A 55888-nucleotide genomic window follows, 5' to 3' on the forward strand; every position below is an offset into this window, starting at 1 on the left:
CCAGGATGCGGTGGATCCGGCTCCGCCGGTCCACCCGCATCGCCCCCTGGGGGGCGCCCGAAGGGCGTAGGGGGGGGACCCTACCCGATTGCGGTTCGCAGGTCGTCGGGCAGGGCGATCGACTTGTGCGTGTCCAGCGAGGTGGTGACCAGCGTCTGGACCGCCGACATCCGCACCACGTCGTCCGTGCCCACGCAGCGCCAGGCCAGCGTGATCGAGCGGTTGCCCAGGCGTGTGACCTCCAGCTCCAGCCACACTTGTTCGCCGAAGCGGCTGATCGCCCGGAAGTCCGATTCGAGGTGCACGGTCGGCATGCCTATCCGCCGCTCGCCCACCAGGCCGTGGTAGCCGCCGGGCAGGATCGCGTCTATCCAGCTCTCGACCAGGTCGTTGAACAGGATGAAGTACTGCGGATAGAAAATGATGCCGGCCGGGTCGCAGCGGGAAAAATGGATCTTGTACGGAAGCCGGAATGTGTGCGCGGTTTGCATGGGGAGACGGTTCGTCAGGGAAGGGCGGGCGCGAGCGGCCTGTGGAAGCACACGCGATGCTGCCCCGGGCCCGCATGGTCGAGATGGACGGGAACGCCGTCGACGACGCCGGTTCCGGGTGCCAGCCCGAAACCCATGCTCCGGTGGAAGGCGATCGAGCCCGTATTGGCCGGCGAGGTGATGCAGCGCACTTCCCGGCAGCCCCGGGCCCGCGCGGCATCGAAGAAACGTTCGTACAGCATCCGCCCCAGGCCCGCCGCGCGCAGCGCGGGGTCGACGCCGACGAAATGGATGTAGGCCACGCCCGTTTCCGACTGCGAGACGAAGCCGATCAGGAAGGCACGCACTTCCCCGGGCTGGCCGGCGACGAAGCTGGTGTCCTGGAAATGCTCGAAGAACAGGCGTTGCAGCAGCCCGCGCATGGGCCGGCCGCCCCACCAGTCGTCCACCACCGAGGTGATGGGTTCATAGTCGTCGATGGACAGGGGGCGCAGGGGTGGGAGCGTCATGGATGGCTGCAAAGGGATATGCCGGGTGCCGGGAATGTCTCGCGGACACGATACACGAGTTCATGCCCGTCCCATGCCTAGGCCGTGACGGCGTGCGCGTGCCGTTTGATCTGCGCCAGGGTTTCCTTCCCGATGGCGTCCCTGGCTCGTTCGGTATCGTAGTGCGCTTGCAGGCTCATCCAGCTTTGCGCGTCGGTCCCGAAATAAACGCCCAGTCGCACGGCGGTATCGGCGGTGATGGCGCGTTGTCCCTTGACGATTTCGTTGATGCGTCGGGGCGGTACACCGATGGCCTTGGCCAGGGCGTATTGGGTAATACCCATCGGCTCCAGCCAGTCGTGGAGCAGGGTCTCGCCAGGAGTGGCGAGGGGGACTTGTCGGGGCACGGTGTTCTCCCTGCTAGTGATAATCCACGATCTCGACGTCACTGCTGATCCCCGCGCTGAAGCGAAAGCACACGCGCCATTGCGCATTGATCCGGATACTGTATTGTCCGGTCCGGTCGCCCGAGAGCGCCTCCAGCCTGTTTCCGGGGGGCGCGCGCAGGAAGTCCAGTGTGGCGGCTGCCGGGATCTGCTGGAGTCTGCGCATCGCCACCACTTCGATGTTGGCGAATCGTTTGACGTGTCTGCCCTGAAACAGCGTTTCAGGGTGGGGGCACTTGAATGACAGGATCATTGGATGGATAGCAACGTATCGCGTTATTAACGTCGAGCGTTAATAACGCGGTGTATGAGAGTTCCTTGCGGTGCTTCGTGCACCGCAAGTCCGCCATCCATTTCCCTGGTGTCGAGCGGACCTGGGATATCCGCATCACATCAAGATGATGTCGTACTGTTCCTGGCTATAAATCCCCTCGACCTGCAGCGAGATCGGCTTGCCGATGAAATCGCCCAGCGCCGCCAGGTTCTGGCTTTCCTCTTCCAGGAACAGGTCCACCACTGCCTGCGCGGCCAGGATGCGGAATTCCTTGGGGTTGAACTGCCGCGCCTCGCGCAGGATCTCGCGCAGGATCTCGTAGCACAGCGTGCGCGGGGTCTTGACCTGGCCCCGGCCCTGGCAGGTGGGGCAGGATTCGCACAGCACGTGGCTGAGCGATTCGCGCGTGCGCTTGCGCGTCATCTCGACCAGCCCCAGCTGGGTGAAGCCGTTGAGCGTGATGCGCGTGCGGTCGCGCGCCAGCGCCTTGCGCAGTTCGCCCAGCACGGATTCCCGGTGCTCCAGGTTCTCCATGTCGATGAAGTCCAGGATGACGATGCCGCCCAGGTTGCGCAGCCGCAACTGGCGCGCGATGGCCTGCGCCGCCTCGAGGTTGGTCTTGAAGATGGTGTCGTCGAAGTTGCGACCGCCGACGAAGCCGCCGGTGTTGACGTCGATGGTGGTCAGCGCCTCGGTCTGGTCGATGATGAGATAGCCGCCCGACTTCAGTTCGACCCGCCGCGACAGGCCCCGGTTGATCTCGTCGTCGACGTTGTAGAGGTCGAACAGCGGCCGCTCGCCGGTGTAGTGCATGACCTTGTCGATGACCGAGGGCGTGAACTCCCGCGCCCAGGCCAGCAGCCGGGTGAAGCTGCTGCGCGAGTCGATCTGGATGGAGGCGGTCTCGGTGCTGACCACGTCGCGCAGCACCCGCTGCGCGAGGTTGAGGTCTTCGTGCAGCAGCCACGGGGCGCCCTTGGTGCGGGCCTGCTGCTGCATGATGGCCCACAGCTTGCCCAGGTAGGCGATGTCGGCCGCGAGCTCCTCGTCGGAAGCATCCTCGGCCTGGGTGCGCACGATATAGCCGCCTTTTTCCTCGGCGGGTACGAGATGCTGGACGCGGTCGCGCAACTGATTGCGCTCGGCCTCGGATTCGATGCGCTGGGAGATGCCGATGTGCGGGTCGTAGGGCAGGTAGACCAGCATGCGTCCGGCCACGCTGATCTGCGTGGACAGGCGGGCACCCTTGGTGCCGATCGGGTCCTTGATGACTTGCACCATCAGGGTCTGGCCTTCGAACAGCAGTTTTTCGATCGGCGTGGCGGGATGGCCGCCGTGGGCGCGTTCCTGGCGGCTTTCGCGGATGTCGGCGATATGCAGGAAGGCGGCGCGGCCCAGGCCGATGTCGATGAAGGCGCTCTGCATGCCCGGCAGCACGCGCGCGACGCGGCCGAGGTAGATGTTGCCGACGTAGCCCTTTTGCGAGGTGCGCTCGATGTGGAGTTCCTGGACGGCGCCTTGCTGGATGACGGCGACCCGGGTTTCGTAGGGGGATACGTTGATGAGTATGTCTTCGGTCATGGAATGTGCCGGTGGCGTGCGCGACTGCGACTATCCGCAGCTTACCGCGAGTCGGCAGGTGGCGGGGCCGGGGATCAGGGCAGGACGATGCCGGCCAGCGCCAGCAGCCGCGCGGTTTCGTACAGCGGCAGGCCCATCACGCCGGTGAAGCTGCCGGCGATGTGCTGCACGAATACGCCGCCCAGGCCTTGTATCCCGTAGGCGCCGGCCTTGTCGTAGGGTTCGCCGGTATCGCAGTAGCGCGCGATGTCGCGCGGCGTCAGTGCGCGAAAGCGCACGCGGGTGATCGAGACGTCTTCGTGCAGCGCGCCGCGATGGACCAGCGCGAGGGCCGTGTGCACCTCGTGCTCGGACCCCGACAGCCGGCCCAGGATGCGTTGCGCGTCGTCGCGGTCGACCGGCTTGCCCAGCACTTCGCCGCCAAGGATGACGGTGGTGTCCGCCGCCAGGATGGGGCGTTCGGCCAGTTTGCGCTGCTTCAGCAGTTCGGCGCCCGTCAGCGCCTTTTCCCGGGCCGTGCGGCGCACGTAGTCGGCGGCGGGTTCGCCCGGCAGCTGGGGCTCGTCGGGGCCGTCCGACGGCGGCGGCAGCAGCAGTTCGTGCTCGACGCCCAGTTGCGCCAGCAATTCCCGGCGTCTCGGGCTGCGCGAGGCGAGGTAGATGGGGGGCATGTCAGCGCCCCATGGCGCGATGCGCCTTTCGTGACGGATGAGGCGGGTGCTGGGTGATCCAGGACGCCGCGGATCCGGCTTTGCCGGTCCGCCAGCGTCGCCCCCTTGAGGGGGCCCGCGTAAGCGGGTAGGGGGTGGGTTTCATCCTAGCCGCCTCGATGATAGGGGTGGTTGGCCAGGATGGACCAGGCCCGGTACAACTGCTCGGCCAGCAGCACGCGCACCATGCCGTGCGGCAGCGTCAGGCTGGACAGCCGCAGCATGCCGTGGCAGCGGCGCTTCAGGTCGGGGTCGAGTCCGTCGGGGCCGCCGATCAGCAGCGCGACGTCCTGGCCGTCGTCGCGCCATTGCCGCATCTGCCTGGACAGGTCCATCGTGGTCAGGTCGCGGCCCCGTTCGTCCAGGGCCAGCCAGCGCCCGCCGGCGGGCAGGGCGGCTTCGATGCGCCGGGCTTCCAGGGCCTGCATCTGCGCGGCGGTCTTGCCGGTGGTGCGCGGTTCCGGCCGCACTTCGCGCAGTTCGATGGGCAGGTCGGGCGGCATGCGCTTGGCGTAGTCCGCGTAGGCGTCGTCCACCCATCCCGGCATGCGATGCCCCACGGCGATGATGATGAGCTTCATGCGGGGCCGCCCGGAATGCCTATTGGTCCAGCAGTTTCACACGGACAGGCTTGCCGCCCCAGACTTCTTCCAGGTTGTAGTACTGGCGGATGGCCGGCTGCATGATGTGGACGACGATGTCGCCCAGGTCCACCAGCACCCACTCGCCGGTTTCCTCGCCTTCGGTGGCGATGACTTCGCCGCCCAGTGCCTTGATCTTCTCGCTCACGCTGGAGGCCAGGGCGCGGGTCTGCCGGTTCGAGGTACCGCTGGCGATGACGACGCGGTCGAACAGGCTGGTGAGGTGGGTGGTGTTCAGCACCGTGATGTTCTGCGCCTTGACGTCCTCGAGGGCATCGACGACGGCGCGTTGTAGTTTGCGTATGTCCATATTCAGGCCTGATACAGGCGATGCTGTGTGATGTAGCGAAGTACGGCGGGGGGGACGAGGCCATCGACAGATTCGCCGCGGGCCAGCCGCTGCCGGATGCCGGAGCTGGATACGGCCATCTCCGGCATGGGCAGCCGGTGCAGGACGCGGCCGTACCGGGCCAGCTCCGCATGCAGCGGAGCGGGCGGCTCGGGTTCATTGCCAGGGCGGCCGGCCACCGCGAGGTCGGCCAGCGCGACGATGCCCTGCCATTCATTCCAGGTACAGAAATTCGCCAATTGGTCCGCGCCCAGGATCCAGACGTAGCGGGCGTCTCCAGCGACCGGCGCGCCCGTGCCGCCCGCCAGGGCCCGCAGGGTGTCGATGGTGTAGCTGGGGCCGCCGCGGTCGATCTCGATCCGGTTCAAGGCGAGGCCGGGGTGGCCGGCGATGGCCAGCGCGACCATGTCGGCGCGTTGTTCCGCCGTGGCGGCCAGCGGCTGGCGTTGCCAGGGAGCGGCGGCGGGTATGAGCTGGACCGATGCCACGCCCAGGTGCGCGAGGGCGGTGCGGGCCAGGGTCAGGTGCGCTTCGTGGATGGGGTCGAAGCTGCCTCCCAGCAAACCGATGCGCGGTGCCGCGGGCGCGCTCAAACCCAGTCCCGCGGGGGCAGCAGTTCGTAGAGGCGAGCCTCGGGCGAACCGGGTTCCGGGTGCCAGTCGTAGCGCCATTGCGCCAGCGGCGGCATGGACATCAGGATGGACTCCGTGCGCCCTCCCGATTGGAGGCCGAACAGCGTGCCGCGGTCGAACACCAGATTGAATTCGACGTAGCGTCCGCGCCGATAGGCCTGGAAGTCGCGTTCGCGTTCGCCGTAGGGCAGCGCCACGCGTTTGCGCACGATGGGCAGGTAGGCGTCCAGGAAGGCATCCCCCACCGAACGGGTGGCGGCGAAGGCATGCTCGAAACCGCCTTCGTTGAAGTCGTCGAAGAAAATGCCGCCCAGGCCCCGGGCTTCCTTCCGGTGCTTGAGGTAGAAGTATTCGTCGCACCACTTCTTGAAGCGCGGATACAAGTCCGGGCCGCTCGGGTCGAGGGCGGCCTTGCAACTGCGGTGGAAATGGACCGCGTCTTCCTCGGCGGGATAGTACGGGGTCAGGTCCATGCCGCCTCCGAACCAGAACACGTCATCGTCGTCCGACGCATGGACGGACTTGGCGATGAAGACCCGTACGTTCATGTGCACGGTGGGGACGTGGGGGTTGCGCGGGTGGATCACCAGCGAGACGCCCATGGCTTCCCAGGGGCGTCCGGCCAGCTCGGGGCGGTGGGCGCTGGCCGAGGGCGGCAGCGTGGCGCCGGTCACGTGGCTGAACAGCACGCCGCCACGCTCGAATACCTGGCCGCCCTCGATCAGGCGGGAGACGCCGCCCCCGCCTTCGGCCCGTTCCCAGGCGTCGGAGCGGAAGGAGCCGCCTTCGATTTCCTCCAGCCCCTGGACGATGCGGGACTGCAGGCCGGTGAAATAGGCGCGGGTCAGCGCGGTGTCTATCTTCATGCCGTGCCGGGCTCGGTCGGGGCGTTGCGGCGCGTGATGGCCCGCCAGCCGATGTCGCGGCGGTACTGCGCGCCGTCGAAATGGATGGATTGCAGCACGTCGTAGGCGCGCTGCTGGGCCAGCCGGGCGGAGTCGCCCAGTGCCGTGACGCACAGCACCCGGCCGCCGCTGGTCTGGACCTCGCCACCGCTTTCGGTGGTGCCGGCATGGAACACCATGCTGTCGGGCGTTTCGGCGGGCAGGCCGCGGATGACGTCGCCGGCGCGCGGGGTGTCGGGATAGTTGTGGGCGGCCATGACCACGCCCAGCGCGGTGCGGCGGTCCCAGTCGATGTTGGCCTGGTCCAGCGTGCCGGCCACCGCGTGCTCGAAGACTTCCAGCAGGTCGCTCTTGACGCGCATCATGATGGGCTGGGTTTCCGGATCGCCCATGCGGCAGTTGAATTCCAGCACCTTGATGCCGTTCGGGCCGATCATGAGCCCGGCGTACAGGAAGCCGGTGAACGGGATGCCGTCCTTGGCCATGCCCTGGATGGTGGGCCAGATGACCTCGCGCATGATGCGGCCATGCAGCTCGGGCGTGACCACGGGGGCGGGCGAGTAGGCGCCCATGCCGCCGGTGTTGGGGCCTTCGTCGTTGTCCTTGAGGCGTTTGTGGTCCTGGCTGGTGGCCAGCGGCAGCACATGCTTGCCGTCGCACAGCACGATGAAGCTGGCTTCCTCGCCTTCGAGGCATTCTTCGATCACCACGCGGGCGCCCGCCTGGCCCAGCTTGCCGTCACCCAGCATGGCGTCGACCGCGGCGTGGGCTTCCTGGACCGAGGTGGCGACCACCACGCCCTTGCCGGCGGCCAGGCCGTCGGCCTTGATGACGATGGGCGCGCCTTCCTGGTCAATGTAGGCATGCGCCTGCGCCGGATCGGTGAAGGTCTGGTACTTGGCGGTGGGAATGCCGTGCCGGACCATGAAGGCCTTGGCGAAATCCTTGGAGCTTTCCAATTGCGCGGCGGCCTTGGTGGGCCCGAATATCTTGAGCCCGCGCGCGCGGAAGATGTCCACCACGCCGACCGCGAGCGGGGCCTCGGGGCCGACCACGGTCAGGCCGACGCCTTCTTTCTCGACGAAGTCGGCCAGTTGCGCGGGATCGGTGATGGGGATGTTCTGCAGGTGCGAGGTCAGGGCCGTGCCGCCGTTGCCGGGGGCGACGAACACCTTCTGGGTCTTCGCGGCTTTGGCCAGTTGCCAGGCCAGGGCGTGTTCGCGGCCGCCGGAGCCGATGACGAGAAGCTTCATGTGGGTTACTCGTCCATGACCGCGGTGGTGTAGACCTCCTGGACGTCGTCCAGGGATTCCAGCACGTCCAGCAATTTCTGCATTTTTTCGGCATCCTCGCCGGACAGGGGTGTTTCGTTGAGCGCCTTCATCACGATGCCGTCCATCTCGGCCTTCATGCCCGCGCCGTCGAAGGCCTGCTTGACGACGCCGTAGTCGGCGGGCGCACAGACGACCTCGATCACGCCTTCGTCGTCGGTGATGACGTCCTCGGCGCCCGCGTCGAGCGCGAGTTCCATGACCTTGTCCTCGGGCGTGCCAGGGGCGAACAGGAACTGGCCGCAGTGCTTGAACATGAAGGCCACCGAGCCTTCCTGGCCCAGGTTGCCGCCATGCTTGGCGAAGGCATGGCGGACCTCGGCCACGGTGCGCGTGCGGTTGTCGGTCATGCAGTCGACGATGACGGCCGCTCCGCCGATGCCATAGCCTTCGTAGCGGACTTCCTCGTAGTGGTCGCCGTCGGCTCCGCCGGCGCCGCGCGCGATGGCCCGTTGGATGGTGTCCTTGGGCATGTTGGCGTCGGTCGCCTTGTCCCACGCCAGGCGCAGGCGGGGGTTGGTGTCGGGGTCGGCGCCGCCGGCGCGGGCGGCCACGGTGACTTCACGTATCAGTTTGGTCCACAGCTTGCCGCGCTTGGCGTCTTGGCGCCCTTTGCGGTGCTGGATATTGGCCCATTTGCTATGTCCGGCCATGGAAATCGCTTGTGTCGTAACGATGAAAGGGGCATTTTAGCTTGACCGGCAGGTGGCGGCTCCCGGAGGAATGTCCACTTGCGGCCAATACCACAGACTGCGCACCGTCACAGCGGTGCGAAAACCACAGGACCGGGGCGCGGAGCCAGGCCCGGCGCGGCTTTTGACAAGAGCGGGGCCTTGCGCACAGAATCCCCGCAACCCTCCGCCGCCCAGTTTGCCCAACGGAACCATCATGGCCGCTCCCATTCTCCTTGCCAAGAACGCCAAAACCGAGCTTTTCCTGCTGCCGGGCATGGCCAACCGCCACGGTTGCATCACCGGCGCGACCGGCACCGGCAAGACGGTCACCCTGCAGGTCATGGCCGAAGCCTTCTCGCGCCAGGGCGTGCCGGTGTTCATGGCCGACGTCAAGGGCGACCTGACCGGGATTTCCCAGGCCGGCGCGCCCACGCCCAAGCTGCAGGAGCGGCTCAAGTCGCTGGGATTGGACGAACCCGCCTGGGGCGCGAGCCCGGCCACGCTGTGGGACGTCTTCGGCGAGCAGGGGCACCCGGTGCGGGCCACGATCTCCGACATGGGGCCGCTGCTCCTGGGCCGCATGCTGAACCTGAACGACACGCAGGCCGGCGTGCTGACCATGGTGTTCCGCATCGCCGACGACAACAGCATGCTGTTGCTGGATCTGAAGGATCTGCGCGCCATGCTGCAGTACGTCGGCGACAACGCCGCGCAGTTCAAGACGCGCTACGGCAACGTGTCGGCAGCGTCGGTGGGCGCGATCCAGCGCGGTCTCCTGGCGCTCGAGTCCCAGGGCGGCGACCGCTTCTTTGGCGAGCCCATGCTGGACATCGACGATCTCATGCAGACCGATGCCCAGGGGCGCGGCATCGTCAACATCCTGGCCGCCGACAAGCTGATGCAGTCCCCCACGCTGTACGCGACCTTCCTGCTGTGGATGCTGTCCACCCTGTTCGAGCACCTGCCCGAGGCCGGCGACACCGACAAGCCGAAGTTCGTGTTCTTCTTCGACGAGGCGCATCTGTTGTTCAACGATGCGCCCAAGGCCCTGCTGGACAAGATCGAGCAGGTGGTCCGGCTGATCCGCTCCAAGGCGGTGGGGGTCTATTTCTGCACCCAGAACCCGCTGGACATTCCCGAGACGGTGCTGGGCCAGCTCGGCAACCGCGTGCAGCACGCGCTGCGCGCCTTCACGCCGCGGGACCAGAAGGCGGTGAAGTCGGCGGCCGACACCATGCGGCCCAATCCGGGCCTGGACATCGCCGCCGCCATTACCGAACTGGGCGTGGGCGAAGCCCTGGTGTCGCTGCTGGACGAGAAGGGCCGGCCGGGGCCGACCGAGCGCGCCTACGTCGTCGCGCCGGGCAGCCGGATCGGCCCGGCCACCGACGCCGAGCGGCAGGCGCTGCGCCAGTCGTCGGTGGTGGCGGGGGTCTATGAAAAAGTCGTCGACCGGGAGTCGGCCTATGAAATCCTGGTCGCCCGCGCGGGTGGCGCGGGCCCGGCCACCGGCGGAGCTCCGGCACCGGCCCAGCCTGGCCAGCAGCCGGAGGCCGGGGGTGGGGTGGCGGACGGCCTGCGCGATATCCTGTTTGGTTCCACCGGTCCCCGGGGCGGCCGCCGCGAAGGGGTGCTGGAGTCGGCGGCGCGCAGCGCCGTCCGCTCGATGGGTACCCAGCTCGCGCGCGATCTGACGCGGGGGCTGCTCGGTTCGCTGCTGGGCAAGCGGCGTTGACCGGCCGCGCATGACGCGGCGATGAAGCCCCTGTCTGGAACAGGGACTATAAGTGGGTCTATTACTGCATTGACAACCATTGCCTATGCAGCAATAATGTCGCCATGGCAGATCCCACTTCGTCCCCTCGCATTTCTCCGGAGCTGGCCGAACTGATTCGGCGCTATGACCCGGAAGAGAGTGTGGGCTACTTGATCAAGCAGGCCCATTTGTCGTTCCAGCGGGCGGTCGATGCCGAGATGACGGCGCTCGACCTGACCGCCATGCAATGGGGTCCGCTGATGCTGCTCGCCATGGGGCGGGGCGAAACCGCCGCCGAACTGGCGCGCAATGCCTGTTCGGATACCGGCGCCATGACGCGCATGCTCGATCGGCTCGAATCCAAGGGATTGATACGGCGGGTGCGCAGCGCGGAAGACCGCCGGGTCCTCAAGCTGGAACTGACGGAAGAGGGCGTGCGCGCCGCCGAGCAGGTTCCGCAGCGCCTGCACGACGCGGTCGATCTGCACACCCGCGACTTTTCCGAACAGGAAGTCCAGCAGTTGAAGTCCTTGCTGCGCCGCATGGCGGCCAACGGCGCCCAGCGCGGCTGAGGCCGGGCCATTGGGCGCGGCCCTTGTTTCATTTTTATGACTGCCTAAGCAGTAATAGGCAAGGCAATTAAATTCAGCGGATCGTAAGCTTCCATGAAAAGATATTTGCTAGTGCCCCTGGTCGCCGCCCTGGCCGCGTGCGCCGGCATGGACCAGGACGGCGCCTCGCATGCCCGCCTGGTCGATGCGCCCACGCTGGGCATGGCGCAGGCCGACGTGCAATGGCCGGTGCAGCAGTGGTGGCATCGCTACGGCGACGCGCAACTCGACCGCCTGGTGGATGAGGCCATCGCCGGCAGTCCGTCCATCGTCATCGCCCAGGCGCGGCTGGCGCGCGCCGAGGCGGCCGTGGGCGCGGCCCGCGCGAACGGCCTGCCCCAGGTCGACGGTACCTTCACCGCCACCCGCCAGCGCTATACCGAGAATGGCGCCATCCCGGCCCCCCTGGCCGGCGGTGTGCGTACCGATTCGAGGCTGGCGCTGAACGTGAGCTATGAACTGGATTTCTGGAACAAGAATGGTTCGCTGCTGAAGGCGGCGCTGTCCGAAACCCGGGCGGCGCAGGCGGAGAACCAGGCGGCGGTGGGCATCCTGGCCAGCGCGGTGGGGTCGGCCTATTTCAATCTGCAGCGCCTGTTCGCGCAGCGGGAAGTACTGCTGGCGGCCATCGGCCAACGCGAGGGCGTGGCCGGCCTGACCCGCCAGCGCTACGCGTCGGGCCTGGATACGCAGGTGGAGGTCAAGCAGGCCGAGTCGGCGCTGGCCGAAGCGCGTACGCAATTGGCGCAGGTCGACGAAAGCATTTCCCTGCAGCGCAACGAGCTGGCCGCGCTGGCTGGCGCGGGCCCCGAGCGTGGCGAGGCCATCCGGCCCGTGCCCCTGGTGTCGCCCGGCACCGAGGTGCCCGCCAGCGTGCCGCTGTCGCTGCTGGGCCGGCGTGCCGACATCGTCGCCGCCCGGTGGCGGGTCGAATCGGCCCAGCGCAATGTCGACGCGGCCAAGGCCATGTTCTATCCGGACATCAACCTGGCGGGCTTTGTCGGCACCTCGGCCCTGGGGTTGTCCAATCTGTTCAAGTCCGGCAGCCAGATCATCGGCGTCGGCCCGGCCATCACCCTGCCGATCTTCGAGGGCGGCCGGCTCAATGCCAACCTGAAGGGCAAGGCGGCGGACACCGACCTGGCCATCGCTTCCTACAACCAGACCGTGCTGCACGCCGTCAACGAAGTGGCCGACACGCTGGCCTCGATCCGGGCGCTGGACCGCGAGAGCGGCGAACAGCGCAAGGCCCGCGAAGCCATCGAGCAGGCCTACGAACTGGCGGTCAAGCGCTATCGCGCGGGCCTGGGCAATTACCTGAGCGTGCTGGCCGCGCAAAGCGCGGTGCTGACGCAGGCCCGATTGGATACCGATCTGAAGGCCCGGGCCCTGACGCTCGACGTCGCGCTGGCCAAGGCGCTGGGCGGAGGCGCGGATCTGCCCGCCGACCCGGCCGGGCCGGTCGCCGCGGCCGCGCGCTAGCCAAACGAGTCGAACACCTGTTCATGCCGCGTACGCTGCGCGGCGCAAGGGAAAACGAGATGGAAACCGCACAACAAGCTTCCAAGAACCCCCGCAAGAAACTGCTGCTGGGCGCCGCCGGCGTATTCGCCGTGGCCGCCGTCGCTTATGGCGCGTGGTGGGCGCTGGTGGCTCGCCACTACGAAGGCACCGACGACGCCTATGTCCAGGGCAATCTGGTGCAGATCACGCCGCAGATCGCCAGTACGGTCGTCGCCATCCAGGCCGATGATACCGACTACGTCAAGTCCGGCGACCCCTTGATCCTGCTGGACAAGGCCGATGCGCAGATCGCGCTCGACCAGGCCCGGGCCGCGCTGGCCCAGACCGTGCGCCAGGTGCGGACGCTGTATGCCAACAATGGTGCCCTGGCCGCCAACATCGCCGTGCGCCAGGCCGACATCGAGCGCGCGCGGGCCGACCTCGCCAAGGCCCAGAACGACGCCAGGCGCCGCCAGGAGCTGGCTTCGTCCGGCGCGGTCAGCGGCGAGGAACTGCTGCACGCCGAAACCGCGGTCAGCAACGCCAAGTCGGCGCTGGCCTCGGCGCAGGCGGCCCTGGTGGCAGCGCGCGAGCAGCTTGCCACCAATACCGCGCTCACCGATGGCACCAGCGTCGAACAGCATCCCAATGTCCTGGGCGCCGCGGCCAAGGTCCGCGAAGCCTATATCAACCTGTCGCGCACCTCGCTGCCCGCGCCCGTGACCGGCTACGTGGCCAAGCGCAGCGCGCAGGTGGGGCAGCGCGTGGCGCCCGGCGCCTCGCTCATGACCATCGTGCCGCTGGACCAGGTGTGGGTGGATGCGAATTTCAAGGAGGTGCAACTGGGTCGCATGCGTATCGGCCAGCCCGTTACGCTGGAGGCGGATGTCTATGGTTCGAAGGTCGAGTACCACGGCAAGATCGCCGGCCTGGGCGCGGGAACCGGCAGCGCCTTCGCCCTGCTGCCGGCCCAGAACGCCACCGGCAACTGGATCAAGGTGGTGCAGCGCGTGCCGGTGCGCATCGCCCTGGATCCCAAGGAGATCGAGGCGCATCCCCTGCGCGTGGGCCTGTCGATGAATGTCTCGGTGAATGTCTCGTCCACCGACGGTCCGGCGCTGGCCGAGGCGGCGCGTACCGCGCCCGCCTATTCGACGACGGTCATGGATCATGCCCGCGAAGACGCCGATGCCCTGGTGGCCGCCACGATCGCCCAGAACCTGGGCGGCCGCGCGGCCGATGCCAAGCCCGCGGTGGCCAAGACGTCGCCGCTGCACATTTCCACGCCCGTTCGCGCCGACAAGGGCGGCACGATGGCGACCGCGCGCCACGGCGTGGGCGTGATGTAGGGCCGCGCCTGCCACGGATGCTTCCATGACGACCAACGCTTCTTCCCCGGCCCTGGCCGACGAGCCCGCCGGGCAGCCGGCGCCGGGCGGCCCGCCGGCGACCCATCCGCCGCTCCAGGGCAGCCAGCGCGTGCTGGGCACGATCGCCTTGTCCGCGGCGGTGTTCATGAACGTGCTCGACACGTCGATCGCCAACGTTTCCCTGCCGGCCATCTCGGGCGACCTGGGGGTCAGCACCAGCCAGGGCACCTGGGTGATCACCTCGTTCGCGGTGGCCAATGCCATCGCGCTGCCGCTGACGGGCTGGCTGACCATGCGTTTCGGACAGGTGCGGCTGTTCATCGCCTCGGTGCTATTGTTCATCGTCGCATCGTGGCTGTGCGGCCTGGCGCCCAACCTGGAGTCGCTGATCGCGTTCCGCGTGCTCCAGGGCCTGGTGGCCGGTCCCATGATTCCGCTGTCGCAGACGTTGATGCTGGGCAGCTACCCGCGCGAAAAATCCGGCATGGCGCTCGCGTTCTGGGCCATGACCACGCTGGTGGCGCCCGTGGCCGGTCCCTTGCTGGGCGGCTGGATCTCCGACAACTATTCGTGGCCGTGGATCTTCTACATCAACATCCCGGTCGGCCTGGTGGCCGCGTGGGTGAGCTGGAGCATCTACCACAAGCGTGAATCGCCGATCCGCAAATTGCCCATCGACACCATGGGCCTGGTCCTGCTGGTGGTCTGGATCGCCGCGCTGCAGATCATGCTGGACAAGGGCAAGGAGCTCGACTGGTTCGCCAGCGGCACCATCGTGATGCTGGCGGTGGTCGCGGTGGTTGGCTTCGTGTTCTTCGTCATCTGGGAACTGACCGACCGGCATCCCGTCGTGGACCTGCGCCTGTTCGCGGGACGCAACTTCACCGTGGGCGCGTTGACGCTGTCGATCGCCTACGCGGTATTCTTCGGCAATGTGGTGCTGCTGCCGCTCTGGTTGCAGACGCAGATGGGCTATACGGCCACGGACGCCGGCATGGTGACCGCGCCCATCGGGCTGCTGGCCATCGTATTCACGCCCATCGTCGGCCGCATGCTGGCGCGCACCGATCCCCGCGTCCTGGTCACGGTCGCCTTCGGGGTGTTCGCCGCCGTCAGCTTCATGCGTTCGAACTTCACGCCGCAGTCCGACATCGTGACCCTGCTCGAACCCACCGTGCTGCAGGGCGCGGGGATGGCCGCCTTCTTCGTGCCGCTGGTATCGCTGACCCTGGCGGGGCTGCCGCCCGACAAGATCGCCAGCGCATCGGGCCTGTCGAACTTCCTGCGCATCACCGCGGGGGCATTCGGCACCTCGATTTCAACCACGATGTGGGAAGACCGCGCGGCCATGCACCATGCCCATCTGACCGAGCATATCACCGCCGGCAGCGGGGCCACGTCGCAGGCGCTCTCGAGCATGCAGGGCGCGGGCATGTCGCCGGACCAGGCGCTGGCGTCGGTCAACAACCTGATCAGCGGCCAGGCGCTGACGATGTCGGCGGTCGATATCTTCTATGGCTCGGCCATCATTTTCCTGGTCCTGACCGCGATGGTCTGGCTGGCCAAGCCCGGCAAGCGCGGGGCGGGCGCGCCGGCCGATGCGGGCGGCGCGCACTGAGGGCGAGGCCCTGGCCGTGAAATTTACGAGTGTGCCGCGAACGACTATATTGCATCGGATGTTCCCGGCAGGAATCCGATGACGCGGCCTTTTCTTTCCCGGTCCCTGGCCATGCTCGGCCTGGCCGGCCTGCTCGTGCTCCAGGGCTGTTCCCCGATGGCGCCCGGCGGGCACGGCCTGGACATCGACACCTCCATCAGCGCGCGCAGCCAGGGCAGCCGCGTGCGCTTCATCGTGCTTCACTACACGGTGTCCGAATCGTCGCGGGCGCTGGGCACGCTCAGCCAGGGCGAGGTCAGCAGCCACTATCTGGTCACCGACGATGAGCCGCCGCACATCTACCGGCTGGTGGACGAGAACCGGGCCGCCTGGCATGCCGGCCAAAGCGAGTGGGGGGGCTATACCTGGCTCAATCGCAGTTCGATAGGCATAGAGATCGTCAATCGCGGACCGGTGGGAACGGCGGCCGACGGGACGCCGGTCTGGCAGCCGTACCGGCCGTCGCAGATCCGGGCCGTGCGGGCGCTGGTGCGCGACATTGCCGAGCGCCATGGCGTCGGGCCGGAAAACATCGTCGGCCACAGCGACATCGCGCCGCTGCGCAAGCAGGATCCCGGCCCGCTGTTTCCGTGGCGCGAGCTGGCGCGCGAGGGCGTGGGCCGTTGGTATGACGAATCGGTGGCCCAGGCGCTGGGCGCGCGCTTCGCGTCCCAGGGGTTGCCCGACATGGCCTCGGTCCGGCAGCAACTGGTCCGCGTGGGCTATGGCGTGCCGCCCGCCGACGCGCCCGAGCGCGAGATGCAGGCGGTCCTCGCGGCCTTCCAGATGCACTACCGGCCCGCGCGCTACGACGGCGTGCTCGATGCCGAGACCGCCGGCGTGCTGGCGGCGCTGGTGGCCTCGTCGGGTCCGGTGGGCGCGGGCGAGGGTTCGGCCTGGTAGAAACCTAGTTCTTGGTGCCGAAGAGGCGGTCGCCGGCATCGCCCAGCCCGGGCACGATGTAGGCGTTCTCGTCCAGGTAGTCGTCCAGCGACGCCAGGTACATGGGGACGTCGGGATGGTGGTCGCAATAGACCTGCATGCCTTCGGGCGAGGCCACCAGCGCGACGAAGATGATGTGCGAGGCCGGCACGCCGCGTTTCTTCAGCGCGTCCACGGCGTGGGCGGCCGAATAGCCCGTGCCTATCATGGGATCGCACAGGATGAAGGTACGGCCTTCGAGTTCCGGCAGGCGCACGAGGTATTCCACCGGGCGATGCTGCTCGTCGCGGTACAGGCCGATATGGCCGACGCGGGCCGAGGGCACAAGATCCAGCAGTCCGTCCGCCATGCCGCTGCCCGCGCGCAGCACCGGCACCACCGCGAGCTTCTTGCCGGCTATCACCGGCGCGTCCATGGGCGTCATGGGCGTCTCGATGGGGCGCAGCGCCAGGGGCAGGTTGCGGGTGACCTCGTAGCCCATCAGTTGCGAGATCTCGCGCAGCAACTGGCGGAACGTCCGCGTCGACGTGTTCTTGTCGCGCATGTGGGTCAGCTTGTGCTGGATCAGCGGATGATCGAGGATGAACAGGTTGGGAAAGCGCGGATCGGTCTTCACATGCGTACCTTGGGGGTGGGCGGGCGGCGCCTGGCAATGTGGCGCGGCCGATGTTTTCCGCGATTGTATGCGCGATTAGAATGCGGCATGACCATTGCCCATCAAGGAGATTCCAGATGTCCAAGGCGATACGCATCGAGCAGCATGGCGGCCCCGAAGTACTCAGGCTGGTTGACGTCGACGTGCCCGCTCCCGGCCCCGGCGAAGTCCGGATCCGGCAGCATGCCGTCGGCCTGAATTTCATCGACATTTACTTCCGCACCGGCCTGTATCCCGCCAGGCTGCCCGCCGTGCTGGGGTTCGAGGCGGCCGGCGTGGTGGACGCGGTGGGCGCCCAGGTCCGGCACCTGAAGGTGGGAGACCGCGTGGCCTACGGACAGAGCCCGCTGGGCGCCTATGCGGAGGTGCGCAACATGCCCGCCTTCCAGGTGGTCCGCATTCCGGACGGCGTTGGCTTCGACCAGGCCGCGGCCATCATGCTCAAGGGGCTGACGGTGCAGTACCTGTTCCGCCAGACCTACCGCCTGCAGGGCAACGAGACCATCCTGTTCCACGCCGCGGCCGGCGGTGTCGGCCTGATCGCGTGCCAGTGGGCGAAGGCTTTGGGCGTAAAATTGATCGGCACGGTGTCCTCTCCGGAAAAGGCGGCGCTGGCCAAGGCCAACGGCGCGTGGCGGGTCATCGACTACAGCCGCGAGAACGTCGCCGAGCGCGTGCTCGAGCTGACCAAGGGCAAGAAGGTGCCGGTGGTCTACGACGGCGTGGGCAAGGACACCTGGGAAACCTCGCTCGACTGCCTGCAGCAGCGCGGCCTGATGGTCAGCTTCGGCAACGCGTCCGGCGCGGTCACCGGGGTCAACCTGGGCATCCTGGCGCAGAAGGGCTCGTTGTTCGTGACGCGGCCCACCGTGGCGCATCACGTGGACACCCTGGAAAAAATGCAGGCGGCGGCGGCCGACCTGTTCGAACTGGTCGTGGCGGGCAAGATCAAGCCGCGCATCGAGCAGCGCTTCAGGCTCGAGGACATCGCCCAGGCCCACGAATCGCTGGCCGCCCGCAAGACCACCGGTTCCACCGTACTCGAGGTATAGGGGGATAGGACTGAATATGAAATGGATCATCGTCGCGCTGTACCTGGGCGCCATCGGCTACGTGCACTTCCGGGGCAAGGTCCGGCTGCGTTTCTTCAGGCAGCTGTTCGACCACTCCTCGATCGTGGCGCCCGTCAACGCGTTCATGTACCTGTTTTCCCGGGTGCCCGCCGTGCCGTACATTCCGGTGCGGCAGTTGCCGGCGCTACAGGCGCTGGACGACAACTGGGAGATCATCCGCGACGAGGCGGTGCAACTGCGCGACGCACAGCGCATACGCGCGGCGGAAAAGAACAATGACGCGGGCTTCAACTCCTTCTTCAAGTCGGGCTGGAAACGGTTCTACCTGAAGTGGTACGAAGCCCAGCATCCGTCCGCGCACGAGTATTGCCCCCGCACGGTCGAGATCCTGCGCGGCATTCCCGAGGTCAAGGCAGCCATGTTCGCCGAACTGCCGCCCGGGGCCAGGCTCAATCCCCACCGCGATCCGTTCGCAGGTTCGCTGCGCTACCACCTGGGGCTGGAGACGCCCAACGACGACCGCTGCTTCATCGAGGTCGACGGCGAGCGCTACAGCTGGCGCGACGGACAGAGCGTGGTGTTCGACGAGACCTTCATCCATTGGGCCGAGAACGGGACCGATCGCGACCGCATCATCCTGTTCTGCGACGTCGAGCGTCCGCTGCGCTACCGCTGGGCGCAGGCCTTCAACAAGTGGATGGGACGCAAGGTCATGACCGCCGCCAGTTCGCCCAACGAAGAGGGCGACAAGACCGGCCTGATCAACAAGCTCTTCCACATCGTCTGGGTGTGCGGGAAATATCGCCGCAAGCTCAAGAACTGGAATCGTACGGTCTATCGGCTGACCAAGGCGGCCCTGATCGTCGGTGTGGCCGCGCTGATCATCTACATCTGACCCTACAGGCCCCGCGACCGGGCGAACACCCCCAGTCCGAGGCCTGTCGCGGCGCATAGGGCCATCAGCGGCAGGGCATGGGACCAGTCAGGCACCGCGCCCGATGCCGTGACGGCCCAGGTCACCAGCGGGGCGGCGGCGAACTGTCCCAGGTTGGAGCCCTGCAGGAACAAGCCCTGCAGGCTGGCGATCTGGTCGGGGCTCTTGGCCAGGCGCGGCGAGGCAGACAGCGTGGCGGCCGGCAGGGTTCCGCCGATCAGGTTCAGGCTGAGGCAGGCTCCGAAGCGGACAGCGTCCGGCAGCCAGTCCGAGAAGATCGCGCAGGCGGACAGGCCGACGACGATATGGGCCGTCATGATCAGCGAACTGCCGCGCAGGCCGCGCTGCAGCAGCGAGGCGCCCAGCACCGAGCCGCCCGCGTTGAAGAAGATCACGACGGCTGTCAGCAAGGACGCCGTGCGCAGCGACAGCCCGCGTTCCTGGATGGCCCAGGTGGGCAGGAAGGTCATCACCGTGAAGAACTGGATGGCATAGAACGTGAACGACAGTGCCAGGACCCAGGGTACGAGCTGGCGCAGTCCGCCGGTCAGCTTGTGCCAGTCCATCGGGCGCGTGGCCGACGGCGCGGGGCGCGCGTAGCGCGAACGCCAGAACCCCATCCACACCGCGCACACGGCGGTCACGCCGGCGATGAGCGCCCAGAGCAGGCGCCAGTGGCCGGTCTCCAGCAGCAGCGGCGCCGTCAGCAGCGCCGCGCTGATGCCCAGCGGCATGTACGCCGACCACAGGGCCAGCACCAACCGGGTCTGGTGGGGCGCGCTGAGCGCCGTCAGCAGCGCGGGTACCGAGACCACGATGGCGATCTGGCCCGTGCCCTCGATGATGCGGCTGGCCAGCAGCAGGGCGTAGCTGTCGGACACCGCGCCCAGCAGTCCTCCCGCCACCAGCGCGCACAGGCCGGCGATGGTGAAGCGCCATGCGCCCACGCGGCCCGAGGCCAGCCCCATGACGGCGGCGCACAAGGTGGCGATGGTGCTGAACAGGGAGACGACCCAGCCCACTTCGCGCAGGCTCAATCCCAGGTCGCGCTGCAGCAGGGGTAGCGCGGGCGGCATCTTGCCCACGCACAGCGCGACCAGGATGCCGCAGGTCACCCCCAGGGCGACGCCGGGCCAGTCGGTGTGGTGCGGGCGTGGGGCGGGACGGGGGGGCGTCGATGGAGAGGGGGGCGCCATGCGTCAGGCCTTGCCCAGGACGATCTTCATGGCCGGCAGGAGCTGGGCGGCGGTTTCCGGGCGTTCAAGCGCGTAGTCCAGATTCATTTGGGCGACATCCACGTGTTCCTCGGCCAGGGCCTGGGCGCGGGCGCCTTCGCCTTTCTCCATGGCATGCGCCAGCCGGTGGTGCTGGAGGTGGGCATAGATCATCCATTTCTGCCGCTCGTCGCCCGTGTTCTGCATGGGCAGCATGGTGCTGGGCGAAGCGAAAGGGAGCCGGTTGTTCATCTCGATGGCACGTGCCAGCGCGAAATTGCCGGCCGCGTCGATGATCAGCTTGTGGAAGCGATCGTTCATTTCCCCGTACAAGGCATAGTCGTCGTAGGTCATCTCGGCCTTGTTGACGGCGCGGTCTCCGTCCTGCAGGCAGGCCCTGAGATCCAGCGACAACTGGCGCGAGACGCCGTGTTCAGCCACCAGGCGGGCGGCCATGCCTTCGAGGTGGCCGCGCACCGCGATGGCGTCGTGGATCTCGCGCGGCGTGAAGCGCCGCATCATGTAGCCGTTGGTGGGCGAGGGCTCGATCAGCCCTTCCTGTTCGAGGGCGGCCAGCGCCAGCCGGATGGGCGTGCGCGACACCCCCAGTTTTTCGGCCAGCGGGATTTCGGCCAGGCGTTCGCCCGGCGTGAACTCACCCTTGAGTATCAGGTCCCGCAATTGCACCAAGACGCGCGTCTGTTGCGATTCCAATGTCGCTCTCCTTTGCGAGTGCAGCGGCGGCCTCATTGTATCGAATTGAATTACTGGATCCAGTTTTGATGCCGTGGCGGTTTTCACTGGAAATCAGGTCGTTTGTCCTGCCGTGTTAGGGAAAACGATGTTTTCATATAAATTATTGAAATTAAAGGGATATTTTTCAATTTTTGGATTTTTCATGGTCTCGTTGGAGAGAAGGCATGAACCACGGGTTTACATGACTGGATCCATAGAATAGTATCTTGCATACATCGCGCCACCTCATGGAGTTCGTATGTCCCCTGAGCAGAATGAACGCATCACCCGTGTGGGGATGGGCAAGCCGGCCGGCACCTTGCTGCGCCAGTATTGGCAGCCCGTTGCCCTGGTCGACGAACTCGAGGGCGATCGCCCCATTCGTCCCGTCAAGTTGATGGGGCAGCACTTCGTGTTGTTCCGGGACGAGCAGGGCCGCTATGGCCTGCTCGATCGCGACTGTCCGCACCGCGGCGCCGACCTGGCCTTCGGCCGACTGGAGGATGGCGGATTGCGCTGCCTGTTCCATGGCTGGCTGTTCGACGTCGACGGCGCCTGTCTGGATACCCCGGCCGAGCCGGAAGGCAGCAAGCTGTCCCAGCGCATCAAGCAGAAGTCCTATCCCGTGGTCGAGAAGAGCGGCCTCTTGTTCGCCTACATCGGCGAAGGCGAGCCCCCGGCATTTCCGCATTTCGACTGCTTCGTCGCGCCCAACGAATACACCTTCGCCTTCAAGGGCTACCTCGATTGCAACTGGCTGCAGGCGCTGGAGGTCGGCATCGATCCGGCCCACGCCTCGTACCTGCACCGTTTTTTCGAGGATGGCGATACCGATGCCAGCTACGGCAAGCAGTTCCGCGGCGCGTCGGCCGATTCCGACCTGCCCATCACCAGGGTGCTGCGCGAATTCGACCGCCCCGAGATCAAGGTCGATCCCGCCAACTACGGCCTGCGCCTGACCGCGCTGCGCCGGCTGGGCGGCGAGCAGACGCACGTGCGCGTGACCAACCTCGTTTTTCCGCAGGCTTTCATCATCCCGATGAGTTCCGAGATGACGATCGCGCAATGGCACGTGCCGGTGGACGATGAAAGCTGCTACTGGTATGCCATCTTCACCAGCTTCGGTCAGCCGGTGAACAAGCAGCAGATGCGCGACCAGCGCCTGGCGCTGTACGAACTGCCGGACTACATGCCGCGTGTGGGCCGCTTCAACAACTATGGCTACGACTCGAAAGAGCAGGCGACGCAGACCTACACCGGGATGGGGCACGACATCAACGTGCACGATCAGTGGGCCGTGGAGTCGCAGGGCAGGATCCAGGATCGTACCCGCGAACACCTGGGCTCCACCGACAAGGGCATCGTCGCCTATCGCCGCCTGCTGCTCGAGGCCATCGACCAGGCCGAGCGCGGCGAGAAGGCACTGATGATGATCGACGAGTCGAAAGCGGGCGAGTTCACCGGTCCGCCTTCCATCGACGGCATTGGCCCGGGCGATACCTGGAGCGATTATTGGAAGATCGCGGACGAGAAGCGCCGCAAGAGCTCCAAGTGGGCAGCGTAGGGGGCGGCATGTCTTTCGTGGAGAGATTCGGCCTGTGGTCCGAGGCCCAGCAGCAAGCGGCGCGCGAGGTCATCGCCGCCCTGGAAGGCGGCACGCTCGACGTCGTGCGCTTTTCCTTCCCCGACCAGCACGGGATCCTGCGCGGCAAGACCCTGGTGGCCCAGGAGGCGGTGAGCGCGCTCAAGAGCGGCGTGACCATTACCACCACCATGTACGCCAAGGATACGTCGCACCGCACGGTGTTCCCGGTGTTCACGTCCGGCGGCGGTTTCAGCCGCCCCGAAATGCAGGGCGCCGCCGATGTGCTGATGGTGGCCGACCCCACCACGTTCAAGGTCCTGCCCTGGGCGCCCAATACCGGCTGGCTGTTGTGCGATACGTATTTCCAGAGCGGCGTGCCTGTTCCGTTCGACACTCGCCAACTGTTTCGCAAGACGCTGGCGAACCTGAACGAGGCCGGGTATGGCCTGATCACGGGGCTGGAGGTCGAGTGTCACGTGTTCAAGGTGGCGCAGCACCACATGCGGCCGGAAGACGCGGGCCAGCCCGGCCAGCCTGGCGTGCCCCCGGAGGTCGAGCTGATGTCGCACGGCTACCAGTACCTGACCGAGCTGCGCTATGACGCGGTCGATCCGGTCATGGAACTGGTGCGCAAGACGACGCAACAACTGGACCTGCCGCTGCGTTCGCTGGAAGTGGAGTTCGGTCCCAGCCAGTTCGAGTTCACCTTCGCGCCGGGCGATGCGCTGAAAACGGCTGACGACATGATCCTGTTCCGCAGCGCGGTCAAGCAGGTGTGCCGCCGCGAAGGTTTCCACGCCACTTTCATGTGCCGCCCGCGCATTCCGAACGTGGTGTCCAGCGGATGGCACCTGCATCAATCCCTGCGTCGCCTGGCCGACGGCAGCAATGCCTTCGTGCCCGCCGAGGCGGGCCAGGACCTGTCGCCGGTGGGACGCCACTACCTGGGCGGGCTGCTTGCCCACGCCTGCGGCGCCACGGCGCTGTCGACGCCGACCCTGAATGGCTACAAGCGCTACCGGCCGTATTCGCTCGCGCCCGATCGGGCGATCTGGGGACGCGACAATCGCGGCGTGATGCTGCGCGTGCTCGGCGGCGTGGGCGATGCCGCGACCCGCATCGAGAACCGGGTGGGCGAGCCGGCGGCGAATCCTTATCTGTATTTCGCGTCGCAGGTGCTGTCGGGCATGGACGGCATCGCCCGCGCCATCGATCCCGGGCCGTCGGCCGACGCGCCCTACGAAACCCAGGCCGCCAGCCTGCCGCATACGTTGACCGAGGCGCTGGGATGCCTGCGCGGCGATTCGGTTCTGCGGGAAGGCCTGGGGACCGGCTTCGTGGATTACTTCTGCCACATCAAGGAAGCCGAGATTGCCCGCTTCAACCTCGAAGTGAGCGAGTGGGAACAGCGCGAGTACTTCGAACTGTTCTAGGGATAGGGCCCCCCCTACGCGCTGACGCGCGCCCAGCATGGTGGACCCCCAGCCGCTACGCGGCAGCCCCCCAAGGGGGCCGGGACCCACCTTGGGGCGGCCCGGCGGCGGGTCCCGAGGGGCGATGCGGGTGGACCGGCAAAGCCGGATCCACCGCATCCTGGGTAGGCGCTTGTGCCTTTTGAGAGCTTTCCTCAGCCGGCTTCGTGGTGGTACCGAGTGACGAGGTCGACTTCGTTCTTCGAGCCCAGGATCACGCTGACGCGTTCGTGCAGGGCGGCGGGCTCGATGTCGAGGATGCGCTGCAGGCCGTTGGTCGATGCGCCGCCGGCCTGTTCCACCAGCATGCTCATCGGATTGGCTTCGTACATCAGGCGCAGCTTGCCGGGCTTGGTCGGTTCGCGTGCGTCCCACGGGTACATGAAGATGCCGCCGCGGTTCAGGATGCGATGCACGTCGGCCACCATGGACGCGATCCAGCGCATGTTGAAGTCCTTGCCGCGCGGCCCGGTCTTGCCCGCCAGGCATTCGTCGACATAGCGGCGCACCGGCGGGGCCCAGTGGCGCATGTTGGACATGTTGATCGCGAACTCCTTGGTGTCGGCCGGGATGCGGATGTTTTCCTGGGTCAGCACCCATGAGCCGACTTCGCGGTCCAGGGTGAAGCCGAACACGCCGGTGCCCACGGTCAGGATCAGCATGGTCTGCGGGCCGTACAGGGCGTAGCCCGCCACGACCTGCTGCGTGCCCGGCTGCAGGAAGTCCTGCTCGGCGATCTCGCGGCCGCGGGCCTCTGCGGGCGCGCGCAGCACCGAGAAGATCGTGCCGATGGACACGTTCACGTCGATGTTGCTGGAGCCGTCCAGCGGGTCGAACAGCAGCAGGTATTCGCCCTTGGGGTAGTGGGTGGGGATGAGGTGGACGGTTTCCATTTCCTCGGAGGCCATGGCCGCCAGCTGGCCGCCCCACTCGTTGGCTTCCAGCAGGATCTCGTTGGACAGCACGTCCAGTTTCTTCTGCACTTCGCCCTGGACGTTCTCGGACTCCAGGCTGCCGAGCACGCCGCCCAGCGCGCCCTTGCCGACCGCGTGGCCGATGGCCTTGCAGGCGCGGGCGACGATTTCGATCAGCAGGCGGACTTCGGCGGGCAGGGCGGCGGATCCTCGCTGCTGCTCGATCAGGAATTGGGTGAGCGTCTTGCGCTTCATGCGGCGATCTCCAGGGCTTTGGTAACGATTTCAGTGACGTTGCGCGACAGGCCGGGGTGGTTGCGCACTTGTTGCAGGGCCTGCCGCATCGGTTCGCTCAGCTCGGGCACGTAGCGGACCCAGCGGTCCAGCGCGCGGGCCAGGCGGGCGGCGATTTCGGGGTTGAGGGCGTCCAGCGCCAGGACCTGGCTGACCCAGTAGCGGTAGCCGCTGCCGTCGGCGCGGTGGAAGCCGTAGGGATTGTTCAGGCAGAACTGGAAGACCAGCGAGCGGGCACGGTTGGGGTTGCGCAGCGAGAATGCCGGATGGGCCATCAGGTCTTCCACGCTCCGGACCGTGGTGCTCCGGGCTGTCGCCTGCAGCGTGAACCACTTGTCCACCACCAGCGGGTCGTCCTGCCAGCGTTCGTAGAAATCGGCCAGCACCCCGGCGGCGGCGTCGGGCGTGCCGAAATTGACCAGCGACGACAGGGCCGACAACCGGTCCGTCATGTCGCGCGCCGTGTCGTACTGGCATCGCGCCAGTTCGGCCGCGCCATCCACGCGGCCGGCCATCAGCGCGGCCAGCGCCAGGTTCTTCAGGGCGCGCCTGCCCGCGCTGACCGGGTCGGGCGAGTAGGCTCCCGGCGTCTGGCTGGCATCGACCGCTGCCCGCCAGTCGTCCGCCAGCGCCCGGCCGAGCGCGCCCAGGGTTTCGTCACGCACGGCGGCCAGTGTCACCGGGTCGACCAGGTCCATGTGCTCGGCCAGGGTTTTTTCAGACGGCAGCGTCAGGGCCCGGGCCCGGTAGGCGGCGTCCAGCCCCGGCGCCGCCAGCACCGAGCGCCAGGCTTCGATGAAGTCGCGGCGCAGCGCGAAGGGCTTGCCTTCCTGCCGTTCTCGGATGGCGGCCAGGATGACGCGGGTGGCCAATTGCTGTCCGGCTTCCCAGCGGGCGAAGGCATTGCCGTCGTGCTTCATCAGCAGCGCCAGTTCGTGGTCGGTGTAGTCGTACTCGACGATGACGGGCGCGGAGAAGTCGCGCAGCAGCGAGGGCACCGGCCTGGCATCGATGTTCTCGAAAGTCCATTGCCTGCGCTCGGTGGTCAGTTCGAGCAGCGCGGTGTCGCGGATCTCGTGCCCGTTCACTTCTTTCAGCGGCAGGGGCTGGCCCTGCGCATCGAGCAGCCCGATGGCGAAGGGAATGTGGAAGGGCAGCTTGGCCGGCGCGCCCGGCAGGCGTTCCACGCCCACCGGCTCGCAGCGCTGGGCAAGCGTGACGGTGCATCGCCGCGTGGCCGCGTCGTGCTCGATCGCCACCCGCACCCGCGGCGTGCCGGCCTGGCTGTACCAGCGCCGGAATACCGACAGGTCGCGCCCGGGATGATCCTGCGCGTACACCGACTCCATCGCGGCCACGAAGTCGTCGCACGTCACGGCCTGGCCGTCGTGCCGGCGGAAGTACTCGGCCAGCCCGCGCGTGAATCCGGCCGGCGTCAGCAGGGTCTGCTGCATGCGGATGACTTCCGCGCCCTTTTCGTAGACGGTGGCGGTATAGAAGTTGCCGATCTCCTGGTAGCTCTCGGGCCGGATCGGGTGGGCCATCGGGCCGGCATCCTCGGGGAACTGGGCCGCGCGCAGCGTCACGACGTCGTCGATGCGCTTGACCGTGCGTGCGCTGGCGGCCGCGTCGGCGTCCAGCCCCTGCGCCATCATGTCGGCGGTGAATTCCTGATCGCGGAAGACGGTCAGGCCTTCCTTCAGGCTCAACTGGAACCAGTCGCGGCAGGTGACGCGGTTGCCGGTCCAGTTGTGGAAATATTCGTGGCCGATCACCGCCTCGATGGCGCTGAAGTTGGCGTCGGTGGCGCTTTCCGGGTCGGCCAGCACGTAGGCGGCGTTGAAGATGTTCAGGCCCTTGTTCTCCATGGCCCCCATGTTGAAGTCGCGCGCCGCCACGATCATGAAGCGGTCCAGGTCGAGTTCGAGCGAGAAGCGCCGCTCGTCCCAGCGCACCGCGCGCTCCAGCGACTCCAGTGCGTACTGGGTCTTGCCCTCGCTGCCGGGATCGCTGTAGACCTGCAGCAGCACCTCGCGGCCCGAGCGGGTGCGCATGCGGGACTCGCGCCAGGTCAGGGTGCCGGCCACCAGCGCGAACAGGTAGCAGGGCTTGGGGAAAGGGTCTTCCCAATGCGCTTCGTGGCGGCCATCGGCAAGGTCGGCCTGTTTGACCAGGTTGCCGTTGGACAGCAATTGCGGGAAGCGCTTCTTGTCGGCGCGCAGCACGACCGAGTAGCGCGACATGACGTCGGGCCGGTCGGGGAACCAGGTGATGCGGCGAAAGCCCTCGGCCTCGCATTGCGTGAAGAAGATCCCGTTCGAGACGTACAGTCCCATCAGCGCGGAGTTGGCCTCGGGCCGGCAGCGCGAGACGATTTCGACCTTCGCCCGGGCGCCCAGGCCGTCCAGCGTCAGGGTGTCGTCGTCCGCCTGGCAGCGTCCGCTCCAGTCCTGGCCGTCCACCGTGACCGAGACCAGTTCCAGGTCCTCGCCGTTCAGGATCAGCGGACCTTCGCCCGTGCGCCGGATCTCCAACAGTGAATGGACCAGGGTGTCCGCGGGGTCGAGGTCGAATTCCAGTCTGACCGTCTCGATGTCGTACGGAAACGGAAGGTAATTCTGGCGTCTGATGGTGACGGGAGTATCGGTACGCATGATGGCGGGAAACGAGTGACGGCGCAGGGATGGAATTGTAGCGGGGCGGGGCGGGGAGCGTTGGCCGAGAACCGAAACACCTCGTGTCGGTCCAAGCGCCATAGCGGTTAAATTACGATTCTTGCTTCGGATGTGAAAGCACCATGTCGATATCCAACTGTAATGCTTTCTTCGGGCGGGGCGGCTGGACGTGGGCCGGCCGTGTTGCCCAGGCCGCCGCGGTGGCCTTGCTCGCGGGCTGCGCGACCACGGTGCCGGCCCGCGTCACGACCTTCCAGCAGTGGCCGGCCGATGCCGTGGGCGCCACCTGGAAATTCGATACGTCCGCGGGGCAGCGCGACAGCCTGGAGTACCGTGAATACGCCGACATGATCCGTTCTGGCATCGGTCCCACCGGCATGGTCGAGGCCCAGGCGGGCCAGCCCGCCCGCTTCGCCGTCAGTTTCTCGTATGGCGTCGAGCCGGTGCAGGTACGCGTCGAGCGCCCGGCCTACGATCCTTTCTATGGGCCTTGGGGGCCCTGGGGCTATGGCTGGGGCGGCTTCGGCTATCGCGGCCGCGGCGGCATGGGCTTTGCCTGGGGGCCGCCGTATCCGCCGACCTGGACGTCCACCACGGTCGATGCGTCGCGCGCCTCGCTGCGGGTCGAAATCCGGGACGCCAGGCAGAATGGGCAGAAGGTCTACGAATCCACGGCCGTGAGCACCGGTTCGGGCGACTCCATTCCGCAGGTGATGCCCTACCTGGTGCGGGCGATCTTCGATCGTTTCCCCGACACGAACGGGCAGGTCAGGGACGTGACTTACGAAGTGGAGCAGCGCAAGTAGCGCGCCGCTCCGGCGTCAGCCTGCCGGGGCTTCCGGCTGGCTGATCTTCAGCCCGGCCAGGAAGGCGTCGATGACCCGGCCGCCCACTTCCGTGATGTCGAAGTCGCCCGGTTCCAGCATCCAGTCCATGAACAGGCCGTGCATGGCGGCATGCAGGCCCAGCGCGGCGGTCCGGGGGTTGGTGTGGGGTGGCAGTTGTCCCAGGGAGATCGCGCGGCGGAACCCGTCTTCGTAACGGCCCAGGGCGACCTTGCGGCTTTCGACATGGCGGCGGCGCATGTCCGCCGTTTCCGCCACGTACTCGCACTTGAACAGCAGGATTTCACAGACCCGCTGCGCGCTCGCGCCTTCGGAGATCAGCTGCATGGCACCGACGGCGCTGCGCCGCAACTGGCCGAGCGGATCAGGGGAGTTGACGTCGCAGCTGCGTTCGAGCGCGTCCTCGATCGGCATCTTGACCCGCTGCAACATCGCGTCCAGCAGGTCCGTCTTGTTCTTGAAGTGCCAGTAGATCGCGCCGCGGGTTACATTGGCGGCCGCCGCGATATCTTGCAGCGACGTGTGCGAGACGCCTTGTTCGCTGAAGATCTGCTCGGCGGTTTCGAGAATGCGGGTGCGGGTTTCGAGCGCTTCCTCTTTCGTTTTGCGTACCATGGCCATGCCCAGCCGGTGGTGTCCTGCATCGGCCAGGAAGGCCGCCGGACGGAGGTGTGTGAATGAATGGGCTATCTAGGTAAGCCGCCCCTGTGCAATGCTTATATACATGCATGAATGTATGTAAGCATACCATGTTTTGACTTGATTGACTGAATTGGAGGGTGCATGGCCGCCCAGATAGTGGGGTTCGTAGGACTCCTGGCGTTGTCCAATATGTTCATGACGTTCGCGTGGTACGGGCACCTGCGATATGCGCACGGCAGCCCCTGGTATCTCGCCGTGCTGGCGAGCTGGGGGCTCGCTTTTTTCGAATATGCCATCATGGTGCCGGCGAATCGCTATGGCTTTGATTTCCTTAGCGTAACGCAGATGAAGATATTGCAGGAGGTGGTGACCCTGACGGTTTTCGTGCCGTTCGCCCTGCTGTTCATGGACGAGCGGCTGCGGTTGAACCATTTATGGGCGGCCTGCTGCCTGGTCGGTGCCGTCTATTTCGCTTTCAAGAAATAACTTCACGACCGTAATAATCGAAGGCTTGGGATGAGCAAAGCTTTCCGGATGGTAATAATCAAAAAGGTGGTTTTACGATTGGGAATCGTAAAACCACCTTTATAAAAAGACCCTATCGGCCTGGGCTGTACTACTGGGCGATGAGAAACTGGTCCCGGGTCGCGCCGCCGGCTTCCGCCGCCACCAGCCAGCGCGGGGGCTTGCCGCGGCCGGTCCAGGTCTCGCCTGTTTCGGGGTGGCGGTACTTGGGGGCGACCTGCTTGGCGGGTTTTGCCGCGCTGGTCCTGGGCGTGCTGCCGGCTACCCGCTTGCGGGGGGCGGCGCCCTTGGCCTGGGCGGCCTTCAGTTCATCCAGGGTGATCGAAAATTCCTGCATCGAGCGGAGAATGGAGGCGATGACAGGCTGCCGTTGCTTTTGGCGAACGGTTTCCGCTTTTTCCTGAAGCTTGCGGATTTGGGCCTGCAGTGATTGGTAGGTATCTTTAGCCATTTTTGTCCAGGTGATTTTGTCAGGCGAAGGGCAGGGAAATGCTCGATTTGGCACGCGAGGGTAACCAGCGCATTTTAGAAGCGAATTTTCCATGCTGTGAAGCCCTAATGTGAAAACGGATACATTTCCAGATGAATAGAGCCGAATAGGGGCTCGAAGTTCATTCGGAAACATCTTTGGGTAATTCCACGGAGCCGAGGGCGATATGCGCCGATCCGGCTCCGGCTTTTTGAGGAACGGCCGCCCGAAGGCGGCTGGATGAGAAAGATATGGCTCTACGTTCGGTGGTTTACAAGGCGGTGCTGCAGGTTGCGGACATGGACAGGGGTTACTACGCGGAGCATCCGCTGGTCATCGCCCGCCATCCCTCGGAAACCGACGAAAGAATGATGGTGCGGGTCCTGGCCTTCGCGCTGAATGCCGACGAAGGGCTGGCGTTCGGCCGGGGGCTGTCGACCGACGACGAGCCGGACCTGTGGCGCAAGGACCTGACCGGCGCGGTGGATGTATGGATAGAAGTGGGCCTGCCGGATGAGAAATGGCTGCGCAAGGCGTGCGCGCGGGCCCGGCAGGTGATGCTCTACGCCTATGGCCGTACCGCCGATGCCTGGTGGCGCCAGAACCAGGACAAGCTGGCGCGGCTGGATAATCTGCAGGTTTTCCGGCTGGCTCCCGACGACACCGCCGCGCTGGGCCGGCTGGCGGAACGGAACATGCAGCTTCAATGCAACATCCAGGAGGGCCAGGCCTGGCTGGGTAATGGCGGACGGGATGCGACGGCGACGCCGGAAAGGCTGCATCCCTCAATATGAATAGGGTTTTTTGGGCTTTTCGCCTGCGATGAAGTCCCGCGTTTTTGGTGCTAGGATAAAAAAGCAAAGTGGTTACGAGTCTGGTCTACCGACGAGCGCCGACCTAGGGGGATCTTTGCCTGATGTTGGGTTGTGCGCCGATAAAAACGCGCGTCTGTTGCGACTGACAGGTTGTGGAATACGGAAAACCCTACATGAATGCACTTTTTTCTCAGGCAGAACGCCAACTCTCGACATTACCCGTTCCCGTTCAACTCATACTGCCTGACGGCACCCGGCTGGGGGCCGACCAGCCCAGGGTCGGATTTACCCTCAAGACCCTGCGCTCCGTGTCCCACCTGGTCCGGGGCCGCATCGGTCCGCTAGGCGAGGACTACGTCGAGGGGCGGGTCGACATAAGCGGCAACATGCGCGATCTGATGGCGGCCGCCGCCGCCATAATGACGGAATCGCCGATCGACAACTCCCACCCCGGCTGGCTTTCGGAAATGGGGCGCAAGGCGACGTCGGTCATGCGCCACACGATGGATCGCGACGCGCGGCAGATCCAGTTCCACTACGACTTGTCCGATGATTTCTACGGCCTGTGGCAGGATCCGCGCCGGGTCTATTCGTGCGCCTATTATCGCGATTCCGGCATGACGCTGGCGCAGGCTCAGGAAGCCAAGCTGGATCATATCTGCCGCAAGCTGAAGCTGCAGGCGGGCGAACGGTTCCTCGACATCGGCGCGGGGTGGGGCGGCCTGCTGTTGTGGGCGGCGGAAAACTACGGCGTCGACGCCACCGGCATTACCCTCTCGAAGAACCAGCATGCGCACGTCAATCGCCTGATCGAGGAAAAAGGCCTGCAGGACCGCGTGCGGATGATATTGCTGGACTACCGGCAGCTGGAAGAAACCCGGCCCTACGACAAAATCGCGTCCGTCGGCATGTTCGAGCACGTGGGGCGCGCCCAGTTGACCGGCTATTTCGCGAAAATCCGCCGGCTGCTGCGACCGGGCGGCATGGCGATGAACCATGGCATCACGTCCGGCGGCACCTACAACGCCCAGCTCGGCAGCGGCATGGGCGACTTCATCGAGAAGTACATATTCCCCGGCGGGGAACTGGTGCACGTCAGCAAGGTATTGGAAACGCTCAGCGACGGCGGCCTGGAAGCGGTCGACGTCGAGAATCTGCGGCCCCACTATGCACGGACGCTGTGGGCCTGGAGCGACGGACTGGAGGCCAGGCTGGACGATGCCCACCGGGTATTGCCGGGCGAGCAGGGCGCCAGGTCCATCCGGGCCTACCGGTTGTATCTGGCCGGCTGTGCCATGGCTTTCGAGCGCGGGTGGATCTCGCTGAACCAGGTGCTGTGCCAGCACCAGGGCGTATTCGACGCAAGCCAGCTCGACGGGCCGCCCAGCCAGGCCTATCCGTTCCGGCGGGACTACATCTATCGCTGAGCCGGCCCGCGCGGCGAGCGACGAGCCCCGCCTTGGCGGGGCTCGCGCGTTTCAGTCCGGAGAGGCCGGGCGTTCACAACGACGCCGCGGCGAACGTATCGCAATTGCCGGGAGTGCCTGTCTCCAGGCCGCGCTTGAACCAGCGCACGCGCTGGGCGGAGGTGCCGTGCGTGAAGGCGTCGGGTACCACATAGCCCTGGGCTTCTTTCTGCAGGCGATCGTCGCCGATGGCCGAGGCGGCGTTCAGGGCCGCCTCCACGTCGCCGGGTTCCAGGATCTGTCGGGCGCGATTGGCGTGATGGGCCCAGATGCCCGCGTAGCAGTCGGCCTGGAGTTCCATGCGCACCGACAACTGGTTGGCTTCGACCTGATTGGAGCGGCGCTGCTGGCGGTTGACCTTGTCGGCCGTGCCCAGCAGGTTCTGGACATGATGGCCGATCTCGTGGGCGATCACGTAGGCGCGGGCGAAGTCGCCCGGGGCATTCAGGCGTTGCTGCATTTCCTGGAAGAAACTCATGTCGAGGTAGACGCGGGCATCGCCGGGGCAGTAGAACGGGCCCATCGCGGCCTGGCCGGTGCCGCACGCGGTGTTCGTGGCGCCCGAGTACAGGACCAGCTTCGGTTCCGTGTAGCGGCTGCCGGACGCGGTGAAGATCTGGCCCCAGGTGTCCTCGGTGTCGGCCAGTACTTTCGAGACGAACTGGGCCTGTTTGTCGTCGGCCGGCGGCGGGCCCGCGGTTTCCTGGGCCGACTGGCCGGGGCCGGACGCGAGGTCCAGCACCACGGAGGGGTCGACGCCGAAATACATGGCGACCAGCGCGAGCACCACCGCGCCCAGGCCCAGGGAACCCCGGCCTCCCAGGCGGGGGCCGCCGCCGCGCCGGTCTTCGATGTTGTTGCTCTCTCGGCCATTGTCCAGGCGCATGGGGCTTCCTCTGTCATTCGATGCGGTGCGAGGGCGCACGGCCAGACTATAAACCGATACGGTCTGGCGCGACTTCGGGGGCAAGGTGTTGTTTATGCCGCAACGGTAGTCGCGCAAAATCGCAAAAGGCGCAGCAATTGGCCGTGAAAGTGTGGGAGCATTTCTCCTCGGGAGCACGTGCCATGCCGGGCGCGATGCAAGTCGGTAAAAGCCCTAGTCATGCCAGGGGTTAATGCCCACTTGACATATTTCGGCGCTCAACTGACGAAACAAAAAAATTCGTTCTTTTTATACAAACATCCATGAATGTTTGTATAATCGCCTGCTTCAAGATGTCCGCAATGTCTTCCCGTCCGCACCCGGCGCGCGCCTGGCCGCCGGACGCGCAAGGCTTTCGTCATCCCGGGATTTCGACTACGTTTCGGCTTCATTCGTGCCGCGACGCCCATGCCTAGAGGAATGCTATGCAACGCAAAAGACGCTCACCTTATCTGCTAGGCGCGATATCGCTGGCGACCCTGCTCGCGCTGTCTGCCTGCGGAAAAGGAAACGGTGGCGCGCAACAGGGTGCGGGGGCACCTCCTCCCATGGAGATCGGCACCATCACCATTGCACCTACCAAGGAAGTCATCGTCAACGAACTGCCCGGGCGGCTGGAAGCGACCCGTGTCGCCGAGGTCCGGGCACGCGTGGCGGGGATCGTGCTCCAGCGTGTTTTCCGCGAAGGCAGCGACGTCAAGGCGGGCCAACTGTTGTTCAAGATCGACCCGGCGCCGTTCCAGGCCGACTACAACAGCGCCAAGGCCAATCTCGAGCGCGACGAAGCCAATCTGTACCAGGCCCGGATGCTGGCCGAACGCTACGAGCCGCTGGTGAAGGCCAACGCCGTCAGCAAGCAGGAGTACGACAACGCCGTCGCTTCGTACAAGCAGGCGCAGGCCGCCGTGTCGGCGACCCGCGCCGCGCTGGACCGCGCCAAGCTCAGCCTTGACTACGCCACAGTCACAGCGCCGATTTCCGGCCGCATCGGCCGCGCGCTGGTCACCGAGGGCGCGCTGGTGGGCCAGGGCGAAGTCACGCCGCTGGCGGTCATCCAGCGGCTGGATCCGGTCTATGCCAACTTCACGCAATCCGTGGCGCAACTGAGCCAGCTGCGCGCGGCCTTCGACAGCGGCAAGATCAAGCAGGTCGCGCCGAACGAAGCCCGCGTATCGCTGGTGCTCGATGATGGTTCGCGCTATCCGCTCACCGGCAAGCTGCTGTTCTCGGACGTCACGGTCGACCAGAGCACCGGCCAGGTCACGCTGCGCGCCGAGTTCCCGAATCCGAACAACGTCCTGCTGCCCGGGATGTACGTGCGGGTGCGGGTCGAGCAGGGTATCGACGAGGCGGCGCTGACCGTGCCGCAGCAGGCCGTGCAGCGCGGCGCCAACGGCGATGCCTCGGTCTATGTGGTCGGCGCCGAGAACAAGGTCGAGCCGCGTCCCGTCAAGACCGGTGCCGCGGTGGGCGATCGCTGGATCGTGACCCAGGGCCTCAAGCCCAACGACGTGGTCATCGTCGAAGGTTTCCAGAAGGTGCGTCCGGGCGCGCAGATCAAGCCCATCCCATGGAAGCCTGCGACCGAGCCCGCGCCCGCGCAGCCGGCTGGCCAGCAGGGCAGCAAGTCGTGATCAGTACCGTGCCCGGCGCGCAATCCGCCCCGGGCGCGCGGGCCGGCGAAGGCCGGTCCGGTCGAGACGCAGGCAGGGCGAACCCGGCTTCGTCAAGGTCGAGCCGGGTCCTGTCGGGCCGCCCGAAGCATCTCTAAGAGAGTCACCAGACATGTCGCAATTTTTCATTAGCAGGCCGATTTTTGCCTGGGTGGTCGCGCTGTTCATCATCCTGGCAGGTGTCCTGGCCATTCCCAACCTGCCGGTGTCGCAGTACCCGGCGGTGGCGCCGCCGGTCATCTCGGTGTCGGCCACGTATCCCGGCGCTTCCGCCGAAACGGTGGCCCAGTCGATCACCAGCCTGATCGAGGACGAGCTCAACGGCGCCCAGGGCATGATGTATTTCGAGTCGCAGAGCAACTTTGGCCGCGCCGAGATCGACATCACTTTCGCGCCGGGCGTCGATCCGGACCTGGCCGCGGTGGACGTGCAGAACCGTATCAAGCGGGTCGAGTCCCGCCTGCCGCAATCCGTGTTGCAGCAAGGGCTGCGGGTGGAGAAGGCCAGCACCAACTTCCTGCTGGTGCTGACCCTGTCCTCCGAAAGCGGCGCCACCGATGCCGTGGGCCTGGGCGATTACCTGACCCGCAACGTGCTGAGCGAGATCCGCCGTATCCCGGGCGTGGGCCGGGCGCAGTTGTTCGCCTCGCAGCGAGCCATGCGTATCTGGATCGATCCGGCCAAGCTGGTGGGCTTCAAGTTGTCCGCGGCGGACGTCAACAGCGCCATCGCCGGCCAGAACGTGCAGTTGCCGGCCGGTGCCATCGGCGACCAGCCCAACCTGCCGGACCAGCAGATCACCGCGACCATCTCGGTGCGGGGCCAACTGGCCACGCCCGAAGAGTTCGGCAACATCGTGCTGCGCGCGAATCCGGACGGCTCGTCCGTGCGCCTGCGCGATGTCGCGCGCATCGAGGTCGGCGCCGAGTCCTACGCGTTCTCGTCGCGCCTGAACGGCAAGCCGACCGCCGCCGTGGCGGTGCAACTGGCGCCGGGCGCCAACGCGCTGTCGGCGGCCGAGGGCGTCAAGGCCAAGATGGCGGAACTGGCGACCTATTTCCCCGCGGACTACAAGTACGACATCCCCTACGACACCTCGCCCTTCGTGAAGGCGTCGATCGAGAAAGTGCTCCATACCCTGGTCGAGGCCATGGTGCTGGTGTTCCTGGTGATGTTCCTGTTCCTGCAGAACTTCCGCTACACGCTGATTCCGTCCATCGTGGTGCCGATCTGCCTGATGGGCTCGTTCGCGTGCATGCTGATCGCCGGGTTCTCGATCAACGTCTTGACCATGTTCGGCATGGTGCTGGTGATCGGTATCCTGGTGGACGATGCCATCGTGGTGGTGGAGAACGTCGAACGGATCATGGTCGAGGAAGGGTTGCCTCCCAAGGAGGCCACCCGCAAGGCCATGGGCCAGATCAGCGGCGCCATCATCGGTATCACGCTGGTGCTGACGGCCGTGTTCCTGCCGCTCGCCTTCATGAGCGGGTCGGTGGGCGTGATCTACCGGCAGTTCTCGCTGGCCATGGCCACGTCCATCCTGTTCTCGGGCTTTCTCGCGCTGTCCCTGACGCCGGCCCTGTGCGCCACGCTGCTCAAACCCATCCCCAAGGGCGCGCATGACCAGAAGAAGGGCTTCTTCGGCTGGTTCAACCGGAGCTTCAACCGCACCGCCGACGGCTACCAGAACTGGGTCGGACGCCTCCTGGCCAAGACCGGGCGCTACATGATCATCTACGCGGCGATCCTGGCCGTGATGGCCTACACCTTCCTGCGCCTGCCGTCGTCGTTCCTGCCGGCGGAAGACCAGGGCTACGTGATCACCGACATCCAGACGCCCCCGGGCGCTTCAGTCAATCGCACCAGCGAGGCGGTCGATGCCATGGAGGCGCACTATGCCGCGCGGCCCTCGGTGAAGTCCATCATCACCATCCTGGGCTTCAGCTTCTCGGGCATGGGCCAGAACGCGGCGCTGTCGTTCGCCACGCTGAAGGACTGGTCCGAGCGCGGCGCGGACGAATCGGCGCAGGCCGAGGCCGCGCGCGCCAACGGCAGCTTCTTCGGCCGCATCAAGGACGCCATGGTGTTCTCGATCGTGCCGCCGGCCATTCCCGAACTGGGCAACGCGACGGGCTTCACGTTCCGCCTGCAGGACCGGGGCGGACTGGGCCACAACGCGCTGCGCGACGCCCGCGATCAGTTGCTGGGCGCCGTGGCCAAGAGTTCCGTGATCGCGTATGCCCGGGTCGAGGGCCTGGAAGACTCCCCCGAATTGCGCCTGCTGATCGATCGCGAGAAGGCCAATGCCCTGGGCGTGTCCTTTGATTCCATCCGTTCGGCATTGTCCACGTCGGTGGGGTCGGCCGCGGTGAACGACTTCATCAACACCGGGAGGGTCCAGCGCGTGATCGTGCAGGCAGAGGCCCGGGACCGCATGTCGCCGGACGACCTGCTGCGCCTGTACGCCGCCAATTCGAGCGGGGGCGTGGTGCCGTTCTCGGCGTTCGCTTCGTCCGAGTGGGCCAAGGGCCCGGTGCAGGTGATCCGCTACAACGGTTATCCCGCCTACAAGATCTCGGGCGATGCCAAGCCGGGTTTCAGTACCGGCGAGGCCATGAGCGAGATGGAGCGCCTGGTGCGCGAACTGCCCCCGGGCATCGGCTATGAGTGGACGGGCCAGTCGCTGCAGGAGCGTGTGTCGGGCGCGCAGGTGCCCATCCTGCTGACGCTGTCGCTGCTGGTGGTGTTCCTGGTGCTGGCCGCGCTGTATGAAAGCTGGTCCATTCCGTTCTCGGTGATTCTCGTGGTGCCGCTGGGGATCCTGGGCGCGGTGCTGGCGGTGACGCTGGTGGGCATGCCCAACGATGTGTTCTTCAAGGTGGGCCTGGTGACCATCATCGGCCTGTCGGCCAAGAACGCGATCCTGATCGTGGAGTTCGCCAAAGACCTCTATGCCGAGGGCAAGGGCCTGGCCGAGGCCACGATCGAGGCGGCGCGCCTGCGCTTCCGTCCCATCATCATGACGTCGCTGGCGTTCATCCTGGGCGTGCTGCCGCTGGCCATCGCCACCGGCGCCAGCTCGGGCGCGCAGCGCGCCATCGGTACCGGCGTGATGGGCGGCATGATCTCCGCCACGTTGCTGGCCGTGTTCTTGGTGCCTGTGTTCTTCGTGGTGGTGCTGAGGCTGTTCAAGACCAAGCCCGAATCCCTGCATATCATGGGACACCATGACGACGAGCCGAACCAGGGCGATGCCGGCGCGGCGGGAACGGTCAAGCATGAAGGAAACTGATATGAATCGACCCGCACAATCGTTGCCTTCGGGGCAGCGCGGTGGAACCGGCGTGAGCATGAAACTCGTGGCGGTGGCCATCGCCGCCTTGCTGGGAGGATGCTCGCTGATCCCGACCTATGAGCGCCCGGCGGCGCCGGTGGAGGGGGATTTCTCCAGCCACGGCGCCGCGCCGGCCGGCTCGCAGCCGGCCACGGCCGACATAGGCTGGCGCCAGTTCTTCGGTGATGAACGCCTGCAACGGCTGATCGCGCTGTCGCTGGAAAACAACCGCGACCTGCGCGTCGCGGTCCTGAACATCGAGACGGCCCGTGCCCAGTATGGCGTGACGCGCGCCGACCGGTTCCCGGGCGTCAATGCCAACGCGAACGGCTCGCGTCAGCGCACGCCAGGTGATCTGTCGTACACCGGCAATGCCACCATCGCCAGCCAGTATCAGGTCAATCTGGGCGTGACCGCGTTCGAGCTGGACTTGTTCGGCCGTGTCCGCAGCCTGAGCCAGGCGGCGCTGGCGCAATACCTGGCGAGCGAGGAAACCCGGCGCAGCACGCAGATCAGTCTGGTGGCCCAACTGGCCAATGCCTACCTGAACGAGCGTTCCAGCGATGAACTGCTGGCGCTGGCGCAGCGCACCTTGAAGACCCGCCAGGATTCATACGGCCTGATCAAGCTGCGCTACGATGCCGGCGCGGCGTCCGAACTGGAGCTCCAGCAGGCCGAGTCGCTGGTGCAAAGCGCCTTGTCCGAGCAAGCCATTGCCGAGCGCAACCGCGCCCAGGCCACCAACGCGATCGTGCTGCTGGTCGGCCAGCCCCTGCCGGCCGACCTGCCCGCGCCACGGCCGTTGAGCGGGCAGGCCCTGTTGGCCGAGGTGCCGGTCGGCCTGTCGTCCGACCTGATCGAACGCCGGCCCGACATCCGCTCGGCCGAACAGCAACTGCGCAGCGCCAACGCCAACATCGGGGCCGCCCGCGCGGCATTTTTCCCGCGGATCTCTCTGACAGGCGCGTTCGGAACCGCGAGCAACCAGCTGTCCGGGTTGTTCGACAGCGGTTCGCTGGCCTGGAGCTTCGCGCCCCAGATCAGCCTGCCCATCTTCGATGCCGGCCGCAATCGGGCCAACCTCGATCTGGCCGAAGCCCGCAAGAACATCGCGGTGGCCCAGTACGAGAAAACGATCCAGACGGCGTTCCGGGAAGTGGCGGACGCGCTCGACGCCAAGGGGACCTTCGACCGCCAGATCCAGTCCCAGCAGATGCTGGTGGATGCCTCCCGCCGCAGCCTGGAGTTGTCCGACCTGCGGTATCGCAACGGGGTCGACAGCTACCTGCAACTGCTGGACGCGCAGCGGACGCTGTTCACCGCCGAGCAGAGCCTGTTGCAGGCGCGCACCCAGCGCTTGAACAACCTGGTCGGCCTGTACAAGTCCCTGGGCGGTGGTTGGGAAGAGAATACGGTGGCCGCCAAGGCGGCGCCAGCCTCGACCGTGCAATGAAACAAGGGGCGCCTCGGCGCCCCTTGTGATTTATAAGCCAGGTTTTGCCCCAATGAACAAAGGGCGTCTCCCGTTGGCGGGGACGCCCTTGTCGAGGCACCGCATGAGCGATGATCAGCCGTTGATGTACTGGACGTCGTAGCGACGGGCGTTGGCCTTCAGCTCGGCGATCAGGTTCAGGACCTGGGCGGCCGCGGCGCGCAGGGTCTCGAACGGACGGGGCTGTTCGAATTCGTTGGCCAGCTCGCCACGGATCAGTTCGCGCTCGAGCGTGTCGGTCAACTTGCTGTCTTGAACGTATTTCATGGCATATCCTTTGCAGTGGTTGCTAGGTGCTATCCCCTAGGTGATAACCCTATATTAGGGGAAACCCCAGGATAAGGCAAGCCCTTGTCGCATCGCAGCATGGATAGATGGGTATGTGTTGTTTGCCAGCCTCAATGTTGATGCTTATAAATCACTTAATGGAATAAAAAAACGGCGCCTTGCGGCGCCGTCAGGAAGGTCAGCGGCGGAAACTGCCCTTGACCAGCTGGAAACCGAACAGTCGGCAGGCCAGCGCGCCGTTATAGACGGGCGTGCGCCGGAATGGATCCAGGCGCAGCTTGCGGGGGAACTCCATGTCGCTGGTGATGACATGCAATTGCCAGCCGCCGAACTCCCGTTTGAGCGTGCTGGCCCATTCGGTCCAGAGCTGGATGTCTTCCTCCAGGTCCAGGCGCTCCCCGTAGGGGGGATTGGTGATAAGCCAGCCCGGACGCTCGTCCAGCGGGCAGGTGTCGCGCGCGTCGGCGATCTCGAAATAGACTGCATCCTCGGTCAATCCCGCTCGCTGGGCATTGCCGCGCGCCGCGTCGATCGCGCGCGGGTCGATGTCGGCGCCGGCCAGTTGCATGGGCAGCTCAGGCAGGATGCGGGCGCGGGCGTCGTCCTTCAGGTCGCGCCAACGGCGGTCCTGGTGATCGCGCAGGCGTTCGAAGGCGAAGGGGCGGGAGATGCCGGGTGGCACGCGCAGCCCCTTGAGCGCCGCTTCGATCAGGATGGTGCCGCTGCCGCAGAAAGGATCGATCAGCGGTACGTTGGCGGGCCAGCCGGACAGGGCCAGCAGGCCCGCCGCCAGGTTTTCGCGCAGCGGCGCTTCGCCTTTGTCCAGCCGCCAGCCCCGCTTGAACAGCGATTCGCCGGAAGTGTCCAGGTAGAGCGTCGCGCTGGTTTCATCCAGGAACGCGTGCACGCGCGCGTCGGGCCGCACGGTATCGATGCTGGGGCGTTCCCCTTCGAGTTCGCGCAGGCGGTCGCAGATGCCGTCCTTGACCCGCAGGTTGCAGAACTGCAGGCTTTTCATCGGGCTGCGGACGGCCGAGGTATCCACGCGCAGGGTCTGTTCGGCGCCGAACCAGCGTTCCCAGGGGGTGGCGCGGGCCAGCTCCAGCAGTTCGTCCTCGTTGCGCACCGTACCGTGCGCGACCCGGACCAGGACACGCGTGGCCAGCCTCGACTCGAGGTTGGCACGCATCATGCCGGCCCAGTCGGCCGTGAAGTGGGCGCCGGCGCGGCCGGGGTGGGCGTCGTCGTATCCCAGCGCGTGCAGCTCGTCGACCAGCGCGGTTTCGAGGCCTTGCGGGCAGGGCGCGAACATGGCGAAGGTTTCGGCCTGCGTGCCGCGGGGCCGTCGCTCCAGGCGCGGTGCGTCCTGGGCCGCGGCGGCGGGGCGGGGGCCGCGTGGCGCGCCGCGCCGTTCGTGCGACCGCGTGGGGGGCGCGTCGTCGGGCCGAGTCCGGGGCCGGTCCGGTGCCGTGGCGGGGCGTCCTTCCCGGCGCGGCGAATCGCCCCGCGGTGCGGACGGCCGCGCTTTTCCCCCAGGACGGCCGCCTTCGCGGGCCGGCGTCCCGGATGGCTGGGGCGGCGTGTCCGCCGCGGCGGGTTGTTTGCCGCTTTCGAGCGTTGCTCGCGCCACGCGGTGGGCGCGCGGACCCGATCGGCTGCGCCGGTCGGTGTCCTGCGGGTCGCCCGGTTGCCGCGTGCGGGTACCGGTGGGGAGGGAAAGCGTCGGTTTCTTGCGCTCGGGAGTATCGGACAAGAGGTGGGCCAATCAGAAAGGTTTGACGACAACGAGGACGGTGGCGGCCAGCAGCAGCAGGACGGGGACCTCGTTGAACCAGCGGTAGAACACGTGGGAGCGGGCGTTGCGGCCCGCCTCGAATTTGCGCAGCAGGCTGCCACAGGCATGGTGGTAGCCGATGACCAGCAGGACCACGGCCAGCTTGGCGTGCATCCAGCCGTTGCCCGGACCGCGCCCTATACCATAGCCGACATATAGCCACAGGCCCAGCAGGACGGCCGGAATGGCCAGGATGGTGGTGAAGCGGAACAGCCGGCGCGCCATGCCCAGCAGACGCGTGGCGGCGGCTGCGTTCGTTTCCTGCGCCAGGTTGACGAAGATGCGCGGCAGATAGAACAGGCCGGCGAACCACGACGCGACGAATACGATGTGAAAAGCTTTCACCCACAGCATAAGTGCTTCCTTGTCGATGCATGCGTGCCGCCGGAGCGGCGAGATCGGGCGGCGGGACCGGCCGGAAGGCCGGGTCCGCCGCATGGTGTCGCGCGAGGCGTCAGCCTCGCGTCTGGCCGTCGCCGGTCAATACCCATTTCAGCGTGGTCAGTCCTTCCAGCCCGACCGGTCCGCGGGCGTGCAGCTTGTTGGTCGATATGCCGATCTCCGCGCCCAGGCCATACTCGTAGCCGTCGGCGAAACAGGTCGGAAGGTTGACGTAGACCGAGCTTGAGTCGACCTCGCGCTGGAAGCGGCGGGCGGCGGACAGGTTCTCGGTGACGATGGCATCGGTGTGTTGGGAGCCGTGGGCCTCGATGTGGCGGATGGCCTGGTCCAGGTCGTCCACGACCTTGATCGACAGGACGGGCCCCAGATACTCCGTGTCCCAGTCTTCCTCGGTCGCGGGCACGGCCTGCGGCACCAGCGCGAGGGTGCGCTCGCAGCCCCGCAGTTCGACCCCGTGCCCGGCAAAAGCCTCTCCCATCGAGGGCAGGAAGGCCGCGGCCACGCCTGCGTGGACCAGCAGAGTCTCCATCGAACCACAGATGCCGTAGCGGTAGGTCTTGGCGTTGAACGCGATGGCGTGGGCCTTTTCGAGGTCGGCGTCCCGGTCGACGTAGACGTGGCAGATGCCGTCCAGATGCTTGATCACCGGTACCCGCGCTTCCTCGGACAGGCGCTTGATCAACCCCTTGCCGCCACGGGGGATGATGACGTCCACGTATTCGGTCATGGTGGCCAGCTTGCCCACGGCCGCCCGGTCGGTGGTCTCGACCACCTGCACGGCGTCGGCGGGCAGGCCGGCGGTTTCCAGGCCTTCGCGCACGATGCGGCCGAGCGCCGTGTTGGAGTGGATGGCCTCGGAACCGCCTCGCAGGATGGTGGCGTTGCCCGATTTCAGGCACAGCGCGGCCGCGTCGATCGTGACGTTGGGGCGCGACTCATAGACGATGGCGATGACGCCCAGCGGGACCCGCATGCGGGCCACCTGCATGCCATTGGGACGCGTGCGGGTCGCGGTCAGTTCGCCCACGGGATCGGGCATGGCGGCGATCTGTTCCAGGCCGGTGGCCATGAGCCCCAGGGCCTTGTCGGACAGCGTCAGGCGGTCCACCAGGGCTGCGTCCAGCCCGTTCGCCCGGGCTGCTGCCAGATCCTTGGCGTTTTCTGCCTGCAGCCAGTCCTTGCGGTCGCGCAGGCCGGCCGCCATGGCGCGCAGCGCGGCAGCCTTGGCGAGGTCGTCGGCGCGTGCGACCAGGCGGGCGGCGGCGCGGGCGCCGGCGCCGATCCGGCGCATGGTTTGGTCGAGCGTAGAGGTATCCATTCCTGTGAATCGGCTAGAGGGCGGGGCGCTTCAGGCCGCGAGCCTGAGCGCCAGCCGCGTGATTTCGTGCCACGGATCAGGGAGGCGTCCCGGAACCCGCAGTCCTTTGATGATCTTGTCCACCTCGTGGGCGTGATGGACGGCGGCGGTCCAGGCCTGGGGTGGTAGCCGTTTGAGTGCCTGGTTGGCCAATTGTTCGTGCGTGCCGAAAAAACGCAGCGTGCGCATCAGCGCCGGTACGCTCTGCCCCTGCTGGCCCGCCTGGGCCAGGCGGGCCAGCAGGCGGATTTCCTCGCCCACCGCCCACAAGACCAGCGGCAGGGCCTCGCCCTCGGCGCGCAGGCCTTCGATCAGGCGCACCATGCGCTGGGCGTCGCCCGCCAGCATGGCGTCGCGAAGCTTGAATACATCGTAGCGCGCCACGTTCATGACCGCATCGTGTACCTGTTCCAGCGTCAGCGCGCCTTCCGGATACAGCAGTCCCAGCTTGAGGATTTCCTGGTGCGCGGCCAGCAGATTGCCCTCGACGCGGTCGGCCAGCCATTGCAGGACCTCGGCGCCGGCGCGCTGTTTCTGCCGAGCCAGCCGCTCCCCCACCCAGCCGGGCAGCATCGGCCGTTCGATGGTAGGCACGTCGATGACGATGCCATGCTCGGCCAGCGCCGAAAACCAGGCCGATGCGCGAGTCGTCTTGTCGAGCTTGGGCAGCATGACCACCGTGACGCTGTCGCCCTGCTGGCCCGGCGCCTGCCGGGCCAGCCGCGCGATGACTTCGCCGCCGGTCTTGCCGGGCTTGCCGGTCGGAATCTTCAACTCCAGCAGCCGGCGGTCGCCGAACAGCGAGATCGATTGCGAGGCGCTCAACAGCGCATTCCAGTCGCTGCGCGCATCCGCCACCACCGTTTCGCGTTCCGTGAACCCGCCGGTGGTGGCCGCCGTGCGCAAGGCATCGCATGCCTCGATCACGAGCAGGGGCTCGTCGCCGGTCACCGTGTACAGCGGTTCCAGTTGCTCGCCCGCCCGCTGGAGCTGGGCAATCAGTTGTTCGGGCCGCAATTGCCTCATGGCGCGTCTCCAGTGTGCTGGCGGCGCGATCCCGGATGCCGCGGATCCGGCTCCGCCGGTCCGCCAGCATCGCCCCTCGGGACCCGACGCCGGGCCGCCCCAAGGCGGGTCCCGGCCCCATTGGGGGCTGCCGCGTAGCGGCTGGGGACCCACCATTCTGGGCGCGCGAAGCGCGTAGGGGGGGGCTTCATCAACTAGGCTGCTTCGATTCGACCGCGGCCATGCGGCGCAGTACCTGCTGCACGGTTTCGTTCTGCATGTCGCGATACAACAGGTTGGTTTCGGAGTCCTTGGCCAGGGTGTTCGCGTCGCTGAAGGTCAGGTCGCGCTTGAGCGCGATGGTCGTGGGCGGGATGTAGTCCTGCCCCTTGCCGTCGTGGACGCGGAAGGCGAAGAGGTAGCGCAGTTCGAATTCGCGCACGCGGCCCGAGGCGTCCAGCGACAGGATGCTGCGTTCACGCGTTTCTTGCAGGATCTGCAACTGGGCCTGCGCGGCCTTGGGATCCTCGACGATGCGGGTGTTGGTCGTGTTGCGCACGTAGCGGCGCAACTGCGCGCCGAGCTCCGAGGTGTCGGAGGCGCCGATGTAGAGGGTGGAGAAGGGCAGGTCGGCCGTGCCCCGCAGCGCGAAGCCGCAGCCCGCCAGAAGCGCCAGCCCGCCGCTTGCCGCGGCCTGCAGCAGCAAACGGCGTCGCGTATTGGCTGAGGAAGAAGAGAGCAACGGTTTCATGCCAGTTTCCAAGTCAAGATTTCACCAACGAAGCCCGTTGAATTTCACCCAGGATGCGGTGGATCCGGCTTTGCCGGTCCACCCGCATCGCCCCCTGGGGGGGCGCGTCAGCGCGCAGGGGGCCAGCCGCTATCCCACCACGTTGACGAGTTTGTTGGGTACGACGATAACGCGTTTGGGTTGGCGCCCCTCGAGGAACCTGCCCACGGCCTCGTGCCCCACGGCCAGGGCCTCGATCGCGGCCTTGTCGGCGCTGCTGGGCACCGACAGCGAACCGCGCAGCTTGCCGTTCACCTGCAGCATGAGTTCGATCTCGTCGGTCACCAGCGCGGCCTCGTCCAGCCGGGGCCAGGGGGCATCCAGCAGGTCGCCGTGGGCCTGGGCGTAGCCCAGGTCGCGCCAGGCCTGCCAGGTAAGGTGCGGCACGATGGGGTAGAGCACCGACAGCAGGATGCGGGTACCCTCGGCCAGCGCGGCCTCGCCGGTCTCGCCGTCGAGCTTGGCGTCTTCCAGCGTGTTCAGCAGCTTCATGCTGGCCGAGACCACGGTGTTGTACTGGATGCGCTGGTAGTCGTAGTCGGCCTGCTTCAGGATGGCGTGGACGTCGCGCCGCAGCAGCTTGACGGCCTGGCTGGCGGACGACCAGTCGGCGGGGGCGGGACGGCCCAGCGCCGCCTGGATGCGCGCGCCGTTCGCATGGCAGAAGCTCCACAGGCGGCGCAGGAAGCGGTGCGCGCCGTCCACGCCCGCGCCCGACCATTCCAGGGTCTGCTCGGGCGGGCTTGCGAACATCACGAACAGCCGTGCGGTATCGGCGCCCTGGGTATCGATCAGGGATTGCGGATCGACGCCGTTGTTCTTGGACTTGGACATCGTGCCCACGCCGCCGTAGTCCACCGGCGAGCCGTCGGCCTTGAGCCTGGCACCGACGATGGCGCCCTTGGCGTCGTAGAGATTCTCGACCTCGTCCGGCCAGAAGTATTCGATGCCGCCTTTCTCGTTCCTGCGCGAATAGATGTGGTTGAGCACCATGCCCTGGGTCAGCAGCTTGACGAAGGGCTCGCCGAACTTGACCAGGCCCATGTCGCGCATCACCTTGGTCCAGAACCGGGCGTACAAGAGATGCAGCACCGCGTGTTCGATGCCGCCGATGTACTGGTCCATCGGCATCCAGTAATCGTTGCGCTCGTCGACCATGGCGGCGTCGTTGCCCGGCGAGGTATAGCGCATGAAATACCAGGACGAATCCACGAAGGTGTCCATGGTGTCGGTCTCGCGCCGGGCGGGCTTGCCGCACTGCGGGCAGACGCATTTCAGGAACGATTCGCTCTTGGCCAGCGGGTTGCCGCTGCCGTCCGGGATCAGGTCGTCGGGCAGCACGACCGGCAAGTCCTGCTCGGGCACCGGCACGGGGCCGCAGGCCTCGCAGTGGATGATGGGGATGGGCGTGCCCCAGTAGCGCTGGCGCGAAACACCCCAGTCGCGCAGGCGGAAGGTGGTGCGCTTCTCGCCCAGGCCCTTGGCCGCCAGGTCGGCGGCGATGGCGTCGACGGCGGCCTGGTGCGCGAGGCCGTCGTACTTGCCGGAGTTCACCGTCCGGGCCACCTGCTTGTCGCCGTACCATTCCTGCCAGGCGTCGGTCGAGAAGGCCTGGCCTTCGGCTGCGATGACCTGCGTGATGGGCAGGCCATATTTCTTCGCGAACGCGAAGTCGCGCTCGTCATGGGCCGGCACGCCCATGACCGCGCCGTCGCCGTAGCTCATCAGCACGTAGTTGCCGACCCAGACCGGCACGGCCGCGCCCGTGAGCGGATGCACAACCGTCAGTCCCGTCGGCAGGCCTTCCTTGTCGCGGGTGGCCAGTTCGGCCTCGGTCACGCCGCCCTTGCGGCATTCTTCGATGAAGGTTGCCAGGACGGGGTCCTTCGCGGCGGCGTGCAGGGCCAGGGGGTGTTCCGGCGCGACGGCGCAGAACGTGACGCCCATGATGGTGTCGGCGCGCGTCGTGAAGACGTACATGCGGCCGTCCTGGACCAACTGGCCGGCGGCGTCGCGGATGTCATGGGTGAAGGCGAAGCGCGTGCCTTCGCTCTTGCCTATCCAGTGCTCCTGCATCAGGCGCACGCGCTCGGGCCAGCCGGTCAGGTTGTTCTTGACCTCGTCCAGCAGTTCCTCGGCATAGTCCGTGATGCGCAGGTAGTAACCGGGAATCTCGCGTTTTTCCACCAGCGCGCCCGAGCGCCAGCCGCGGCCGTCGATGACCTGCTCGTTGGCCAGCACGGTCTGGTCCACCGGGTCCCAGTTCACCACCTGGGTCTTGCGGTAGGCGACGCCCTTTTCCAGCATCTTCAGGAACAGCCACTGGTTCCACTTGTAGTACTTCGGGTCGCAGGCGGCCATTTCGCGCGACCAGTCGATGCCCAGTCCCATCGCCTTCATCTGCTTCTTCATGTAGGCGATGTTGTCGTAGGTCCACTTCGCTGGCGGCACCTTGGACTTGATGGCGGCGTTCTCGGCCGGCATGCCGAAGGCATCCCAGCCCATGGGCATCAGGACGTTGTAGCCCTTCATGCGCAACTGCCGGTACATGGCGTCGTTGATCGTGTAGTTGCGCACGTGGCCCATGTGCAGCTTGCCGCTGGGGTAGGGCAGCATCGAGCAGGCGTAGAACTTGGGCTTTTCCGAGCCATCGGCGTTCTTCGCGTGTTCTACCGCCAGGTAGGCGTTGGTCGCTTCCCAGTGCTTCTGGGCGGCGGATTCGATCTCGTTGGGAGCGTAGCGTTCCTGCATGGGTTCCGGGCTGGTCTAGGGTATTCTGGCGCGGCGATGACGCCACGGCCGCGGGCCTGGGCCGGCTCGCGCGGGGGCGGCCGACCGGCTAAACCCCTCATTATAGAAGCAGGCGGGGCTCTGCTGGGCCAGCGGTGCTAGACTGCCTGCCGCACTCCCTCATTCCCGGCATTCCTCCCCATGTCCCTGCTCGACAACCTCAATCCCCCCCAGCTCGCCGCCGTCACCATCGAACCGCGCCACGCCCTGGTGCTGGCCGGTGCCGGCAGCGGCAAGACACGGGTGTTGACCACGCGCATGGCCTGGCTCATCCAGACCGGCCAGGTCAGTCCGCACGGATTGATGGCGGTCACTTTCACCAACAAGGCCGCGCGCGAGATGCTGACACGCATCAGCGCGCTGTTGCCCATCAATACCCGGGGCATGTGGATAGGCACCTTCCACGGCTTGTGCAACCGCATGCTGCGCGCGCACTACCGCGATGCCGGCCTGCCGCAGACCTTCCAGATCCTGGATACGGCCGACCAGTTGTCGGCCATCAAGCGGCTGCTCAAGGGCGCGGGCGTGGACGACGAGAAATACCCGCCGCGCCAGGTGCAGCACTTCATCAATGCCGCCAAGGAAGAAGGGCTGCGCCACACCGAAGTCGAGGCCCACGACAGCTTCAACCGGCAGATGGTGGAACTCTACGGCATGTACGATGCCCAGTGCCAGCGAGAGGGCGTGGTCGATTTCCCCGAACTGCTGCTGCGCTGCCACGAGCTGCTGACCCGCAATGCGCCCATCCGCGAGCATTACCAGCATCGGTTCCGCCATATCCTGGTGGACGAGTTCCAGGATACCAACCGGCTCCAGTACCGCTGGCTCAAGTTGCTGGCGGGGGGCGGCGCGGCCCTGTTCGCCGTGGGGGACGACGACCAGTCCATCTACGCGTTCCGCGGCGCCAATGTGGGCAACATGGCGGAATTCGAGCGCGAATACGCGCACGACCGGGTCATCCGGCTGGAACAGAACTACCGGTCGCACGGGCACATCCTGGATGCGGCCAATACGCTGATCCGCAACAACTCCGGCCGCCTGGGCAAGAACCTGTGGACCGACCAGGGGCATGGCGAACCCATCCGCGTCTACGAGGCGTTGTCCGACGCCCAGGAAGCCCAGTGGGTGATCGAGGAGATCCGTTCGCTGGTGGGCGAGGGCAGGCTGCGCCGCGAGGTCGCCATCCTGTACCGCAGCAACGCCCAGTCGCGGGTGCTCGAACACGCGCTGTTCTCGGCGGGCATCCCATACAAGGTCTACGGCGGCCTGCGCTTCTTCGAGCGCCAGGAGGTCAAGCACGCGCTGGCCTACCTGCGCTTGATGGAAAATCCGCACGACGACACGGCCTGGATGCGGGTGGTGAATTTCCCGGCGCGGGGCATCGGCGCGCGCACGCTCGAGCAGCAGGCCGACATCGCGCGCCTGCACAATTGCAGCCTGTACTCGGCGGTGAGCCAGGTGCCGGGCCGCGGCGGCAACAACCTGGCGCAGTTCGCGGGCCTGATCGACCGCATGCGTTTCGAAACACAGAACCTGCCACTGCACGAGATCGTGGACCACGTGATCGAGGCCAGCGGCCTGATCCAGCACTACCTGCAGGAAAAGGAAGGCGCCGAGCGCATCGAGAACTTGCGGGAACTGGTCAACGCGGCGGCGGCCTTTGCCGCCGAGGGGGGCTACGGCCTGGCGGACGCCGGTGCCCTGGCGCAGACGCTGCCCGAGTCCGGGGTCGACCTGCCGTCCCCGCTGGCGGCCTTCCTGTCGCACGCGGCGCTGGAGGCGGGCGACAACCAGGCGAGCGAGGGGCAGGACGCGGTCCAGTTGATGACCGTCCACGCGGCCAAGGGCCTGGAGTTCGAGGCCGTGTTCATCTCCGGCCTGGAGGAAGGGCTGTTCCCGCACGAGAACAGCGTCCTGGAGCAATCCGGGCTCGAAGAAGAGCGGCGGCTGATGTACGTGGCGGTGACGCGTGCCCGCGAGCGGCTATACCTGAGCTTTTCGCAGACGCGTATGTTGCATGGCCAGACCCGCTACAACATGCGGTCGCGCTTTCTTGCCGAGGTGCCCGAGGAGTCGCTGAAGTGGCTCACGCCCAGCAATGGCCGGGCCAAGGCGGTGGATACCGCCGGTGGCTGGGGACGCGCCGCCTGGGGCGAGGAGTCCGGGCGCGGCGGCTTCTCGCGGCCGGCCAAGGATGCGCCTTACGTGGGATCGTCCGAGGGCTACTCGAGCCGCCGCACGTCCGACGCGGGGGTCGAGGTCAACGGGCGGATCTTCAAGGTGGGCCAGAGCGTGGCGCATCCCAAGTTCGGCGAAGGGGTCATCGTCAGCCTCCTGGGCAGCGGCCAGGACGCCCAGGTCCAGGTCAATTTCGGCGGGGTGGGCACCAAGACGCTGGCGCTGGCCATGGCCAAGCTCGATCCGGCCTGAGGGGGCCGGGGCCGCGTGAGCGCGGCCTCAGGCCTGGCGGCGCCGCGGCTCGGCGGCGTGGATGAAGACGGTGTAGGTATCGGCGGGGTGGGGAACCCCGGCCAGGTCGAGCGCATGGCCGACCGCGCCACGATGGTAGGTGCCGTGGTTGACGATGTGGAACAGTATTTCCTTGCGCGACATCGTGCCGCGCTGGCCATCGGCGAACACGAAGGAGACGGCCTCGTCTTCGTCGGGCGGCCCGAGCCGCTCCACATAGGCGCCATACCAGGCGTCGGACCGGACGATGCGTTCCCGCAACGTGTCCAGCGCCGGCAACCGCGGCGTGTTGGTCGAGGCGTGCGGCGCCGGGGCGCCCTCCAGGCGCGACCGGAACAGCTCCTCGACGATGATCATGTGATTGAGCTGCTGGGTCGCGAAGCGCAGGGATTCCGCCCGCGAGCCGTCAAGGCGGCCGATGGCATCGAGCGTGCGCAGGTCCGCCCAGGCCTTGTACTGGAACGCCTGCCGCAGCATGTCAGTTGCGCCGCAGGGGACGGCGGTTGCCGGGCGTGGGCGACGGACCGTCCTTGTGCCGGAAGCTGATGCGTCCCTTGGTCAGGTCGTACGGGGACAGCTCCATCGTGACCCGGTCGCCGGCCAGAATGCGGATACGGTGCTTGCGCATTTTGCCCGATGCGTAGGCGGCAACTTGCATGCCGTTTTCCAGTGTGACGCGAAAGCTGGTCGCGGGCAGCACTTCGGCAACGACGCCTTCCATTTCGATCAGTTCTTCCTTATTCGACATGGTCGATTCCTCCTGTGCATGCGAATGCATAAAAACGAGCTTCGGCCATGGCGGGGCCATGGCATGCGGCAAGGTGGCGCAACGCGCCAGCGATGACGGGGAAGTTCGCGGTGAAACGCCGGGGCCCTGAAGGGCCGGCGCGTGGTGGCGGCCGCCTGGGTTTGCCGTGTCGCGGAAGCTCGGGGTGGCCCCCTGGGTCGGGAGCCTTTCTTCCAGGCAAAAACAAAAAACCCCCGCAAGCGGGGGTTTTCAGCGGATAAGCGGATTATAGCTTATACGGGCTGGATGTTGGAAGCCTGGCGGCCCTTGGGGCCGACGGTGACTTCGAAACGGACCTTCTGGTTTTCCTGGAGGGTCTTGAAGCCGTCGACGCGGATTTCGGAGAAATGGGCGAACAGGTCGTCGCCGCCCGAATCAGCCGTGATGAAGCCAAAGCCCTTGGCGTCGTTGAACCATTTGACGGTACCGGTTTCCATGGTGTCTATCCTTGAAATGAAAAAACCATACGAATGTAAGCAAGACAATCAAGGATGGAGACCATGAACAACCGTACCGCAGTGGTAAGCGATTTTGTACAGCAACTCGTACTCTTGAAAATCATGCCCCGCCGTTATACGGGCTATCGTTGGGCCCGTCAACCGCGTTTGCCGGATTGAACCGGAAAATGCCGGCGGTGTGGGTAAAGTCCCGGGTTTTCACTGAGAAAATACCTGGGAAAATCGTTCAGGAACCATTACCGGACGCCGGGGCGGGAGGGGGTCCGAATACGCTGGTGTAGGTCGGATAAAAACTGCAATACAGCACCGCGGCGGCGGCAAAATTGAAGGGCATCTGGATCAGGCCGGAAATCGTCGGCGACATGCCGACGGCTTCAAGCAGGCTGCCGCCCAGTTCCAGCGCCAGGACGACGAGCAGCCAGGTCGCGCCATACATGAGGAACGCCCCCTTGTTGCGCCAGCACGCGATGCCGGAAAAGAACAAGGCCTTGCGGATACCCAGCCGGTGCCAGGCCACCAGCGCCGGCGCATGCCAGAACAGCCCCGCGATGATCACGTAGAAGATGCCGAACAAGGCGATGGGGGCACGCATGGCCGCCAGCACCGCGCCCACGTCGTCGGATGACAGCCCGGACATCGCCTCGCTCAGGCCGTCGGCGAAAGGCAGGAAGGCGGCCAGGCCCGCCACCAGCACGGCGGCCACGTACAGGACGCCCATCGCCGCGAGCTTCTTGAACAGGCCCGGCGCCTTGAGCACCCCGAACAGGCGCAGGGGCAGCACCGTGTGGCCCTGTTCGATGGCGCGGCAGGCCTCCAGGGTCATGACGGTGACCGCCGGCATGCCGGCGACGAACAGCAGGGGGCCGATGGGAGCGAGGATACTGGCCACCAGGACCATGAAACCGACGGTCAGGGCCCAGGTAAACATCGCCATGGGCTGGAGGCGGAACAGGGCGAGTCCGTCGCGCACCCATTGCCAGCCAGCGCCGGGTGCCAGGGAGGCGGCTTGCATCAGCGGCCTCCCTGCTGGTTCTGGATGCGTGCGCGGGCCCTTGTCGGCGCGCGCCGGTAGGAAAGATGTGTCATGGTTCAGGGAAGCGGAAAAAGATCGCCGTCGCGCCGCAGGCGCAGGATGCGTTCGAAATGAGTGGGGTCGTGCGGCGTCAGGGTCTGCGCCGGGCGCGGCAGGTGGAAATCGCGCAACCGGGACATCCAGAAACGCAGCGCGGCGGCCCGCAGCACGGTGCGCCACGAGGCGCGTTCCCCGTCCGTCAGCGGCCGCACCTGGTCGTAGGCGCTCAGCAGCGCCTGGGCAAGCTCGGGCTGGAAGGCGCCGCTGGCGTGGGCGATGCACCAGTCGTTGGCGCATACCGCCAGATCGAACAGCCAGGTATCGCAGCCGGCGAAGTAGAAATCGATGAAGCCGCCCAGCACGGGCGCGTCACGCGTGCCGGCGAACAGGACGTTGTCGCGGAACAGGTCGCAGTGCGCCGGGCCCCGAGGCAGCTCGTGGTAGGCCGCGGTCTGGGCGAAGGCCGTCTGGACATCGATCTCGTCGCGCAGGAGGGCGGCGGTGCCCGGATCCAGGTAGGGGGCGACGACGGGCGCGGTCTCCTGCCACCAGGCGAGTCCGAGCAGATTGGGTTGCACCGACGGGAAGCCGCGTCCGGCCAGGTGCATGCGGGCGAGCGTGGCGCCGACCTGCTCGCAATGGGCGGGCAGCGGCGACATCTCGCATTTGCCCGGCAGCAGGGTGGCGATGGTGCAGGGCTTGCCGTTCAGCTCGGCCAGCCGGCGTCCGTCGTGCGCGGCCTGGGGATGAGGGACGGGTATCCCGTGTTCCGCCAAGTGGGTCATCAGGTCGATGTAGAACGGCAATTGTTCGCGCGTCAGGCGCTCGAACAGCGTCAGCACATATTCGCCCTGGCTGGTCGTAAGGAAATAATTGGTGTTCTCGATGCCGGACGGGATGCCGCGCAGGGCGCGCAGCTCGCCCAGCGTATAGTCGGCAAGCAGGTCGCGGGCATCCGTTTCGGTGACGGGGGTGAAGACGGCCATGGATAAGCGGGATAAGGGCGGGGATCGACGATTTACCCGCATTCTAGCGTCATCGTCCCCGCCGCCGGCCCGCTCGTCGCAGACGCTACAGGTTCAACAGCCGCTCGCGCTCGCCCGCGGACTGGGTGAACCCTTCGTGCTGGTAGAAATCGAAGATGGCATCGACGATCGCCTGGGGATCGTCGATGACCTGCAGCAGGTCGGGGTCGTCCGGCGATATCAGGCCCTGCGCCAGCGGCTGGGCGCGGATCCAGTCCACCAGGCCCCGCCAGTACTCGGAACCGACCAGGATGATGGGCATCTTCCGGCTCTTGTTGGTCTGCACCAGCGTCAGCGCCTCGAACAGTTCGTCCAGCGTGCCGTAGCCGCCCGGCAGCACCACATAGGCCGAGGTGAACTTGACGAAGGCCACCTTGCGCGGGAAGAAGTGGCGGAAGAACAGGCTGATGTTCTGGTAGGCGTTGTTCGACTGCTCGTGCGGCAGTTCGATGTTCAGCCCGACACTGGGGCTGGGGCCCTCGTAGGCGCCTTTGTTGGCCGCTTCCATGATGCCGGGGCCGCCGCCCGAAATGACGGAGAAGCCCGCCTCGGACAGCTTGCGGGCGATCAGCTCGGCCATTTGGTAGCGGGGGTCGTCGGCGGGGATGCGGGCGCTGCCGAAAATGCTGACCGCCGGCCGGATCTGCGCGAGGCGTTCGGACGCCTCGAAGAACTCTGACATAATCCCCAGGACATGCCATGACTCGCGTGCCTTGGTGGCGGTGGCGCGTTCCACGCTCACCACGTCCCGCAGGCCGGGGATGCGTCCGGGTTTCTTCGGAACGTTCTCGCTGTCCCGGGAGCTGTCGTGGGTTTCCTTGCCTATTTCGATTTCTCTGTGTTTGATCATGATCAAGACGTTGCTGTTGGTGGACGGGTCCAGCTACCTCTATCGCGCATACCACGCCCTGCCGGACCTGCGCAACGCGCAAGGAGAACCGACCGGGGCGCTGTACGGCGTGCTGAATATGCTGCGCCGCGCACTGAACGATCATAAGGCAGACTACCTCGCCTGCATTTTCGATGCGCCGGGCAAGACTTTCCGCGACGACCTCTATCCCGAGTACAAGGCCACCCGCGCCAGCATGCCGGAAGACCTGGCGCGCCAGGTCGGGCCGATTGTCGAGGCCATACGCGCCCAGGGCTGGCCGGTCTTCGCCATCGAGGGGGTCGAGGCCGACGACGTCATCGGCACCCTGGCCCTCCAGGCCGCGGGGCAGGGCATACATAGCGTCGTCTCCACCGGCGACAAGGACATGGCGCAACTGGTCAATGACCACGTGACGCTGGTCAACACCATGACTGCCGAGACGCTGGATGCCGACGGCGTGCTGAAGAAGTTCGGCGTACCGCCCGAGCGCATCGTGGATTACCTGATGCTGATCGGCGATTCGGTCGACAACGTACCCGGCGTGGAAAAGGTCGGGCCCAAGACGGCGGCCAAGTGGCTCGCCCAGTATGGCACGTTGGAGGCGCTGGTGGCGCAGGCCGAGACCGTCAAGGGCGTGGC

Annotated in this window: 52 protein-coding genes (1 of these 52 cut by a window edge); 19 read left to right on the plus strand and 33 right to left on the minus strand. The window is 66.5% G+C overall.

Features of this window, described 5'->3' with window-relative positions; all coding sequences use genetic code 11:
- Window positions 1-80 precede the first annotated feature (80 nt).
- The 12 genes from AC1Q6E_RS15600 to AC1Q6E_RS15655 form a co-directional block, all read right to left on the minus strand.
- On the minus strand, window positions 81-491 hold the full coding sequence (locus tag AC1Q6E_RS15600; protein WP_152796261.1) for an acyl-CoA thioesterase: 411 nt from the start codon (window positions 489-491) through the stop codon (window positions 81-83).
- Between the two features lie 14 nt (window positions 492-505).
- Window positions 506-1000 (minus strand): GNAT family N-acetyltransferase, encoded by a 495-nt coding sequence (locus AC1Q6E_RS15605; RefSeq protein WP_152796263.1) that lies wholly within the window; start codon window positions 998-1000, stop codon window positions 506-508.
- Window positions 1001-1077: 77 nt separating this feature from the next.
- Window positions 1078-1386, minus strand: coding sequence for a HigA family addiction module antitoxin (locus AC1Q6E_RS15610; protein ID WP_492573073.1), 309 nt, complete (start codon window positions 1384-1386; stop codon window positions 1078-1080).
- 13 nt (window positions 1387-1399) lie between these two features.
- Complete coding sequence (locus AC1Q6E_RS15615) at window positions 1400-1678, minus strand: type II toxin-antitoxin system RelE/ParE family toxin (RefSeq protein ID WP_492573074.1); 279 nt, start codon at window positions 1676-1678, stop codon at window positions 1400-1402.
- A gap of 135 nt (window positions 1679-1813) precedes the next feature.
- Window positions 1814-3280: a ribonuclease G gene (gene rng / locus AC1Q6E_RS15620; protein ID WP_152796269.1), complete on the minus strand. Its 1467-nt coding sequence runs from the start codon at window positions 3278-3280 to the stop codon at window positions 1814-1816.
- A 74-nt stretch (window positions 3281-3354) separates the two neighbouring features.
- Window positions 3355-3951, minus strand: coding sequence for a Maf family protein (locus AC1Q6E_RS15625; protein ID WP_296556883.1), 597 nt, complete (start codon window positions 3949-3951; stop codon window positions 3355-3357).
- Between the two features lie 146 nt (window positions 3952-4097).
- The gene (rlmH, locus tag AC1Q6E_RS15630; RefSeq protein WP_152796273.1) at window positions 4098-4571 is read right to left on the minus strand and encodes a 23S rRNA (pseudouridine(1915)-N(3))-methyltransferase RlmH; all 474 of its coding nucleotides are present in this window, start codon (window positions 4569-4571) and stop codon (window positions 4098-4100) included.
- A 19-nt stretch (window positions 4572-4590) separates the two neighbouring features.
- Window positions 4591-4941, minus strand: coding sequence for a ribosome silencing factor (gene rsfS, locus AC1Q6E_RS15635; RefSeq protein ID WP_124688711.1), 351 nt, complete (start codon window positions 4939-4941; stop codon window positions 4591-4593).
- Window positions 4942-4943: 2 nt separating this feature from the next.
- Window positions 4944-5573 (minus strand): nicotinate (nicotinamide) nucleotide adenylyltransferase, encoded by a 630-nt coding sequence (gene nadD, locus AC1Q6E_RS15640; RefSeq protein ID WP_296556884.1) that lies wholly within the window; start codon window positions 5571-5573, stop codon window positions 4944-4946.
- Window positions 5570-6478, minus strand: a complete 909-nt coding sequence (hemF, locus tag AC1Q6E_RS15645; RefSeq protein WP_296556885.1) for an oxygen-dependent coproporphyrinogen oxidase — start codon at window positions 6476-6478, stop codon at window positions 5570-5572. Before hemF ends, nadD begins: the two co-directional genes overlap by 4 nt.
- Window positions 6475-7770: a phosphoribosylamine--glycine ligase gene (purD, locus tag AC1Q6E_RS15650; protein ID WP_492573075.1), complete on the minus strand. Its 1296-nt coding sequence runs from the start codon at window positions 7768-7770 to the stop codon at window positions 6475-6477. Before purD ends, hemF begins: the two co-directional genes overlap by 4 nt.
- A gap of 5 nt (window positions 7771-7775) precedes the next feature.
- Complete coding sequence (locus AC1Q6E_RS15655; RefSeq protein ID WP_152796282.1) at window positions 7776-8501, minus strand: YebC/PmpR family DNA-binding transcriptional regulator; 726 nt, start codon at window positions 8499-8501, stop codon at window positions 7776-7778.
- A 235-nt stretch (window positions 8502-8736) separates the two neighbouring features.
- Here AC1Q6E_RS15655 and AC1Q6E_RS15660 point away from each other — a divergent pair, with 235 nt between their 5' ends.
- The 6 genes from AC1Q6E_RS15660 to AC1Q6E_RS15685 all read left to right on the plus strand — a co-directional run bounded on the left by AC1Q6E_RS15660 (window position 8737) and on the right by AC1Q6E_RS15685 (window position 16322).
- Window positions 8737-10257 carry a helicase HerA-like C-terminal domain-containing protein gene (locus AC1Q6E_RS15660; RefSeq protein ID WP_152796284.1) on the plus strand — a complete coding sequence of 507 codons (1521 nt, stop codon included), beginning with the start codon at window positions 8737-8739 and terminating at the stop codon, window positions 10255-10257.
- Between the two features lie 104 nt (window positions 10258-10361).
- Window positions 10362-10850, plus strand: coding sequence for a MarR family winged helix-turn-helix transcriptional regulator (locus AC1Q6E_RS15665; protein ID WP_152796286.1), 489 nt, complete (start codon window positions 10362-10364; stop codon window positions 10848-10850).
- A gap of 93 nt (window positions 10851-10943) precedes the next feature.
- Window positions 10944-12371 carry an efflux transporter outer membrane subunit gene (locus AC1Q6E_RS15670; RefSeq protein ID WP_492573076.1) on the plus strand — a complete coding sequence of 476 codons (1428 nt, stop codon included), beginning with the start codon at window positions 10944-10946 and terminating at the stop codon, window positions 12369-12371.
- Between the two features lie 59 nt (window positions 12372-12430).
- Window positions 12431-13741: an HlyD family secretion protein gene (locus tag AC1Q6E_RS15675; RefSeq protein WP_152796291.1), complete on the plus strand. Its 1311-nt coding sequence runs from the start codon at window positions 12431-12433 to the stop codon at window positions 13739-13741.
- A gap of 25 nt (window positions 13742-13766) precedes the next feature.
- Complete coding sequence (locus tag AC1Q6E_RS15680) at window positions 13767-15380, plus strand: DHA2 family efflux MFS transporter permease subunit (RefSeq protein ID WP_152796293.1); 1614 nt, start codon at window positions 13767-13769, stop codon at window positions 15378-15380.
- A gap of 78 nt (window positions 15381-15458) precedes the next feature.
- Window positions 15459-16322 (plus strand): N-acetylmuramoyl-L-alanine amidase, encoded by an 864-nt coding sequence (locus AC1Q6E_RS15685; protein ID WP_152796295.1) that lies wholly within the window; start codon window positions 15459-15461, stop codon window positions 16320-16322.
- A gap of 4 nt (window positions 16323-16326) precedes the next feature.
- Here the strand turns inward: AC1Q6E_RS15685 and upp are convergent, their stop codons facing one another.
- Window positions 16327-16977, minus strand: coding sequence for a uracil phosphoribosyltransferase (upp, locus tag AC1Q6E_RS15690; protein WP_296556690.1), 651 nt, complete (start codon window positions 16975-16977; stop codon window positions 16327-16329).
- Between the two features lie 116 nt (window positions 16978-17093).
- On the opposite strand from upp, the gene AC1Q6E_RS15695 reads away from it, so the two are divergent.
- The gene (locus AC1Q6E_RS15695) at window positions 17094-18068 is read left to right on the plus strand and encodes a quinone oxidoreductase family protein (RefSeq protein ID WP_152796297.1); all 975 of its coding nucleotides are present in this window, start codon (window positions 17094-17096) and stop codon (window positions 18066-18068) included.
- Between the two features lie 16 nt (window positions 18069-18084).
- Entirely contained in the window at window positions 18085-18984 is a 900-nt protein-coding gene (gene lpxO / locus AC1Q6E_RS15700) for a lipid A hydroxylase LpxO (RefSeq protein WP_152796299.1), read from the plus strand.
- 2 nt (window positions 18985-18986) lie between these two features.
- Here lpxO and AC1Q6E_RS15705 read toward each other — a convergent pair whose 3' ends face one another.
- Window positions 18987-20219 (minus strand): MFS transporter, encoded by a 1233-nt coding sequence (locus AC1Q6E_RS15705; protein WP_492573077.1) that lies wholly within the window; start codon window positions 20217-20219, stop codon window positions 18987-18989.
- A gap of 3 nt (window positions 20220-20222) precedes the next feature.
- On the minus strand, window positions 20223-20951 hold the full coding sequence (locus tag AC1Q6E_RS15710) for a GntR family transcriptional regulator (RefSeq protein WP_152835668.1): 729 nt from the start codon (window positions 20949-20951) through the stop codon (window positions 20223-20225).
- A gap of 280 nt (window positions 20952-21231) precedes the next feature.
- Here AC1Q6E_RS15710 and AC1Q6E_RS15715 point away from each other — a divergent pair, with 280 nt between their 5' ends.
- Both AC1Q6E_RS15715 and AC1Q6E_RS15720 read left to right on the plus strand, forming a co-directional pair.
- A complete protein-coding gene (locus AC1Q6E_RS15715; protein WP_152797648.1) occupies window positions 21232-22536 on the plus strand; it encodes an aromatic ring-hydroxylating dioxygenase subunit alpha in 1305 nt (434 codons plus the stop codon).
- A gap of 8 nt (window positions 22537-22544) precedes the next feature.
- A complete protein-coding gene (locus AC1Q6E_RS15720; RefSeq protein ID WP_492573078.1) occupies window positions 22545-23990 on the plus strand; it encodes a glutamine synthetase family protein in 1446 nt (481 codons plus the stop codon).
- A 194-nt stretch (window positions 23991-24184) separates the two neighbouring features.
- Here AC1Q6E_RS15720 and AC1Q6E_RS15725 read toward each other — a convergent pair whose 3' ends face one another.
- Together AC1Q6E_RS15725 and pepN are read right to left on the minus strand one after the other, a co-directional pair.
- Window positions 24185-25198 carry a class 1 fructose-bisphosphatase gene (locus AC1Q6E_RS15725; RefSeq protein WP_152797650.1) on the minus strand — a complete coding sequence of 338 codons (1014 nt, stop codon included), beginning with the start codon at window positions 25196-25198 and terminating at the stop codon, window positions 24185-24187.
- Window positions 25195-27891, minus strand: a complete 2697-nt coding sequence (pepN, locus tag AC1Q6E_RS15730; RefSeq protein WP_492573079.1) for an aminopeptidase N — start codon at window positions 27889-27891, stop codon at window positions 25195-25197. The genes AC1Q6E_RS15725 and pepN overlap by 4 nt, the downstream gene beginning before the upstream one ends.
- A gap of 143 nt (window positions 27892-28034) precedes the next feature.
- On the opposite strand from pepN, the gene AC1Q6E_RS15735 reads away from it, so the two are divergent.
- Complete coding sequence (locus AC1Q6E_RS15735; protein WP_152797652.1) at window positions 28035-28718, plus strand: DUF4136 domain-containing protein; 684 nt, start codon at window positions 28035-28037, stop codon at window positions 28716-28718.
- Between the two features lie 15 nt (window positions 28719-28733).
- Here AC1Q6E_RS15735 and AC1Q6E_RS15740 read toward each other — a convergent pair whose 3' ends face one another.
- Window positions 28734-29378 (minus strand): TetR family transcriptional regulator, encoded by a 645-nt coding sequence (locus tag AC1Q6E_RS15740; protein WP_152797653.1) that lies wholly within the window; start codon window positions 29376-29378, stop codon window positions 28734-28736.
- Between the two features lie 162 nt (window positions 29379-29540).
- On the opposite strand from AC1Q6E_RS15740, the gene AC1Q6E_RS15745 reads away from it, so the two are divergent.
- The gene (locus tag AC1Q6E_RS15745; RefSeq protein WP_152797654.1) at window positions 29541-29885 is read left to right on the plus strand and encodes a DMT family protein; all 345 of its coding nucleotides are present in this window, start codon (window positions 29541-29543) and stop codon (window positions 29883-29885) included.
- Between the two features lie 130 nt (window positions 29886-30015).
- Here AC1Q6E_RS15745 and AC1Q6E_RS15750 read toward each other — a convergent pair whose 3' ends face one another.
- On the minus strand, window positions 30016-30375 hold the full coding sequence (locus AC1Q6E_RS15750) for an H-NS histone family protein (protein ID WP_152797824.1): 360 nt from the start codon (window positions 30373-30375) through the stop codon (window positions 30016-30018).
- Window positions 30376-30644: 269 nt separating this feature from the next.
- Here AC1Q6E_RS15750 and AC1Q6E_RS15755 point away from each other — a divergent pair, with 269 nt between their 5' ends.
- Both AC1Q6E_RS15755 and AC1Q6E_RS15760 read left to right on the plus strand, forming a co-directional pair.
- Entirely contained in the window at window positions 30645-31187 is a 543-nt protein-coding gene (locus AC1Q6E_RS15755; RefSeq protein ID WP_152797655.1) for a YaeQ family protein, read from the plus strand.
- Between the two features lie 194 nt (window positions 31188-31381).
- Window positions 31382-32635 (plus strand): class I SAM-dependent methyltransferase, encoded by a 1254-nt coding sequence (locus AC1Q6E_RS15760; RefSeq protein WP_152797656.1) that lies wholly within the window; start codon window positions 31382-31384, stop codon window positions 32633-32635.
- 73 nt (window positions 32636-32708) lie between these two features.
- On the opposite strand, the gene ypfJ is transcribed toward AC1Q6E_RS15760, so the two are convergent.
- Complete coding sequence (gene ypfJ, locus AC1Q6E_RS15765) at window positions 32709-33560, minus strand: KPN_02809 family neutral zinc metallopeptidase (RefSeq protein ID WP_152797657.1); 852 nt, start codon at window positions 33558-33560, stop codon at window positions 32709-32711.
- A 464-nt stretch (window positions 33561-34024) separates the two neighbouring features.
- On the opposite strand from ypfJ, the gene AC1Q6E_RS15770 reads away from it, so the two are divergent.
- The 3 genes from AC1Q6E_RS15770 to adeC all read left to right on the plus strand — a co-directional run bounded on the left by AC1Q6E_RS15770 (window position 34025) and on the right by adeC (window position 40062).
- Window positions 34025-35233, plus strand: coding sequence for an efflux RND transporter periplasmic adaptor subunit (locus AC1Q6E_RS15770; RefSeq protein WP_152797658.1), 1209 nt, complete (start codon window positions 34025-34027; stop codon window positions 35231-35233).
- A 151-nt stretch (window positions 35234-35384) separates the two neighbouring features.
- Window positions 35385-38567: a multidrug efflux RND transporter permease subunit gene (locus tag AC1Q6E_RS15775; RefSeq protein ID WP_492573080.1), complete on the plus strand. Its 3183-nt coding sequence runs from the start codon at window positions 35385-35387 to the stop codon at window positions 38565-38567.
- A 58-nt stretch (window positions 38568-38625) separates the two neighbouring features.
- Entirely contained in the window at window positions 38626-40062 is a 1437-nt protein-coding gene (gene adeC, locus AC1Q6E_RS15780; RefSeq protein ID WP_492573127.1) for an AdeC/AdeK/OprM family multidrug efflux complex outer membrane factor, read from the plus strand.
- A 114-nt stretch (window positions 40063-40176) separates the two neighbouring features.
- Here the strand turns inward: adeC and AC1Q6E_RS15785 are convergent, their stop codons facing one another.
- The 7 genes from AC1Q6E_RS15785 to leuS form a co-directional block, all read right to left on the minus strand.
- Window positions 40177-40368 (minus strand): hypothetical protein, encoded by a 192-nt coding sequence (locus tag AC1Q6E_RS15785; RefSeq protein ID WP_152797660.1) that lies wholly within the window; start codon window positions 40366-40368, stop codon window positions 40177-40179.
- A 199-nt stretch (window positions 40369-40567) separates the two neighbouring features.
- Window positions 40568-42142 (minus strand): THUMP domain-containing class I SAM-dependent RNA methyltransferase, encoded by a 1575-nt coding sequence (locus tag AC1Q6E_RS15790; protein WP_492573081.1) that lies wholly within the window; start codon window positions 42140-42142, stop codon window positions 40568-40570.
- A 12-nt stretch (window positions 42143-42154) separates the two neighbouring features.
- Window positions 42155-42577 (minus strand): CopD family protein, encoded by a 423-nt coding sequence (locus tag AC1Q6E_RS15795; protein ID WP_152797661.1) that lies wholly within the window; start codon window positions 42575-42577, stop codon window positions 42155-42157.
- A gap of 100 nt (window positions 42578-42677) precedes the next feature.
- Window positions 42678-43943 carry a glutamate-5-semialdehyde dehydrogenase gene (locus AC1Q6E_RS15800; RefSeq protein ID WP_492573082.1) on the minus strand — a complete coding sequence of 422 codons (1266 nt, stop codon included), beginning with the start codon at window positions 43941-43943 and terminating at the stop codon, window positions 42678-42680.
- A gap of 30 nt (window positions 43944-43973) precedes the next feature.
- On the minus strand, window positions 43974-45008 hold the full coding sequence (holA, locus tag AC1Q6E_RS15805; protein WP_152797663.1) for a DNA polymerase III subunit delta: 1035 nt from the start codon (window positions 45006-45008) through the stop codon (window positions 43974-43976).
- A gap of 190 nt (window positions 45009-45198) precedes the next feature.
- Window positions 45199-45738, minus strand: coding sequence for an LPS-assembly lipoprotein LptE (locus AC1Q6E_RS15810; RefSeq protein ID WP_152797664.1), 540 nt, complete (start codon window positions 45736-45738; stop codon window positions 45199-45201).
- A 129-nt stretch (window positions 45739-45867) separates the two neighbouring features.
- The gene (leuS, locus tag AC1Q6E_RS15815; RefSeq protein WP_152797665.1) at window positions 45868-48528 is read right to left on the minus strand and encodes a leucine--tRNA ligase; all 2661 of its coding nucleotides are present in this window, start codon (window positions 48526-48528) and stop codon (window positions 45868-45870) included.
- A gap of 180 nt (window positions 48529-48708) precedes the next feature.
- On the opposite strand from leuS, the gene AC1Q6E_RS15820 reads away from it, so the two are divergent.
- Window positions 48709-50997 (plus strand): UvrD-helicase domain-containing protein, encoded by a 2289-nt coding sequence (locus AC1Q6E_RS15820; protein ID WP_152797666.1) that lies wholly within the window; start codon window positions 48709-48711, stop codon window positions 50995-50997.
- A 27-nt stretch (window positions 50998-51024) separates the two neighbouring features.
- Here the strand turns inward: AC1Q6E_RS15820 and AC1Q6E_RS15825 are convergent, their stop codons facing one another.
- The 6 genes from AC1Q6E_RS15825 to AC1Q6E_RS15850 form a co-directional block, all read right to left on the minus strand.
- Window positions 51025-51513 carry a DinB family protein gene (locus AC1Q6E_RS15825; RefSeq protein WP_152797667.1) on the minus strand — a complete coding sequence of 163 codons (489 nt, stop codon included), beginning with the start codon at window positions 51511-51513 and terminating at the stop codon, window positions 51025-51027.
- 1 nt (window position 51514) lies between these two features.
- Window positions 51515-51784 (minus strand): translation initiation factor IF-1, encoded by a 270-nt coding sequence (gene infA, locus AC1Q6E_RS15830; RefSeq protein WP_152797668.1) that lies wholly within the window; start codon window positions 51782-51784, stop codon window positions 51515-51517.
- Between the two features lie 272 nt (window positions 51785-52056).
- A complete protein-coding gene (locus tag AC1Q6E_RS15835; RefSeq protein WP_087841797.1) occupies window positions 52057-52260 on the minus strand; it encodes a cold-shock protein in 204 nt (67 codons plus the stop codon).
- A gap of 247 nt (window positions 52261-52507) precedes the next feature.
- Window positions 52508-53293 carry a BPSS1780 family membrane protein gene (locus AC1Q6E_RS15840; protein WP_492573083.1) on the minus strand — a complete coding sequence of 262 codons (786 nt, stop codon included), beginning with the start codon at window positions 53291-53293 and terminating at the stop codon, window positions 52508-52510.
- A gap of 77 nt (window positions 53294-53370) precedes the next feature.
- Window positions 53371-54339, minus strand: coding sequence for a homoserine kinase (locus AC1Q6E_RS15845; protein ID WP_296556697.1), 969 nt, complete (start codon window positions 54337-54339; stop codon window positions 53371-53373).
- 85 nt (window positions 54340-54424) lie between these two features.
- On the minus strand, window positions 54425-55228 hold the full coding sequence (locus tag AC1Q6E_RS15850) for an LOG family protein (RefSeq protein ID WP_152797671.1): 804 nt from the start codon (window positions 55226-55228) through the stop codon (window positions 54425-54427).
- Here AC1Q6E_RS15850 and polA point away from each other — a divergent pair.
- A protein-coding gene (gene polA / locus AC1Q6E_RS15855; protein ID WP_152797672.1) for a DNA polymerase I crosses the window boundary here: on the plus strand, window positions 55227-55888 show its start. The gene runs 2059 nt beyond the window's last position; the window shows 662 of its 2721 coding nt (coding positions 1-662); it begins with the start codon at window positions 55227-55229; its stop codon lies beyond the right edge, outside the window. The genes AC1Q6E_RS15850 and polA overlap by 2 nt on opposite strands.

The organism is Pigmentiphaga sp. MLSB6-MA01 (assembly GCF_058793475.1).

Bases quoted from the DNA above. Each gene is read 5' to 3' on its own strand.
- AC1Q6E_RS15600 (WP_152796261.1), bottom strand. From the start codon at position 491: ATGCAAACCGCGCACACATTCCGGCTTCCGTACAAGATCCATTTTTCC.
- AC1Q6E_RS15605 (WP_152796263.1), bottom strand. From the start codon at position 1,000: ATGACGCTCCCACCCCTGCGCCCCCTGTCCATCGACGACTATGAACCC.
- AC1Q6E_RS15615 (WP_492573074.1), bottom strand. From the start codon at position 1,678: ATGATCCTGTCATTCAAGTGCCCCCACCCTGAAACGCTGTTTCAGGGC.
- rng (WP_152796269.1), bottom strand. From the start codon at position 3,280: ATGACCGAAGACATACTCATCAACGTATCCCCCTACGAAACCCGGGTC.
- AC1Q6E_RS15625 (WP_296556883.1), bottom strand. From the start codon at position 3,951: ATGCCCCCCATCTACCTCGCCTCGCGCAGCCCGAGACGCCGGGAATTG.
- rlmH (WP_152796273.1), bottom strand. From the start codon at position 4,571: ATGAAGCTCATCATCATCGCCGTGGGGCATCGCATGCCGGGATGGGTG.
- rsfS (WP_124688711.1), bottom strand. From the start codon at position 4,941: ATGGACATACGCAAACTACAACGCGCCGTCGTCGATGCCCTCGAGGAC.
- hemF (WP_296556885.1), bottom strand. From the start codon at position 6,478: ATGAAGATAGACACCGCGCTGACCCGCGCCTATTTCACCGGCCTGCAG.
- purD (WP_492573075.1), bottom strand. From the start codon at position 7,770: ATGAAGCTTCTCGTCATCGGCTCCGGCGGCCGCGAACACGCCCTGGCC.
- AC1Q6E_RS15655 (WP_152796282.1), bottom strand. From the start codon at position 8,501: ATGGCCGGACATAGCAAATGGGCCAATATCCAGCACCGCAAAGGGCGC.
- AC1Q6E_RS15660 (WP_152796284.1), top strand. From the start codon at position 8,737: ATGGCCGCTCCCATTCTCCTTGCCAAGAACGCCAAAACCGAGCTTTTC.
- AC1Q6E_RS15665 (WP_152796286.1), top strand. From the start codon at position 10,362: ATGGCAGATCCCACTTCGTCCCCTCGCATTTCTCCGGAGCTGGCCGAA.
- AC1Q6E_RS15670 (WP_492573076.1), top strand. From the start codon at position 10,944: ATGAAAAGATATTTGCTAGTGCCCCTGGTCGCCGCCCTGGCCGCGTGC.
- AC1Q6E_RS15675 (WP_152796291.1), top strand. From the start codon at position 12,431: ATGGAAACCGCACAACAAGCTTCCAAGAACCCCCGCAAGAAACTGCTG.
- AC1Q6E_RS15680 (WP_152796293.1), top strand. From the start codon at position 13,767: ATGACGACCAACGCTTCTTCCCCGGCCCTGGCCGACGAGCCCGCCGGG.
- AC1Q6E_RS15685 (WP_152796295.1), top strand. From the start codon at position 15,459: ATGACGCGGCCTTTTCTTTCCCGGTCCCTGGCCATGCTCGGCCTGGCC.
- AC1Q6E_RS15695 (WP_152796297.1), top strand. From the start codon at position 17,094: ATGTCCAAGGCGATACGCATCGAGCAGCATGGCGGCCCCGAAGTACTC.
- lpxO (WP_152796299.1), top strand. From the start codon at position 18,085: ATGAAATGGATCATCGTCGCGCTGTACCTGGGCGCCATCGGCTACGTG.
- AC1Q6E_RS15705 (WP_492573077.1), bottom strand. From the start codon at position 20,219: ATGGCGCCCCCCTCTCCATCGACGCCCCCCCGTCCCGCCCCACGCCCG.
- AC1Q6E_RS15715 (WP_152797648.1), top strand. From the start codon at position 21,232: ATGTCCCCTGAGCAGAATGAACGCATCACCCGTGTGGGGATGGGCAAG.
- AC1Q6E_RS15720 (WP_492573078.1), top strand. From the start codon at position 22,545: ATGTCTTTCGTGGAGAGATTCGGCCTGTGGTCCGAGGCCCAGCAGCAA.
- AC1Q6E_RS15725 (WP_152797650.1), bottom strand. From the start codon at position 25,198: ATGAAGCGCAAGACGCTCACCCAATTCCTGATCGAGCAGCAGCGAGGA.
- pepN (WP_492573079.1), bottom strand. From the start codon at position 27,891: ATGCGTACCGATACTCCCGTCACCATCAGACGCCAGAATTACCTTCCG.
- AC1Q6E_RS15735 (WP_152797652.1), top strand. From the start codon at position 28,035: ATGTCGATATCCAACTGTAATGCTTTCTTCGGGCGGGGCGGCTGGACG.
- AC1Q6E_RS15740 (WP_152797653.1), bottom strand. From the start codon at position 29,378: ATGGCCATGGTACGCAAAACGAAAGAGGAAGCGCTCGAAACCCGCACC.
- AC1Q6E_RS15745 (WP_152797654.1), top strand. From the start codon at position 29,541: ATGGCCGCCCAGATAGTGGGGTTCGTAGGACTCCTGGCGTTGTCCAAT.
- AC1Q6E_RS15750 (WP_152797824.1), bottom strand. From the start codon at position 30,375: ATGGCTAAAGATACCTACCAATCACTGCAGGCCCAAATCCGCAAGCTT.
- AC1Q6E_RS15755 (WP_152797655.1), top strand. From the start codon at position 30,645: ATGGCTCTACGTTCGGTGGTTTACAAGGCGGTGCTGCAGGTTGCGGAC.
- AC1Q6E_RS15760 (WP_152797656.1), top strand. From the start codon at position 31,382: ATGAATGCACTTTTTTCTCAGGCAGAACGCCAACTCTCGACATTACCC.
- ypfJ (WP_152797657.1), bottom strand. From the start codon at position 33,560: ATGCGCCTGGACAATGGCCGAGAGAGCAACAACATCGAAGACCGGCGC.
- AC1Q6E_RS15770 (WP_152797658.1), top strand. From the start codon at position 34,025: ATGCAACGCAAAAGACGCTCACCTTATCTGCTAGGCGCGATATCGCTG.
- AC1Q6E_RS15775 (WP_492573080.1), top strand. From the start codon at position 35,385: ATGTCGCAATTTTTCATTAGCAGGCCGATTTTTGCCTGGGTGGTCGCG.
- adeC (WP_492573127.1), top strand. From the start codon at position 38,626: ATGAAACTCGTGGCGGTGGCCATCGCCGCCTTGCTGGGAGGATGCTCG.
- AC1Q6E_RS15785 (WP_152797660.1), bottom strand. From the start codon at position 40,368: ATGAAATACGTTCAAGACAGCAAGTTGACCGACACGCTCGAGCGCGAA.
- AC1Q6E_RS15795 (WP_152797661.1), bottom strand. From the start codon at position 42,577: ATGCTGTGGGTGAAAGCTTTTCACATCGTATTCGTCGCGTCGTGGTTC.
- AC1Q6E_RS15800 (WP_492573082.1), bottom strand. From the start codon at position 43,943: ATGGATACCTCTACGCTCGACCAAACCATGCGCCGGATCGGCGCCGGC.
- holA (WP_152797663.1), bottom strand. From the start codon at position 45,008: ATGAGGCAATTGCGGCCCGAACAACTGATTGCCCAGCTCCAGCGGGCG.
- AC1Q6E_RS15810 (WP_152797664.1), bottom strand. From the start codon at position 45,738: ATGAAACCGTTGCTCTCTTCTTCCTCAGCCAATACGCGACGCCGTTTG.
- leuS (WP_152797665.1), bottom strand. From the start codon at position 48,528: ATGCAGGAACGCTACGCTCCCAACGAGATCGAATCCGCCGCCCAGAAG.
- AC1Q6E_RS15820 (WP_152797666.1), top strand. From the start codon at position 48,709: ATGTCCCTGCTCGACAACCTCAATCCCCCCCAGCTCGCCGCCGTCACC.
- AC1Q6E_RS15825 (WP_152797667.1), bottom strand. From the start codon at position 51,513: ATGCTGCGGCAGGCGTTCCAGTACAAGGCCTGGGCGGACCTGCGCACG.
- infA (WP_152797668.1), bottom strand. From the start codon at position 51,784: ATGTCGAATAAGGAAGAACTGATCGAAATGGAAGGCGTCGTTGCCGAA.
- AC1Q6E_RS15835 (WP_087841797.1), bottom strand. From the start codon at position 52,260: ATGGAAACCGGTACCGTCAAATGGTTCAACGACGCCAAGGGCTTTGGC.
- AC1Q6E_RS15840 (WP_492573083.1), bottom strand. From the start codon at position 53,293: ATGCAAGCCGCCTCCCTGGCACCCGGCGCTGGCTGGCAATGGGTGCGC.
- AC1Q6E_RS15845 (WP_296556697.1), bottom strand. From the start codon at position 54,339: ATGGCCGTCTTCACCCCCGTCACCGAAACGGATGCCCGCGACCTGCTT.
- AC1Q6E_RS15850 (WP_152797671.1), bottom strand. From the start codon at position 55,228: ATGATCAAACACAGAGAAATCGAAATAGGCAAGGAAACCCACGACAGC.